This is a genomic window from Brachybacterium sp. p3-SID957 (assembly GCF_025144775.1).
GTDB classification, from domain to species: domain Bacteria; phylum Actinomycetota; class Actinomycetes; order Actinomycetales; family Dermabacteraceae; genus Brachybacterium; species Brachybacterium epidermidis.
Genome location: NZ_JALXKT010000027.1, coordinates 1 through 40,854, shown reverse-complemented (window position 1 = coordinate 40,854; position 40,854 = coordinate 1). Strand labels below are relative to the sequence as shown.

37 protein-coding genes and 2 tRNA genes are annotated in these 40,854 nt (G+C 70.8%); 17 read left to right on the top strand and 22 right to left on the bottom strand.

The window, feature by feature from the left end; translation table 11 throughout:
• The first annotated feature begins 1 nt into the window (after position 1).
• Genes M3B01_RS07710 through pheA form a run of 3 tightly spaced genes read left to right on the top strand, consistent with a single transcriptional unit; the run spans position 2 to position 2,006 of the window.
• Positions 2-388: a GntR family transcriptional regulator gene (locus M3B01_RS07710; RefSeq protein WP_259790825.1), complete on the top strand. Its 387-nt coding sequence runs from the start codon at positions 2-4 to the stop codon at positions 386-388.
• Complete coding sequence (locus tag M3B01_RS07705; protein ID WP_259790822.1) at positions 385-990, top strand: GNAT family N-acetyltransferase; 606 nt, start codon at positions 385-387, stop codon at positions 988-990. The genes M3B01_RS07710 and M3B01_RS07705 overlap by 4 nt, the downstream gene beginning before the upstream one ends.
• A 26-nt stretch (positions 991-1,016) precedes the next feature.
• On the top strand, positions 1,017-2,006 hold the full coding sequence (gene pheA / locus M3B01_RS07700; RefSeq protein WP_259790820.1) for a prephenate dehydratase: 990 nt from the start codon (positions 1,017-1,019) through the stop codon (positions 2,004-2,006).
• 7 nt (positions 2,007-2,013) lie between these two features.
• On the opposite strand, the gene M3B01_RS07695 is transcribed toward pheA, so the two are convergent.
• Entirely contained in the window at positions 2,014-3,372 is a 1,359-nt protein-coding gene (locus tag M3B01_RS07695) for a diacylglycerol kinase family protein (protein WP_259790818.1), read from the bottom strand.
• Positions 3,373-3,560: 188 nt separating this feature from the next.
• Between M3B01_RS07695 and serS the strand changes: the two genes are divergently transcribed.
• Together serS and M3B01_RS07685 are read left to right on the top strand one after the other, a co-directional pair.
• Entirely contained in the window at positions 3,561-4,823 is a 1,263-nt protein-coding gene (gene serS / locus M3B01_RS07690) for a serine--tRNA ligase (RefSeq protein WP_193866618.1), read from the top strand.
• An 86-nt stretch (positions 4,824-4,909) separates the two neighbouring features.
• On the top strand, positions 4,910-5,794 hold the full coding sequence (locus tag M3B01_RS07685; RefSeq protein ID WP_259790815.1) for an HAD family hydrolase: 885 nt from the start codon (positions 4,910-4,912) through the stop codon (positions 5,792-5,794).
• Positions 5,795-5,832: 38 nt separating this feature from the next.
• Here the strand turns inward: M3B01_RS07685 and M3B01_RS07680 are convergent, their stop codons facing one another.
• Both M3B01_RS07680 and M3B01_RS07675 read right to left on the bottom strand, forming a co-directional pair.
• Positions 5,833-6,786 (bottom strand): NAD(P)H-quinone oxidoreductase, encoded by a 954-nt coding sequence (locus tag M3B01_RS07680; RefSeq protein ID WP_259790813.1) that lies wholly within the window; start codon positions 6,784-6,786, stop codon positions 5,833-5,835.
• Positions 6,787-6,845: 59 nt separating this feature from the next.
• Positions 6,846-7,856 carry an MDR family oxidoreductase gene (locus tag M3B01_RS07675; protein ID WP_259790810.1) on the bottom strand — a complete coding sequence of 337 codons (1,011 nt, stop codon included), beginning with the start codon at positions 7,854-7,856 and terminating at the stop codon, positions 6,846-6,848.
• A gap of 128 nt (positions 7,857-7,984) precedes the next feature.
• Here M3B01_RS07675 and M3B01_RS07670 point away from each other — a divergent pair, with 128 nt between their 5' ends.
• Positions 7,985-8,335 carry a cation transporting ATPase C-terminal domain-containing protein gene (locus M3B01_RS07670; RefSeq protein WP_259790807.1) on the top strand — a complete coding sequence of 117 codons (351 nt, stop codon included), beginning with the start codon at positions 7,985-7,987 and terminating at the stop codon, positions 8,333-8,335.
• Positions 8,336-8,399: 64 nt separating this feature from the next.
• On the opposite strand, the gene M3B01_RS07665 is transcribed toward M3B01_RS07670, so the two are convergent.
• The 5 genes from M3B01_RS07665 to M3B01_RS07645 form a co-directional block, all read right to left on the bottom strand.
• Positions 8,400-8,487 (bottom strand) — tRNA-Ser (locus M3B01_RS07665).
• Between the two features lie 48 nt (positions 8,488-8,535).
• Positions 8,536-9,891, bottom strand: coding sequence for a PQQ-like beta-propeller repeat protein (locus tag M3B01_RS07660; RefSeq protein WP_259790805.1), 1,356 nt, complete (start codon positions 9,889-9,891; stop codon positions 8,536-8,538).
• A complete protein-coding gene (locus M3B01_RS07655) occupies positions 9,888-10,805 on the bottom strand; it encodes a cytochrome c biogenesis CcdA family protein (protein WP_259790802.1) in 918 nt (305 codons plus the stop codon). The genes M3B01_RS07660 and M3B01_RS07655 overlap by 4 nt, the downstream gene beginning before the upstream one ends.
• Before the next feature lie 11 nt (positions 10,806-10,816).
• Positions 10,817-11,611, bottom strand: coding sequence for a DsbA family protein (locus M3B01_RS07650; protein WP_259790800.1), 795 nt, complete (start codon positions 11,609-11,611; stop codon positions 10,817-10,819).
• Positions 11,612-11,865: 254 nt separating this feature from the next.
• Positions 11,866-13,095 carry a Ku protein gene (locus M3B01_RS07645; protein WP_259790798.1) on the bottom strand — a complete coding sequence of 410 codons (1,230 nt, stop codon included), beginning with the start codon at positions 13,093-13,095 and terminating at the stop codon, positions 11,866-11,868.
• A gap of 104 nt (positions 13,096-13,199) precedes the next feature.
• Here M3B01_RS07645 and M3B01_RS07640 point away from each other — a divergent pair, with 104 nt between their 5' ends.
• Positions 13,200-15,872, top strand: coding sequence for an ATP-dependent DNA ligase (locus M3B01_RS07640; protein WP_259790794.1), 2,673 nt, complete (start codon positions 13,200-13,202; stop codon positions 15,870-15,872).
• An 83-nt stretch (positions 15,873-15,955) separates the two neighbouring features.
• On the opposite strand, the gene M3B01_RS07635 is transcribed toward M3B01_RS07640, so the two are convergent.
• Entirely contained in the window at positions 15,956-16,096 is a 141-nt protein-coding gene (locus M3B01_RS07635; protein WP_259790793.1) for a metal-sensitive transcriptional regulator, read from the bottom strand.
• Between the two features lie 494 nt (positions 16,097-16,590).
• Between M3B01_RS07635 and M3B01_RS07630 the strand changes: the two genes are divergently transcribed.
• The 3 genes from M3B01_RS07630 to ptsP all read left to right on the top strand — a co-directional run bounded on the left by M3B01_RS07630 (position 16,591) and on the right by ptsP (position 19,477).
• Positions 16,591-16,794: a cold-shock protein gene (locus M3B01_RS07630; protein ID WP_259790791.1), complete on the top strand. Its 204-nt coding sequence runs from the start codon at positions 16,591-16,593 to the stop codon at positions 16,792-16,794.
• A gap of 142 nt (positions 16,795-16,936) precedes the next feature.
• The gene (locus tag M3B01_RS07625) at positions 16,937-17,647 is read left to right on the top strand and encodes a M50 family metallopeptidase (protein ID WP_259790788.1); all 711 of its coding nucleotides are present in this window, start codon (positions 16,937-16,939) and stop codon (positions 17,645-17,647) included.
• Between the two features lie 111 nt (positions 17,648-17,758).
• Entirely contained in the window at positions 17,759-19,477 is a 1,719-nt protein-coding gene (gene ptsP, locus M3B01_RS07620; protein ID WP_259790785.1) for a phosphoenolpyruvate--protein phosphotransferase, read from the top strand.
• 27 nt (positions 19,478-19,504) lie between these two features.
• On the opposite strand, the gene M3B01_RS07615 is transcribed toward ptsP, so the two are convergent.
• Positions 19,505-19,777 carry an HPr family phosphocarrier protein gene (locus M3B01_RS07615; RefSeq protein WP_259790782.1) on the bottom strand — a complete coding sequence of 91 codons (273 nt, stop codon included), beginning with the start codon at positions 19,775-19,777 and terminating at the stop codon, positions 19,505-19,507.
• Positions 19,778-19,905: 128 nt separating this feature from the next.
• Between M3B01_RS07615 and M3B01_RS07610 the strand changes: the two genes are divergently transcribed.
• Positions 19,906-21,456 (top strand): lipase maturation factor family protein, encoded by a 1,551-nt coding sequence (locus tag M3B01_RS07610; RefSeq protein ID WP_259790779.1) that lies wholly within the window; start codon positions 19,906-19,908, stop codon positions 21,454-21,456.
• 201 nt (positions 21,457-21,657) lie between these two features.
• On the opposite strand, the gene M3B01_RS07605 is transcribed toward M3B01_RS07610, so the two are convergent.
• A complete protein-coding gene (locus tag M3B01_RS07605; RefSeq protein WP_259790777.1) occupies positions 21,658-23,289 on the bottom strand; it encodes a mannitol dehydrogenase family protein in 1,632 nt (543 codons plus the stop codon).
• Between the two features lie 163 nt (positions 23,290-23,452).
• On the opposite strand from M3B01_RS07605, the gene M3B01_RS07600 reads away from it, so the two are divergent.
• The 3 genes from M3B01_RS07600 to ppc all read left to right on the top strand — a co-directional run bounded on the left by M3B01_RS07600 (position 23,453) and on the right by ppc (position 27,208).
• A complete protein-coding gene (locus M3B01_RS07600) occupies positions 23,453-23,929 on the top strand; it encodes a peroxiredoxin (RefSeq protein ID WP_259790775.1) in 477 nt (158 codons plus the stop codon).
• A gap of 162 nt (positions 23,930-24,091) precedes the next feature.
• Positions 24,092-24,181: transfer RNA gene (locus M3B01_RS07595), tRNA-Ser, on the top strand.
• Between the two features lie 195 nt (positions 24,182-24,376).
• Positions 24,377-27,208 carry a phosphoenolpyruvate carboxylase gene (gene ppc, locus M3B01_RS07590; RefSeq protein WP_259790774.1) on the top strand — a complete coding sequence of 944 codons (2,832 nt, stop codon included), beginning with the start codon at positions 24,377-24,379 and terminating at the stop codon, positions 27,206-27,208.
• A 253-nt stretch (positions 27,209-27,461) separates the two neighbouring features.
• Here ppc and M3B01_RS07585 read toward each other — a convergent pair whose 3' ends face one another.
• From M3B01_RS07585 to M3B01_RS07565, 5 genes are all read right to left on the bottom strand, one after another.
• The gene (locus M3B01_RS07585) at positions 27,462-27,932 is read right to left on the bottom strand and encodes a hypothetical protein (protein ID WP_259790772.1); all 471 of its coding nucleotides are present in this window, start codon (positions 27,930-27,932) and stop codon (positions 27,462-27,464) included.
• 677 nt (positions 27,933-28,609) lie between these two features.
• The gene (locus M3B01_RS07580) at positions 28,610-29,626 is read right to left on the bottom strand and encodes an aldo/keto reductase (protein ID WP_259790770.1); all 1,017 of its coding nucleotides are present in this window, start codon (positions 29,624-29,626) and stop codon (positions 28,610-28,612) included.
• 51 nt (positions 29,627-29,677) lie between these two features.
• A complete protein-coding gene (locus M3B01_RS07575) occupies positions 29,678-30,301 on the bottom strand; it encodes a GNAT family N-acetyltransferase (protein WP_259790767.1) in 624 nt (207 codons plus the stop codon).
• Positions 30,298-31,359 (bottom strand): App1 family protein, encoded by a 1,062-nt coding sequence (locus tag M3B01_RS07570; RefSeq protein WP_259790764.1) that lies wholly within the window; start codon positions 31,357-31,359, stop codon positions 30,298-30,300. Before M3B01_RS07570 ends, M3B01_RS07575 begins: the two co-directional genes overlap by 4 nt.
• A complete protein-coding gene (locus M3B01_RS07565) occupies positions 31,356-31,841 on the bottom strand; it encodes an N-acetyltransferase (RefSeq protein WP_259790762.1) in 486 nt (161 codons plus the stop codon). The genes M3B01_RS07570 and M3B01_RS07565 overlap by 4 nt, the downstream gene beginning before the upstream one ends.
• A 206-nt stretch (positions 31,842-32,047) precedes the next feature.
• On the opposite strand from M3B01_RS07565, the gene M3B01_RS07560 reads away from it, so the two are divergent.
• On the top strand, positions 32,048-32,581 hold the full coding sequence (locus M3B01_RS07560; RefSeq protein WP_259790761.1) for a low molecular weight protein-tyrosine-phosphatase: 534 nt from the start codon (positions 32,048-32,050) through the stop codon (positions 32,579-32,581).
• Positions 32,582-32,695: 114 nt separating this feature from the next.
• Here the strand turns inward: M3B01_RS07560 and M3B01_RS07555 are convergent, their stop codons facing one another.
• The 6 genes from M3B01_RS07555 to M3B01_RS07530 all read right to left on the bottom strand — a co-directional run bounded on the left by M3B01_RS07555 (position 32,696) and on the right by M3B01_RS07530 (position 39,489).
• Entirely contained in the window at positions 32,696-33,880 is a 1,185-nt protein-coding gene (locus M3B01_RS07555; protein WP_259790759.1) for a hypothetical protein, read from the bottom strand.
• Between the two features lie 234 nt (positions 33,881-34,114).
• Positions 34,115-35,752, bottom strand: a complete 1,638-nt coding sequence (gene pgm, locus M3B01_RS07550; protein ID WP_259790758.1) for a phosphoglucomutase (alpha-D-glucose-1,6-bisphosphate-dependent) — start codon at positions 35,750-35,752, stop codon at positions 34,115-34,117.
• A 138-nt stretch (positions 35,753-35,890) separates the two neighbouring features.
• Positions 35,891-36,760: a hypothetical protein gene (locus tag M3B01_RS07545; protein ID WP_259790757.1), complete on the bottom strand. Its 870-nt coding sequence runs from the start codon at positions 36,758-36,760 to the stop codon at positions 35,891-35,893.
• Between the two features lie 82 nt (positions 36,761-36,842).
• Complete coding sequence (locus M3B01_RS07540) at positions 36,843-37,856, bottom strand: inorganic phosphate transporter (RefSeq protein ID WP_259790756.1); 1,014 nt, start codon at positions 37,854-37,856, stop codon at positions 36,843-36,845.
• On the bottom strand, positions 37,857-38,480 hold the full coding sequence (locus M3B01_RS07535; RefSeq protein ID WP_193866559.1) for a DUF47 domain-containing protein: 624 nt from the start codon (positions 38,478-38,480) through the stop codon (positions 37,857-37,859).
• Positions 38,481-38,856: 376 nt separating this feature from the next.
• Positions 38,857-39,489, bottom strand: coding sequence for a hypothetical protein (locus tag M3B01_RS07530; RefSeq protein WP_259790755.1), 633 nt, complete (start codon positions 39,487-39,489; stop codon positions 38,857-38,859).
• 34 nt (positions 39,490-39,523) lie between these two features.
• On the opposite strand from M3B01_RS07530, the gene M3B01_RS07525 reads away from it, so the two are divergent.
• Positions 39,524-40,171, top strand: a complete 648-nt coding sequence (locus tag M3B01_RS07525) for a PH domain-containing protein (protein ID WP_259790754.1) — start codon at positions 39,524-39,526, stop codon at positions 40,169-40,171.
• A gap of 60 nt (positions 40,172-40,231) precedes the next feature.
• The gene (locus M3B01_RS07520) at positions 40,232-40,828 is read left to right on the top strand and encodes a DUF4126 domain-containing protein (RefSeq protein WP_259790753.1); all 597 of its coding nucleotides are present in this window, start codon (positions 40,232-40,234) and stop codon (positions 40,826-40,828) included.
• Positions 40,829-40,854 lie beyond the last annotated feature (26 nt).

Below are 40,854 nucleotides of genomic sequence, written 5' to 3'. Positions count from 1 at the left end.
GCTGGTCGTGGACCTGGAGGACCCCACCCCGCCCTACGAGCAGATCCGCCGCGCCATCCTGGACCAGGTGGCAAGTGGAGTGCTGGTGACGGGGGACCGACTGCCGGCCATCCGCACCCTGGCCGGGGACCTCGGGCTCGCCCCGGGCACCGTCGCCCGCGCCTACAAGGAGCTCGAGGAAGCCGGCGTGCTGATCACCCGGCGCGGGGCGGGGACGCGGATCGCCGAGGGCGCCCCCGTCGCGGAGTTCAACCCCGATCTGCAGCGCCTGGCCGATGACGTCGTCGGCGCCGCCCGCAGTGAGGGCTTCGGCGACGAGGCGATCCTCGAGGCTGTGCGCCGCGCACTGCGTGCCGGTCCCGGGTCCGGCAGCCCCCACCTCTCGTGATCCACCTGGTGCCGCTGGGGCCTGAGCACGCCGAGCAGATCCTGCACGGCCAGGACCAGAGCCTGGCCGACGAGGTGTTCGGCGTCCGCTGGGAGGCCAAGACCCTCGATGCGTTCCTGCGCCGAGCGGAGCGATGGCGGGCCGACGGGCCACTGCGGGAGTTCGCCGCCATGGCGCCTGTGGGGGAGGTGACCGAGCATCCTAGCGCGGTCGACCACGTTCACTCGAGGAGGGCCACCGCTCCTGCGGGCAGGCGCGAAGAGACCGGCAGCGGAGCCCACCGTCTCATCGGCGGGGGAGGGATCCACCTCCTCGGGGCCGGCCTGGACCGGGGGCAGGCGGCGCTGACCTACTGGGTGCTGCCGGCCCACCGCGGGCTCGGGCTGGGCGCGCGCATCGCCGGTGCTCTGGTGCAGCGAGCACGGCTGGAAGCGCGCATCGTGGAGCTGGTGCTGCGGATCGCCCCGGGCAACAGCGCCTCCCAGGCCGTGGCCCGCGGCATCGGCGCCGGGCCCCTCCGCACCGGCCATGCCACGGTCACTGAACGGCACCCGGCCGATGCCGCCCGCCTCGTGGAGCGCTGGACGCTTCCGCTGCGCTGATCTGCCCGGCACTACACTCACGGCTCATGCGGTACGGATTCCTCGGCCCCGAGACCACCTTCACCCATCAGGCGCTGCTGCAGGCCCTGGCCGAGACGCCCGAGGAGTTCGCGGGCGCCGAACCGGAGCTGGTGCCCTTCGCCTCCGTGGCCACCGCCACCACCGACCTGCTGGCCGGGGACATCGACGCCCTCATGGCCCCCATCGAGAACTCCGTGGAGGGCGGTGTCTCCGGCACCCTCGACGTGCTGGCCGCCACCGACTCCATCACCATCGTCGCCGAGCAGGTCGTGCCGATCACCTTCGTGCTCGCCGCCCGCGAGCCGATGGAGCCCAGCGAGGTCACCACCGTGGCCTCCCACCCGCACGCCCAGGCCCAGGTGCAGGGCTGGCTGCGGGCGCACCTGCCCGAGGCCAGCATCGCGGCCTCCTCCTCGACGGCCGCCGCCGCACGCGATCTCGCCTCCGCCACCGCGGAGGACTCCGTGGGACGCGCAGCAGTGTGCTCCCCGCTGGCCGCCCGCCATTTCGGACTGGAGGTGCTGGCCGAGGGGATCGAGGACCACCAGGGCGCCCAGACCCGCTTCGTACTGGTCACCCGGGAGGGCAGGATCCCGGCGCGCACCGGGTCGGACAAGTCCACGCTGGTGGTGCAGCTGCCGCACAACCGCGCCGGTGCGCTGCTGGAGATGCTGGAGATGTTCAGCGCGAACGGGGTGAACCTCTCTCGCATCGAGTCCCGGCCCATCGGGGACTTCCTGGGCAGGTACTCCTTCTCGATCGACGTCGAAGGGCACATCGAGGACCGCCGCGTGGCCGCTGCGCTGAGGGCCCTGCACCGCGTGTGCCCCGTGGTCCACTACCTGGGCTCCTACCCGCGGGTGGACGGGCAGCGCCCCGAGTTCCGCGAGGACTACGCCGACGAGGCCTACGACGAGGCCCGTGACTGGGTCGAGTCGCTGACCTCCATGGTCACCCGCCCAGCCCAGGGTGACCTGAACGCTCAGGCGGACTGAGCGCCCCTCAGTCCCGGGTGGGGCTGGAGCTGACGGGCACCCGCAGGTGCAGCACGCCCGGGTCCACCTCGGCGATCAGATGGGTGGCCTCCACGTCGGTGTCGCCGTCCAGCTGCACCATCTGCGGCTTGGTGGTGGCGACCTTGATGGACTCGGTGTGGTACGCCTCCAGCGTGGACAGGCGCGGACCGCGGCGCAGGCGGCGCTTTGGCTGCGCAACCGCGCTGGGGTTCATGATGTGGCTGGCCAACTGGCTGAACCCGGCTGCACCCGTCCAGCTGGCCACGAGCACCTCGAGGCGCCCGTTGTCGATCGCGGCATCCGGCATCAGGGTGATCCCGCCGGGGAGCTTGCCCACGTTGCCCAGCAGCACGGTGCGGGCCTTGTGGGGGTGGCGGGAGCCGTCCGGCAGGTCCACCACGATGTCGATCGAGCGACCGAGGATCGACTTCACGCCGCCGAAGACGTAGGCGATCCAGCCGATGCGCTTCTTCATCTCGTCCCCGGTGTTGCCGATCATCTCGGCGTCGGCCCCGAAGCCGGCGATCACCAGGAACACCTGCTTGCTGGCGGACTGCGCCTCGGCCGCAGTGCTGCCCACGCGCAGCCAGCCCACGTCCACCAGGCGATCCTGACCGGTGAGGATGGCGGTCATCGCCGCGGCCGGGTCGTCCAGCGGCAGCTCGACGTTGCGGGCCAGGAGGTTGCCGGTGCCGGCGGGGATGATGCTCATCAGGGTGTCGGTGCCGGCGAGCTCGGAGGCCACCATGCGCACGGTGCCGTCGCCACCGGCGGCCACCACCAGGTCGGCGCCGTCGCTGACGGCCTGCCGTGCCATGCCCCGGCCCGGATCCTCCACGGTGGTCTCGTAGAAGGCGACCTCGGAGCCCTCGATCCGCTCGATCACCTCGGTGATGCGGGTGCGGAAGGCCTCTTCGTCAGCGAACTTGGAGGGGTTCAGCACGATGGCGACCTTCTCCAGACGCTTGCCGACCTCGGTCTCCTGGTGCTGAGGGTCCTCCTCCGTGGCCTCGTCCTCGAAGGAGTCCTGGGAGCGGCCCCAGTCACCGGCCTCGGGGTGGGCGTGCTCATCGGCACCGGCACCGTCCTGCTGGGACTGGGCGGCGCCCGGCAGGGAACCCGGGGCGCGGGAGTTCGCGCCGTCCGCGGAGCGCTCGTCGTCGGGCCCGGCGCCTGCGGCGCGACGCGCCCGACCGGCGTGAGCGGCGCCGCGCACCTCGTCCCGCAGGGCGGCGATGTCCTTGCCGTGCCGCCCCTGGCGCTGCAGCACCATCGCGAGCATGACGAGCCCGATGACGGCGGCGACAACCAGGGCGATGAGGAGCACCATGAGGGTCTGATCCATGGCGCCAGGATAGTCGCGATGTCCGATATCGCCGCGCACGCCGCCTACCGCCCGCCCGGCACCCCGCCCCTGCCCCGTCGGCCGTCGGTCCCTGCCCGTCGGGCCGGCACCCGATGGCCGGCGGAGCGCCTCCTCGCGCTGTCGTGCTCCGCTGTGGGAGGGCGGTCACGCGCAGGTACCCTGGACCAATGATCGATCTGCGGCAGCTGCGCGAGAACCCCGATGTCGTCCGTGAGGCCCAGCGGGCCCGTCGGCGTGACCCCTCCGTCGTCGACTCCGTGCTGGAGGCCGACGCGCGCTGGCGCGAGTCCACCACCGCCTTCGAGTCCAAGCGGGCCGAGCAGAAGACCTTCGGCAAGCAGGTCGCCAAGGCCCAGGGCGAGGAGAAGCAGCAGCTGCTGGCCCAGGTCAAGGAGCTCGCCGCGGAGGTCAAGCGGCTCGAGGCGGCCACCGCCGAGGCCGTCACTGCCCGCGACGAGCTGCTGCGCTCCATCCCCAACATCGCCGAGGGCGCCCCCGAGGGCCTCGAGGAGGACTTCGAGGTGCGCCAGCTGGTGGGCGAGCCCCGTCAGTTCGAGCACCCGATCAAGGACCACCTCGAGATCGCCGAGGGCCTGCGCGCGATCGACATGGCCCGCGGCGCCAAGGTCTCCGGGGCCCGCTTCTACTTCCTCACCGGCGTGGGCGCCCAGCTCGAGCTGGCCATCCTCAACTCCGCCATCGACCAGGCCACCAAGGCCGGGTTCACCCCGATGATCACCCCCACCCTGGTGCTGCCCGAGGCCATGGAGGGGACCGGCTTCCTGGGTGAGCACGCCGACGAGGTGTACCACCTGGACAAGGGGGACGACCTCTACCTGGTGGGCACCAGCGAGGTGGCCCTGGCCGGGTACCACGCGAACGAGGTGCTGGACCTGTCCGACGGGCCCCTGCGCTACGCCGGCTGGAGCGCCTGCTACCGCCGCGAGGCCGGCAGCTACGGCAAGGACACTCGCGGCATCATCCGCGTCCACCAGTTCCACAAGGTGGAGATGTTCTCCTACTGCCGCATCGAGGACTCCTACGACGAGCACGAGCGCCTGCTGGACTGGGAGCGCGAGATGCTGGCCCGCATCGACGTGCCCTACCGGATCATCGACACCGCCGCCGGTGACCTGGGCACCTCCGCCGCCCGCAAGTTCGACTGCGAGGCCTGGATGCCCAGCCAGAACACCTACCGCGAGCTCACCTCCACCTCGAACACCACCCAGTTCCAGGCCCGCCGCCTGAACATCCGCGAGCGCACCGAGGACGGCCTGCGCCCGGTCGCCACCCTCAACGGCACCCTGGGCACCACCCGCTTCATCGCCGCCATCCTGGAGAACCACCAGCAGCCCGACGGCTCGGTGGTGGTTCCCGAGGGGCTGCGGCCCTACCTGGGCGGACGCGAGGTCTTCGAGGTCATCGCCTGATGGCACGCCCCCTGCGCTCGCTGCTGCACGCCGTCCGTCACCGCCGGTTCACCCGACGGTCAGATGCCGCTGACACACTGCCCGGCATGACGTCCACGGACACCGCCCCCGCAGCCCGTACCGCCCACATCGACGCCGTTCGTTCCCGCCTGAACGAGCTGCTCGAGCCCATCGCCGGTACCGACCTGCTGATAGGGCTGGACGTGGACGGCACCCTGGTGGACCACGACGGTGCCATGAGCGACCCCATGCGCGCCGCGCTGCGCCGGGCTGCCCGGGACCACCACGTGGTCATCGCCACGGGTCGCTCCATCGGCGCCACTCTGCCCATCGTCGAGGCCGCCGGCATCGAGCGCGGCTACGCCGTGTGCTCCAACGGCGCGGTGACCGTGGAGATGGATCCCGAGCTCGAGGCCGGTCACCGCGTGATGGCGACCCGCACCTTCCAGCCCGGCCACGCCCTGGCCACCCTGCGGGAGGTCGCACCGGATGCCCACTACGCGGTGGAGATGCCCGACGGCTCCTTCCACGCCACCCCCGGCTTCCAGGACGCCAGCTTCGGCGTGCGCGCCAAGGAGACGAACCTCGACGAGCTGATGGTGCTGGAGGCGGTGCGCGTGGTGGTGCACGTCCCGGACCTCACCCCGCAGGAGTTCTCGAAGGTGGTCGCCGAATCGGGCGTGAACGGAGTGGAGTACGCGATCGGCTGGACGGCCTGGCTGGACATGGCCGCCCCCGGCGTCTCCAAGGCCACCGCCCTGGAGGAGATCCGCGAGCACCTCGGCATCGAGCAGAGCCGCACCGTCGCCGTAGGGGACGGCTTCAACGACACCGAGATGCTGCAGTGGGCCGGCGTGGGCATCGCCATGGGCCAGGCCCCGCAGGGTGTCAAGGACGTGGCCGACACCGAGACCGCCACCGTCTACGACGACGGCACCGTGCTGGTGCTGGAAGGCCTCAGCGGCGCCTGAGGCACTGCGTCAAGGGCGGGATCTGGCGGCCCGTGGCCTCACCTGCCGTTGCTCGAGGTGGCGACCTTCAGCACCACCTTGCCCAGGTGCCCGCCCTCGCGCAGCACCCCATGAGCCTCCGCCGCCCGATCGAGCGGCAGGCGCTGCTGGATCGGGATCCGCACCGTGCCGTCGGTCAGCCACGGCCACACCAGTTCGCGGGTGCGTGCCAGGATCTCGCGCTTCTCCCCGGTGGGTCGGGAGCGCAGGGTGGTGCCGATGACCCGGGCCCGCTTGCCCATCAGGGCACCGACCGGCAGTTCACCGCGGCCACCGCCCAGGGTGCCGATGATGACCAGGCGGCCTCCGGTGCGGAGCATGGCGATGTTGTCCGCCAGGGCCGGCCCGCCGATCACATCGAGGATCACATCGGCCCCGCCCGCCACCTCCACCGCGGCGCGCACGTCGGTGGTGTGCCGGTTCCAGGCCGCATCGGCCCCCAGGGCGCGCACCGCCCCGGTCGCCTCATCGGAGCCGACGGTGGTGAGCACCCGGGCACCGAGAGCGTGGGCGATCTGGATGGCGGTGGCGCCGATGCCGCCGGTGCCGCCGTGGATCAGCACGGTCTCACCGGCCTGCAGCTGCGCCTCGATCACCAGGTTGGAGATGACGGTGGCGCACACCTCCACCACGGCAGCGGCCTCCACCAGGCCCAGTCCCTCCGGCACCGGCAGCAGCTGCCCCTCCGGTACGGCCACCACCTCCGCGTAGCCACCGCCGGCCAGCAGCGCCACCACGGCCTGCCCGGTGTCGCGGCGGTGACCGGAGACCTCGAGCCCCGGCAGCTCGGAGGTACCCGGGGGAGGGGGATAGTTCCCAGCCACCTGCGCCAGGTCGGCCCGGTTCACCCCGGCGGCCACCACGTCCACCAGCACCTCACCCGGGCCGGGTACGGGCTCCGGAACCCGGGCGGGTTCGAGACGGTGATCCTCGGTGATGCTGACAGCCCGCATCAGGGGTGCCGCCCCCTGAACGCCGGCCGCATCACCAGCAGCACCAGCGTCCGCGGCCCTCACAGCGCCACGTCCACGACGGTGCGGCCACGCACCTGGCCGTCGAGGATGCGCTGCGCGTGGCCGATCACCTCGGACAGGCCGATGGTGCTGGTCATCGAGTCCAGCAGCTCCAGGTCGAGCTCCTGGGACAGGGCGTCCCACGCCCGCTCGCGCAGCGGCAGCGGCGCCTCCACCGAGTTCACCCCGGCGAGGGTGACGTGCCGCAGGATGAACGGCAGCACCGTGGCGGGCAGGTCCGGCCCCTGGGCGAGCCCGTAGGCCGCCACCGTCCCGCCCCACCTGGTCTGGGCCAGCACGTTGGCCAGCGTCGTGGAGCCCACCCCGTCGATCGCCCCAGCGAACCGCTGGGACTGCAGCGGCTTGCCCACCTCCCCTCCCAGCCCCGCACGGTCGATCAGCTCCGCGGCACCCAGGCGGCGCAGGTACTCCTGGTTCTCGCTCCCCCGGCCGGTGGAGGCCACCACCCGGTACCCGCGGCCGGCCAGCAGTGCGATCGCGATCGACCCGGCACCACCGGAGGCGCCGGTCACCAGCACGTCCCCGTCGTCGGGGGCGAGGCCCGCGTCCTCCAGGCGCAGCACCGCCAGCATCGCCGTGAACCCGGCCGTACCGATCGCGGCGGCCCGCTCGGGGGAGATGCCCGCGGGCAGGCGCACCAGGGCGTCCGGCCGCACCCGGGCACGGGTGGCGAAGCCGCCGTGGCGGGACTCCCCGATGCCGCTGCCGTTGAGGACCACCAGGTCACCGGCATCCCAACCGCCGGCCCCAGAGCCGGTCACCCGGCCCACCAGGTCGATGCCGGGGATCAGCGGGAAGGTGCGTGCGATGCCCTTGCCGGCGATGGCCATGCCGTCCTTGTAGTTGTAGCTGGAGGCCAGCACGTCCAGCTCGACGGTGGCGCCTGCGGCGTCGCTGTCGGCGTCCTGCCCGGTTGCGAGCAGGGACTCCTCGGCATCCTCCACCAGGCGGGGCTCACTGCCCTTGGACTCGATGATCACGGCGCGCATGGCTGTCCTCTCCCTCGGTTGCAGGTCGCTCCAGCCTATGCGCCGGGTCCGTGGGCCGGCCTGGGCGACCGCACCTCCATGGCGTTCTCCGGCACCACGGTGGCCTCCGGCTCCGGCCGCGGCTGGGGATGACGCTGCCGCTGACCCCAGTGCAGGTGCTGTGGGTCAACACCATCACCGCCGTCACCCTGGCCCTCGCGCTCGCCTTCGAGCCGGGGGAGCCGGACATCATGCTCCGCCCCCCGCGGGATCCGAAGGAGTCGATCCTCACGCGCGCCGGCGTGGTGCGCATCGTGTACGTGTCACTGCTGCTGGGCGCGGTCACCGTCGGGGTGTTCCTGCTGGGGCAGTCGATGGACGTGCCGCTGGAGATCTCCCGCACCACGGCCGTGAACACCCTGGTGGTGGGAGTGCCGATCCGCGCGGGCGTGCTCGTCTTCGCCGTGGTGGAGGCCGACAAGGCACTGCGCCGACGGTGAGCCTGCGCCGGAGAAGCCTGAGTCGCGACAGGTCTGTCAACCATGTCGCGACTCAGGACAAGGGCGGAGGGTGCGGGATTTGAACCCGCGGTACGGGGTTACCGCACAGTGGTTTTCAAGACCACCACATTCGGCCGCTCTGTCAACCCTCCCGGTGCCATCAGGCACCGATCGAGCATACCGGGCCGCAGGGGTGAGCTTCACTCCCGCATGCCGAAGCTCTCGTCCAGCGTGGTGGTCACCAGGCAGCGCTCCCGATCGAAGCGCACGGCCGCTGCAGCCTCGGCATTGAACAGCTCCGGCATCCCGAGCGTGCCCGAGACGTCCGCATCGTACGGCTGGACCATCACCCCCTGCAGGGTGTCCAGCACCACGAGCGTGCCCTCCTGGGGCCGCGCCGCGTACGCCAGGCGCTCGCCGGCGCTGACCAGCTGCAGCGGTTCGGTGTCCACGTGCCGCCACACCTCGGCGCCTGAGGCGTCCAGTCCCGTCACCACGTTCCCGGAGACCACCACCGTGGTGCCGGTGGCAAGGTCGCGGGTGGCGGCGGAGGCTCCCTCGGCCACCACGGACCCGTCGGCCAGGTCCACCAGCAGCCCGCTGACGGCCCCCGCGCCGTCGCCGCTGCCGAGCCCCCGGGTCACCGCGAGGGACGTGTCCGGGCTGATCTCCCCGACCACGTTAACAGTGAGCGGATCCGTCCCCGCGGGAAGCTCGAGCTTCCACAGGCGTGACCCGTCGGCGCTCGAGACCGCCACCAGCTGCTCGGCCTCGGTGTGCAGGATCGTGCCCAGGTGCTCGGCGATGATGCGACCGCCCTCCAGATCCGCCTCCGACAAAGCCACCTCGCCGGTGCTCGCCGACAGCGCCACGCGCTCACCGCCGGTGCCCATCAGCTGATCCCCCGGCGAGGCGAACACCAGGCCCGGTGCGATCTGCGGGCCGGGGACCTCCACAGGCCCCCACAGCTGCTCCGCCGTGGCCAGGTCGTAGGCGGTGACCGAGGTAATGGCGACCCGGCCCTCGGCGTCATCCCCGCCCTCGCCCGCCGCGCTCCCGCCACCGTCGGCGATGACATCGGCCAGCACCGCCACTGCACGGCCCTCGTCCGCACGGGACAGGGCGAAGCCGGTGCAGCTCAGAGGGCGGCGTGCAGTCCATGCGATGGTGCCGTCCTGATCCATGGCGACGTAGCGCAGCACATCCTCCTGCTCCCCGTATCCCAGGAACATGCCGTCCAGCTGCAGCGCGGGCGCGGTCCATCCCGGCTTCACCACGACCATGACGGTCATCTCCAACGGCAGCCGCAGGTCCGCACCGACCACGGTCTCCGCCTGCGCCCCCTCCACCGTGGGGGTGGGATCGATGGGAATGGCCGGTGGCTCCGGAGTGGCAGGCGCGTCACCGCCCCCCGGGCCGGCCCCCGCCGGATCGGCCCCCGCCGGATCGGCAGCCGACGGGTCGGCACCCGTCCCGGACTCGGACTCATCGGAGGTGCAGGCCGCCAGTCCCAGCAGACCGGCGGGGACGGCGAGAGCGAAGGTGCGTCGTCTCATGATTCCTCTCGGGGCGTCGAGGCGCGGGAGCGGGCGGGCCTGTCGGCGGCCTCGGCGGGGACTGCGACGGGGCGGTGGGTCCCAGAGCGGATCCGGCGCCGCCTGCCCGCCCACCACAGCAGCAGCGCGATCGCCGCGGCACCGATGATCACCGCGATCTGCACGCTGGGGCCCGAGAGTGCGGATCCGGCCTCCTGCCAGCGGGCCAGGGTGCCGGTGGGGACCAGGGACGGCAACGTGACCAGGCCGTTCGTGACCCAGAACAACACACCGAGCGCCATGATCACCAGGCCCGTGACGACGCTGGTGGAGTGCAGCTCACGACCCGCCACGGTGAAGGTGCGGCCCCGCAGCAGGGCACGACCGCGACCTCCCAGTCCGTCCCAGATCGCGGCCAGCAGCATCAGCGGCACCACCATGCCCGCCCCGTACACCGCCAGCAGCAGCCCGGAGCGCATCACGTCGGCCTGCCCCAGCGCCAGGGTGAGCACCGCCCCCAGGATCGGCCCCGCGCAGAAACCGGCCACACCGCCCACCGCACCCAGCAGGAAGGTGCGCACGAAGCCGGTGCCGCGCGAGGCGCGCTGCTGGATGCGGTCGAAGCCCGGCAGCAGGCGCGACAGATCGAAGCCCACCCCCAGCGCATGGGCGGTCCCCAGGGCGATCAGCAGCAGGGAGGTGACGGCCACCAGCACCCCGCGATGCTGGGTCAGCAGCATGCCGAGGGCCCCCATGCCGATCCCCAGCGGCACCAGCGTCACCAGCAGGCCCGCGTAGAACACCAGGCCGTGCGGGATCAGCTGCACGCGGGAGGTGAGGGAGGAGGCGAAGAACCCCGGCAGCAGCAGGGCACCACAGGGGCTCAGCAGGGACAGCGCACCACCCAGGAACGCTGTCAGGACACCGATCTCCATCCCGATCTGCCTCAGGCGCCGGCCCGGTCCAGGGCCTCGTCGACGGCGTCGGTGAACACCGCCGTGGGCTGGGCGCCCACCATCGGCGTGCCGCCCACGATGAACGACGGGGTGGAGAAGGCGCCCAGGTCGATGCCCTGCTGAGCGTTCTCTGCCACCGTGGAGGCGACCGCCTCGGAGTTCATGTCGGCCTCGAACTGCTCCGTGTCCAGGCCCAGCTCACCGGCGAGATCAACCAGTGCCTCCTCGCTCAGCTCGCGCTCGGATCGGATCTGGCCGCCCTCGAACAGCGCATCGTGGTACTCCTCGTGCTCGCCCTGCATCGCCGCGGCGAGAGAGGCGCGTGCGGCGCGCTCGGAGTTCTCGCCGTAGATGTTCACGTCCCGCCACTCGATGCGCAGCTCACCGCGCTGGACGTACGCGCGCATCACCGGGAGGGTCTCCTCGGACCAGCGTGCACAGTACTGGCACTGGAAGTCGGTGAACACCACCATCACCACGGGCGCGTCGACCGGCCCCTCGGCCAGCAGGTCGTCCGGATCGCGGGATTCCTGGCCGCTGAGGTCGGGGGCGGCGACCTCCGACGGATGCTCGATCGCTCCGTGTCCCTGGGCGGGCTCGGCCTGGGAGGTGGCCTGCTGCTGGGGCTCCTGCCCGGCGGTGTCGGCCTCCTCGCCTCCCGGTCGCAGCAGCACGCCCGCGATGAGCAGCGCGGCCACCGCGACGATCGCGGCGGGCACGACCCAGGGACGGTCGGGTCGCTGCTCGGTGGCGCCCGACGGGGTGGGGTCCTCGGGGGCGGTCATGGAGTCCTTCGGAATGGGGCTGGGGCTGGGGCTGGGGCTGGGGTGCGACGTGTGGGACGCGGCCGAGGGATGAGTGCGGTCGAGCGTCCGGGCCGACGACTGCTTCTACTCTGGATCCTAGAAGCGTCCGCCCGCAATGACCTGTGGCCTGGAGTGCACGATCCTGGCCGAATGCTTGCCTGCGCCCCGGTGGAGTTTGACCAACGGTGGTGGAGAGGTCACAGTCGCCAGGGGCCGCCGACGGATCGGGTGGGTCAGGAGGCCTTCTTCGTCCGGCTCGACGAGGAGGCGCTCTTCTTCCCCCCGCCCGACTTCCCGCCGCTCTTCTTCGCCCCGCCGGACTTGCTGGAGGACGATGCGCTCGACTCCGAGGAGCTGGACTTCGACGAGCTGGACTTGGACGAGCTGGACTTGGACGAGCTGGACTTCTTCGTGCCGCCGGAGCCGGACGTCGAGGAGCGTGACTTCGATGAGCTGGACTTCTTCCCGCCCTTGGAGCCGCCCTTCTTCGCCCCTCCCTTCCCCGAACCCGAGGAGCCGCTGCTCTTCTTCCCGCCGCTCCCGCTCGTGCTCTTCGCGCTGCCTGCGGACTCATCCTCGTCGCCCGCAGCATCCGAGCCATCGTCCTCGGCTGCGCCCGTGCCCTCATCGGCGTTCGAACCGCCCGCCCCACGACGCTTGCTGAGGCTGCGCTCGAGCGCGTCCATGAGGCTCAGCACCTTGCCGCTGCCCTCTCCCTCGGATCCCTCGGACTTCTTCTTGTCCTGCTCGGCGCGCTCCTTGCCGAAGGTCTCCTCGGTGTCCACCGAGTCGCCCTGCTCGAGCTTCTCGTCGATCAGGGTGCGCAGCTGCTCCTGGTACTCGTCGCTGTACTGGTCCGGCTCCAGGTCCCCGCTGAACTGCTCCACCAGGGCGGCGGACATCGCCAGCTCCTTGTCGGTGACCTTGGTGCGGGCCGAGGGTGCGAAGTCCACCTGCTTGAGGTCACTGGGCCAGCGCAGGGTCTGCAGCACCAGCAGGTCCTCATGGCGCCGCAGCACCCCCAGGCGGGTCTTCGAGCGCAGCGTGAAGTGCACGATCGCGGTGCGCTCGGTGGCCTCGAGGGTGCGACGCAGCAGCACGTAGGACTTGGGGGAGCGGCCCACCGGCTCCAGGAAGTAGCTGGTTCCCAGCAGGATCGGATCCACCTGGTCGTTCGGCACGAACTGCACCACGTCGATCTGGTCGTTGTCCTCCGCCGGCAGGGCGTCCAGCTCCTCGTCGGTGAGGATCACGGTCTTATCGCCGTCGTCGTAGGCCTTGGCGATGTCCTCGTACTCCACCTCCCGGCCGCACACCTCGCAGTGCCGCTGATAGCGGATGCGACCGTTGTCCTCGTCGTGGACCTGATGGAAGGAGACGTCGTGCGACTTCGTCGCCGAGTACAGCTTCACCGGAACGTTCACGAGCCCGAAGGCGATCTCACCACTCCAGATTGCGCGCATGCCTGATCACACCACGAACCGTCGGCCCTGGCCAGTGCCGGACCGAGCGGACGAACCCCGGCCGATCCCGTGACGGCCGGGCCCCGGTGGGGCACAGTGGGGTGATGGCGACAGGTGAGCAGCGGGTCGAGGTCGGCGGACGCACCTTGAAGGTCTCCAACCTGGACAAGGTGATGTACCCGGCGACCGGCACCACCAAGGGCGAGGTCATCGACTACTACCACCGCATCGCAGGGGTGATGATCCCCCAGGTGAGCAGGCGCCCGGCCACCCGCAAGCGATGGGTCAACGGCGTGGGCACCGAGGAGGATCCCGGCCAGGTGTTCTTCCGCAAGGACCTCGAGGACTCCGCTCCGGACTGGGTGCCCCGGGCCGACATCGAGCACCGTTCCGGCACCACCGCCTACCCGCTCATCGAGGAGCCGGCGGTGCTGGCGTGGCTCGCGCAGCTGGCCTCGCTGGAGATCCACACCCCGCAATGGCGGTTCGACGCCGACGGAGAGCCGGAGAACCCCGATCGCCTGGTGCTGGACCTGGACCCGGGGGAGGGGGTGGCGCTCGCCGACTGCGCCGAGGTGGCGCTGTGGTGCCGGGAGATCCTCGGGGACATGGGCCTTTCCACCTACCCGGTCACCTCCGGCTCCAAGGGGATCCACCTGTACGCCCCGCTGGACGGCGCCAGCACCGCCGAGGAGGTCTCCGGGGTGGCCCATGAGCTGGCCCGGGCCCTGGAGGCTGACCACCCTGACGAGGTGGTCAGCGACATGAAGAAGAGCCTCAGGTCCGGCAAGGTGCTGGTGGACTGGTCTCAGAACAACGGCTCCAAGACCACCGTCGCCCCGTACTCGCTGCGGGGACGCGCCCACCCCACCGTGGCCGCCCCCCGCACCTGGGAGGAGATTGAGGACGAGGACCTCACCCACCTGGACCTCGCCGAGGTGCTCGAGCGCGTGGAGGGCGGCCAGGACCCGATCGCACCTCTCGGGCGGAAGGGGAACGGGGCCGCCGGCAGGGGAGGCGGCGCCTCCGACGGTGGTGACGACGGCGCTTCGCCCGGCGCCGACGGTCCCTCTGCTGACAGCAGCACCTCGACCGCCGAGGCCCGCGACCGGCTCGAGGTGTACCGCTCCAAGCGCGACCCCGAGAAGACGCCCGAGCCCGTGCCGGCCCCGCCCGGCTCCGAGCAGGCCGAGGACTCCGCGGCCTCCGCCGCTGCGCGGGACGCCCTGGACTCCGATGCACCGATGTTCGTGATCCAGGAGCACCACGCCTCGCGCCTGCACTGGGACTTCCGGCTGGAGAACCACGGGGTGCTGGTCTCCTGGGCGGTGCCCAAGGGCCCGCCGCTGGAGACCGACGTGAACCGCCTCGCCGTGCAGACCGAGGACCACCCCCTGGAGTACGGCACCTTCGAGGGCACGATCCCCAAGGGCGAGTACGGCGGGGGCGAGGTGACCATCTGGGATGCCGGCACCATCGAGATCGAGAAGTGGCGCGAGGGCAAGGAGGTCATCGCCGTGTGCCACGGCCGGCCCGACGGAGGCCTGGGTGGAGTGCCGCGCCGCTACGCGTTCATCCGCACCGGCGGCATGGGCAAGAAGAAGGGGAAGAGCGCCGCCGCGAAGGAGAAGGAGCAGGACAATTGGCTGCTGCACCTGATGAAGGACCAGCCCGAGGCCGACGCCCCGCCCCCTGCAGATGGCGCCGACGGCACGACCTCCGACGAGGCAGAGGGCGACGCCCCGGCCGCCGACGCCCCGCCATCTGCCCAGCGCACCGAAGCGGCCGGCATGGAGATGGACGATCCCATCGCCCCCATGCTCGCCACTGCAGGAAGTCGCAGTGACATCCGCGGTGAGGACGAATGGGCCTTCGAGATGAAATGGGACGGCGTGAGGGTGATCGCCACGATCCTCGGAGACCAGGTGCGCTTGACCGGTAGGAACGGCAAGGATCTCACCGCCACCTTCCCCGAGCTGCTCGAACTGGTCGAGGCGATCGACCCCGAGATGCGCCAGGCCGGGCAGACCGTCCTTGACGGGGAGATCGTGGCCCTGGACTCAAGCGACCGCCCCTCCTTCGGCCGCCTCCAGCAGCGCCTGGGACTGACCGCCGAGGCCGACGTCAGCGCAGCCAGAAAGAAGGTCGAGGCGCACCTGATGGCCTTCGACCTGCTCCAGCGCGGAGGTGACTCCCTGCTGCGCACCCCGTACCGCGAGCGCCGCGACGCCCTGTTCGAGACGGTCACTGCGACCGACCACGTGCACCTGCCGCACGCCGACCACGGGGACGTGGACCATGCGATCGAACTGTCCCAGCAGCTGAAGCTGGAAGGGGTGATGGTGAAGAAGGAGACCGGCATCTACCAGGCCGGGAAGCGCTCACGCACCTGGATCAAGATCAAGAACGCCCGCCACCAGGAGGTGGTGGTCATCGGCTGGCGCCACGGGAAGGGCTCGCGCACCGACACCATCGGCTCCCTGCTGGTGGCGGTGCCCGATGGGGACGGCGACCTGAGCTACGCGGGCCGGGTGGGCACCGGGTTCAGCGACCGGGACCTGGAGAAGGCCGCCGGGATGCTCTCCTCCCGCGTGCGCAAGACCCCTCCGGTGGACGACGTGCCCGCGAGCGACAGGCGCGATGCCACCTGGGTGCGCGCCGACCTGGTGGGGGAGGTGCAGTACGGGGAGCGCACCGAGGACGGCCGCCTGCGCCACCCCGTGTGGCGGGGTTGGCGACCCGACAAGAAGGTCGAGGAAGTGACCTGGGAGGACTGAGCATCCCGCGCGGGAGCAGCGACGTTCCAGCGGGAACGTCACTGCGGGGGCCGAAGCGTTCCCACGGGAACGTCACCTGGCCCTCAGCTGTCATATCCGGGGGCGTCGGGCCCACCTGGCGGATGGGCTGCTGCCGCCGTCCAGCCGTCGCCCTCCACGGCCGCGGTCACCGCATCGAGCTGGCCGCGGGCGCGCCTCAGCTGGTTGAGGATGCGTTGGGTCACACCGCTCCCGGAGAAACTGCGGTCATGCCGTAGTGTCGACTGGGTCGTCCGCACCATCCGTCGATCCGGCGGGAGCGGCACACGCCACGCCCGCAGGGGTTGAGACGGCGGGTGCACCCGGGCAGGCGACGACACCGCGCTGGAAGCCTCGTTCGGGGCGGACCGCCGACGGTCGCGCTCCACCTCTACCTCTACGAGAACTGGTTCTTCATCTCCTCCTCTGCACCACTTCAGCACACCGACGTCCCCGCCGCCTCCGGGCGCGCGCAGGTCGACGTCGCCCGCACGGCCCACGGGCCCCACATCGGCCGGATCGGCGACGTCCCGTCGTCGGAATCGGACCTGTCGGCCCACGAGGCCACAGCAGACCCCGCAGCAAGGCCGTCGACCGCCCTGGTCGACGGTCCGTTCGGGGTGCACATGCTCCGCAGTGGCGCCGCCGCTGCGGACACCCGGACCACGCACGTGGTTCACGACAACGAAGGAATATCGCCATGGCTACTGGCATCGTCACCTGGTTCAACTCCGACAAGGGCTACGGCTTCATCGCCCCCGAGGACGGCTCCGCCGATGTGTTCGCGCACTTCAGCGCCATCGTCGGCACCGGCCGCCGCGACCTGCAGGACAACCAGCGCGTGGAGTTCGAGACCGAGCGCGGCCCCAAGGGCATGCAGGCAGTGAACATCCGCCCCCTCTGATCCTCACGGCCGGTCACACGGCCCCCGGGACCGGGTCGCGCCGTGCGGCCCGGCTCGCATCGAGAGCGCCCGCCCGGACCAGCAGCTGCTGGACCGGGCGGGCGTTCCGCATGTGGACAGCCGTCCCTGGCACGATGGGGCCGTGGATCTCCAGGCCCTCGCCCGCACCGTCGGGGAGCGCGTCGCCCCCGGTGCCCCCGCCGAGGCGGGCTGGTGGCTGCCGGTGTCGCTGCTCATGGCGGCTGTGGTGGTGACGGCCCCGCCGCTGTGGCGCCTGACGCGCCCCGCTGTCACCATCGTCCACGAGCTCGGCCACGCGTTCGTGGGAATCCTCGTGGGCAGGCGCTTCACCGGCTTCGTGGTCAGCTCCGACATGTCCGGCCATGCCGTCACCGTCGGTCCCCGTCGGGGCATCGGCCGGGTGCTCACCCTGTGGGCGGGGTATCCGGCGCCGGCGATGCTGGGCGCGGGCCTGGTGCAGCTGGCGCTGCGAGGCTGGGCCGGTGCTGCCCTCTTCGCGGTGCTCGTCGTGCTGGTGATCTCGCTGCTGTTCACCCGCTCGGTGCACACCGTGCTCGCGGTGCTCGCTGCAGCGGCGGCGACTGGAGCCCTGTGGTGGTGGGGCAGTCCCGGGCTGGTCACCTCGCTCACCCTCGCCGCCGGTGCGTTCCTGCTGTTGGGCGCCTGGCGCCACCTGGGCGCGGTGCTCTCCTCCCGCAGGCGCACCGAGGACCCCGCCCACCTGGCCCAGGTGACCGGGATCCCCGCCACGCTGTGGAGCCTGTCGTTCATGCTGATCATCGGGGCCTGCACGGTGTGGGCCGGTGCGGCGCTGTCCGCGCGTCTGCCATGAGCGGCCGCTCCGCCCGGCCAGCCGTCACCGCCGTACCATGAGCCGTGCACCTCGCCCGGCCGGACCGTGCCGTCCACCGGCCGGTCACAGCACACGGACGAAAGGCCGCAGATGCCTCAGGTGACAGGAGTCGCAGTCAGCCCTGGACGTGTGGTCGGCACCATCCGGGCCATGGCGCCACCGGTCACCGAGCTCTCGGCCTGGGAGCGGATTCCCCGCAGCAGCGACGCGGTCGCCGAGTCCGAGCGCATCCCTGTGGCGGCGGCATCCGCAGCCCGGGCCCTCGCCTGCCGGGCGGAGAGGGCGACGGGTGAGGCCCGCACTCTCCTGGAGGTGACCGCTCAGATGGCGGTGGATCCGTCCCTGATCCAGGCCGCGCAGGAGCTGGTGATCACCGGCCGGCTCAGCGCGGCTCGTGCGGTATGGGAGGCGGGCGACCAGGTGGCCCGCATGCTCGAGGAGCTGGGCGGCGACATGGCCCAGCGCGCAGCCGACGTGCGCGACGTCCGCGGCCGGATCGTCGCCGAGCTGCGCGGGGAGCAGCCCCCGGGCATCCCCCAGGTCGAGGAGCCGTTCATCCTCACCGCGGTGGACCTCGCCCCCGCGGACACCGCCACCCTCGACCCGGACCGGGTGCTGGCACTGATCACTTCCGACGGCGGGCCCCAGTCGCACACCGCGATCCTGGCCCGCCACCTGGGCCTGCCGGCCGTAGTGGCCGCTCGCGGCATCCATGCCTTCCCCGACGGCACCGAGGTGTTCGTCGATGCCGGGGCGGGCACCATCACCGATGAGGTCATCGAGGAGCACCACCGCTGCGCTGCCGCCTGGACGGAGCTGCAGAACCACCCCCTGGTCTACGGCGGCGGGGGCGCGTCGCTGGCCGACGGGACCGCCGTGCAGCTGCTGGCCAACATCGGCAGTGCGCAGGACGCCCGAGCGGCCGAGGCCGCGCACGCCGACGGCGTCGGCCTGTTCCGCACCGAGTTCCTGTTCCTCGACCGTGAGACGGCCCCGGGGGTCCAGGAGCAGGCCGAGGCCTACGGCGCGGTGTTCTCACGCTTCCCGGGCAGGAAGGTGGTGGTGCGCACCCTCGACGCCGGTGCGGACAAGCCGCTGCCGTTCCTTGTCGCGGGCCCGGAGCCGAATCCAGCCCTGGGCGTGCGCGCCTATCGCACCTCGTGGGAGAGACCTTCCGTGCTGACGGACCAGCTCGATGCGATCGCGGTGGCCGCAGCGGCGTCGCAGGCGGAGGTATGGGTGATGGCACCGATGATCTCCACCGTCGAGGACACCGAGGACTTCGTGGCCCTGTGCCACGAGCGGGGGCTGGGCCCGGCCGGGATCATGGTGGAGACCCCCTCGGCGGCGATCACCGCCGATCGCCACCTGGCCGCCTGTGACTTCGCCTCGATCGGCACCAACGACCTCACGCAGTACACGATGGCGGCCGATCGTCAGCTGGGCGCCCTGGCGCATCTGACCACCCCGTGGCAGCCCGCGGTGCTGGCGCTGGTCCAGTCCACCTGCGAGGGCGCGCGCCGGGTCGGGGAGGGCCCGACGGTCGACGGCGCGGTCGCAGACAAGCCGGTGGGGGTGTGCGGTGAGGCCGCCGGGGACCCGGCGCTGGCGGTGGTGCTGGTGGGGCTCGGGGTGAGCAGCCTGTCGATGGCGCCGCGCTCGCTGCCCCTGGTCGCTGCAGTGCTGGCCAGCGTCACTCTGGAGCAGGCGAAGGAACTGGCGGCGAGGGCTCTTGCGGCGCGCACCGCCGCGGAGTGCCGCGATACCGTTCGTGCGGGTCTGCCGATCCTCGGCGACCTCGGCATCTGAGAGGTCACGCTCCCGGTCGGAGCGGGGTCACTCCTGCTCGTCGAGATCCTTCTCCAGCAGGTCGCCCAGTGCATCGACCGACTCCTCGGAGCCCTCACCCTCCGCGCGCAGCACGACCTCGTCGCCGTGGCCGGCTCCCAGCGTCATCAGCATCAGGATGCTGGAGGCCTTCACGGCGCTCCCGCCCACCTTCTCGATGGTGACGATGGCCGGCTGCTCCGCTGCAGCCTTGGCGAAGATGCTGGCCGGCCGGGCGTGCAGACCCGATCGGCTGGCGATGGTGACGGTGCGTTCTGCCATGGTGGGTGCCTTTCGGTTCTCCGCCCGGGCGGCGGGGTGTCCAGGTGGACGATAGCCGACCCGATCCCGGAGATGTACTGCGCTGCGCCGAGGCCCCACAATGCTGGGGACCGAGGAGGTGAGCATCAGTGGACCTCAGCACCTGGCTGGCGCTCCTGGACGCCCATGACCGCACCATCGCCCGCGAGGTGATCCAGCGCGGCGTGGCGGTGATCTACGTGATCGCGTTCCTGTCCACGTACCACCAGTTCCCTGCACTGCTGGGGGAGCGGGGCCTGCTGCCGGCGCCCGAGCACCTGGCGCGTCCATCGTCACGGCGCAGCCCCAGCCTGTTCCATTGGCATCGCACCCCGTACAGCGACCGTCTGCTGCGCGCGATGTGCACCGTGGGCATGCTGCTGGGTGCCTCCGTGGTGGTCGGGCTGCCGCAGCAGGGGCCGGCCTGGACCACGATCCCGGTGTTCCTGGCGATGTGGGGCCTGTACCTCTCGATCCACAGCATCGGCCAGCGGTTCTACGGCTTCGGCTGGGAGTCGATGCTGCTGGAGGTCGGCTTCGTGGTGGGCTTCCTGGGCTCGCACGCGGTGCCCCCGCCCACGCTGATCCTGCTGTTTTTGATGTGGCTGCTGCTGCGCCTGGAGTTCGGGGCGGGCATGATCAAGATGCGCGGCGACACCGCGTGGCGGGACCTCACCGCCATGGACCACCACCATCAGACCCAGCCGATGCCCGGCCCGCTGAGCCGGTGGGCGCACCTGAAGCCGCGCTGGTGGCACCGCTGCGAGGTGCTGGGCAGCCACGCCGTGCAGCTGGGAGTGGTGTGGCTGATCCTCGCGCCCCAGCCGATCGCCTCGATCGCCGCATGCCTGATCATCCTCACTCAGCTCGCGCTGGTGCTCACGGGCAACTACGCCTGGCTGAACTGGCTCACCATCATCGTCGCGTTCAGCGCGATCAGTGATTCCTTCCTGCGATGGGTCGTGGGAGGCCCCTGGCCGGGGTGGGGCCTTCCGCTGAGCGGCACCCCGGGGGCCGACGGGGGAACCGGTCAGGGCACTGATCCGCTCATCGGCCCAGGAGCAGGCGCACACTCCCCGCTGTGGTGGCTGCTGCTCACCGGTGCGGTGTTCACCTGGCTGCTGGTGCTGAGCTGGAAGCCGCTGCGGAACCTGTTCTCCCGCCATCAGCTGATGAACGCCAGCTTCAACCGATGGCACCTGGTCAACGCCTACGGCGCCTTCGGATCCATGACCAAGCGCCGCCTCGAGGTGGTGATCGAGGGGACCATGAGCAGGTCGCCGCAGGAGGGGGACTGGCGGGCCTACGAGTTCAAGGGCAAGCCCGGGGACCCGGCCCGGCGGCCCCGACAGTTCGCCCCGTACCACCTGCGGCTGGACTGGATGATGTGGTTCCTGGCCCTGCGGCCCGGCGCCGAGGGGTGGTTCGTCGCACTGCTGGAGAAGCTGGCCGAGGGTGACCCCGCGGTGCGCCGCCTGCTGCGCACCGATCCCTTCGATGGTGCGCCGCCGGCGCGGCTGCGGGTGAAGCTGTACGACTACCGGTACACCACGGCCCAGGAGAAGCGGGAGACGGGGCACTGGTGGGCCCGCACCGACCTGGGGATCCTCGCCACGATGGACGGCGCTGCCGACGGTGCAACGGACCGCTCGGCAGATTGACTCCTGCACTCAGGGCATGGACGCCGATGACCCTGGTGATGGGGGTGCCGCGACTGATCGGCAGGGCCGCCCCTCGCCAGCAGGCAGGGCGGCCCCGCACTGATCACGTGGAGGACTTCTTGCCCTCTCCGGCAGCCTGCATCAGCAGGGAGGCGCCGATGCCGAGCATCCACACGTCCGTGGTCTGGGCGGTGCCGTCTGTCAAGCCTGGGTGCCCGTCGCGTCCGACGTGCCTGTCGCGTCCGACGTGCCTGTCGCGTTCGACGCCGGTCGATCCAGGGGGCCGGGGTCGGGCGTCTGCCCGGCGTCCGTTCCGGCGGCGGGAGGTCGACCAGGCGCCCGGGCCAGCAGGTCCAGCATGGCGGTGGCTCCCCTGGCGTGCAGCAGCGAGAGGGCCTGGCGATAGGGAGTGGTGAAGCGGTCATCGTCCACCAGGTCCCCGAACAGCGACCGGTCCCGTAGGAACGCCAGGTCATCACCGGTGCCGCCCTGCTCCACCGGCAGCTGGGCGCGTGCGGCCGCCATCACGCGGTCCTGCAGCGCGTCCACCACCGTGATCGGCTCGCCCTGCTCGTCCACACCCTCGGCGTAGCGGGCCCAGGCGGCGATCACCGCCGCGCAGCAGTGCACCGGCCCGTCCTGAGCCAGTCGGTCCCGCACCACCGGCACCAGCCAGGGCGGGATCCGGTTGGAGGAGTCTGCGCACAGCCGGGCCAAGGTGTCGCGCACGTGCTCGTTGCCGTAGCGCTTCTCGAGGGTGTCGGTGTACTCCTGCAGGTCCACCCCGGGGACCGGAGGCAGCGTCGGTCGAGCCTCCTCCGTCCAGTAGCGCCTCAGCAGGGACACGATCCGTGGATCGCCCATGGTCTCGTGCGCGTAGCGATGGCCCGCCAGGTACCCGAGGTAGGCGATCGCCTGGTGGGTGGAGTTCAGCAGGCGCAGCTTCATGTGCTCGTACGGCTCGACGTCGTCGACCAGCTGAGCACCCACCTGCTCCCACGGTGGCCTGCCGGTGGGAAAGTCGTCCTCGATCACCCATTGCTCGAAGGGCTCGGCGATCACGGGCCAGGCGTCGTGCACCCCCAGGGCGTCGTCGTTCTCGACGATGTCGGCCTCCGCCGTCACCGGCGTGATCCGGTCCACCATGCTGGAGGGGAAGCGCACCGACTCGCGCATCCATGAGCCCAGTTCCTCGTCCAGTGCCGAGGCGAAAGTGGTGAAGGCCGTGCGAGCCACCTCCCCGTTGCCCTGGAGGTTGTCGCAGCTGAGGACGGTGAAGGGCGGCACCCCGCGCTCACGCCTGCGCGCCAGCGCGGCGGTGACCACGCCGAACACGGTCCGAGGTACGGCTCCAGGGGCGAGGTCCGCGGCGACGCCGGGTGCGGTGAGGTCGAAGGAGCCGTGCGTGCGGGAGACGTTGTACCCGCCCTCGGTGACCGTGAGCGTCAGGATGCGGATCGCGGGATCGGCCAGCCTCTCCAGCACCGCCTCCAGGTCCGTGGGGGTATGGAGGTACTCGACGAGGCTGCCGATCACCCGCCGCTCCCGGGCGCCGTCCGGATGCTTGAGGACCAGCGTGTACAGGCCGTCCTGCGCCGTCAGTGCGTCCCGCATGCGCGCGTCCGAGTCCAGCAGGCCGATGCCGCAGATCCCCCAGTCCCGGGCGGCTCCCTGCTCGAGCAGTCGGTCCAGGTACATCGCCTGGTGGGAGCGGTGGAAACCGCCCACGCCGATGTGTGCGATGCCCACCTCGATCCCCGTCCTGTCGTATGTGGGGCGCGCCACCTCGGGGGGCAGTGAGCCCAGGGTGGCGGTGGAGAGTCGCTCGGTCATCGGGTCCTCCTCGACGGTTCCGTGGCATCGAACCTATCCGGCGTGAGCGGCCTGTGAGGGGCGGTCGGCCGATCCGGCCCTGCCGGGATCCCGACCCGGCCATACTGGGACCGCCGCGCGATCCCGCGCAGCCGTGCCACCCGACCATCAGGAGTCCTGCCCCGTGAGCACCGCCCCCGTGAAGCTCGCCATCGGCGACGCCGCCCCCGCCTTCGACCTGCCCACCGCCGGAGGTGGCCGAGTGACCCTGGAGGAGCTGCGCGGAGCACCGGCCGTGATCTGGTTCTACCCCGCAGCGAACACCTCGCTGTGCACCCGGCAGGCCTGTGACCTGCGGGACAACCATCAGATGTTCCTCGACGCGGGATATCGGGTCGTGGGGATCTCCCCGGACCCGGTGGAGGCCCTGGACAGGTTCGTCGCCGAACAGGACCTGCCGTACACCCTGGCCTCGGACGAGTCGCACCAGACCATGGCCGCCTACGGGGCGTGGGGGGAGAAGAACATGTACGGGCGGATCGTGGAGGGGACCATCCGCTCCACCTTCGCCATCGACGCCGAGGGCGAGCTCACCCTGGTGAAGTACCGCGTGGGCACCCCGAAGCACATCGACCTGCTGCGCACCACGCTCTCGCTGTGAGGCTCCTGCGTCGGCAGCTGAGGCAGGGACTGCTGCGTGCTGCCGCATTCCGCGGTCACCCCACGATGTGATGGGTGTGATGCGCGGCTGATCAGCCACTGTCGCTTTGGTGGTGCCCCGGCCCTCCCGTATGCTGTATCGGCGTGCCGTCCGACGGCACCAGGAGACGTGGCAGAGCGGCCGAATGCGCTCCCCTGCTAAGGGAGTAGGTGGTGATAAACCGCCTCGGAGGTTCAAATCCTCTCGTCTCCGCCCATTGCGAGGGCCCCGGTGATCCATGCCGGGGCCCTCGTCGTTCCCAGGACGTGCCCGCCGGGTGCCGCTCTGCGGTCGCCCGCGATGGCCCGAGTGCCGCTGCGCGGTAGTCTGGCCCCGTTCATCCGCGCCGCGGCGGTCGCCCTCGATGTCGGTGACCGCTCCGTGTCGCCGTCCCACCCAGGAGGCCCCGTGCCCGATGCCGACGCCATCCGCGTTCCGACCCTGACCAGCGAGTTCCCTGTCGTCGGGGACGATCCGCACATTGATGCACCGCTGAGAGCGACCGTTCGCAGACTCTCCACCCTGCTGGGCCGCACTCTCGCTGATAAGAACGGCCAGGAGCTGCTGGATCTGGTGGAACAGGTGCGTCAGCTCACCAAGGAGGCGAAGGCCTCCCACAGCACGGTCGAGGCGCGCGAGGTGCAGGAGCGCCTGGCCCGGCTGCCGATCGAGCAGGCCACGGCCCTGACCCGAGCCTTCACTCAGTACTTCCTGCTGGCCAATGCGGCCGAGCAGGTGTACCGAGTGCGCGCTCTCGCCGAGCGCCCCACCGCCGACTCCTGGATTCCGCGCACCGTGCGGGCGATCCATGAGGAACTGGGCGCCGAGGGCCTGCAGAAGGCGGTGGACTCGCTCGACGTGCGCCTGGTGTTCACCGCGCACCCCACCGAGGCGTCCCGACGTGCAGTGCTGACCAAGCTGCGCAGGATCTCGGACCTGTTGGAGACGGACACCGAGGAGGGCAGTGTCGAGCGGCGCCGTCAGGACACCGCACTGGCGGAGCTGATCGAGTCGCTGTGGCAGACCGACGAGCTGCGCCGCCAGCGCCCCACTCCCCAGGACGAGGCCCGCAACGCCCTGTACTACCTGCGGCAGATCTACTCCCAGACCATGCCGGCGATGCTGGACGACCTCCGAGACGAGCTGCGCACGTACGGAGCGGAGCTGCACGACCGCGAGGTGCCGCTGCGGTTCGGCTCCTGGATCGGGGGTGACCGCGACGGCAACCCGTACGTCACCGCCGAGGTCACCCGGGAGGTGCTGCAACTGCAGGCCGACACCGCGATCGACATCGCCATCGAGGCCATCAACGAGCTGATCGTCGAGCTGTCCGTCTCCAGCGCCCTCACCGGCGAGGACGAGGAGCTCACCGCCAGCCTGCGGGCCGATCTCGAGCACGTCACCGACATCGACGAGGTGCAGCAGGAGCTGTACCTGGAGGAGCCGTACCGGTTGAAGCTGGGGGCGATGCGCTCGAAGCTGCGTGCCACCCGCAGGCGGATCCACAGCGGTGAGCCGCATGTGCCGGGGCGCGACTACCGCGACGGTGCCGAGCTGCAGGACGACTTCACGGTGGTGCGCGAGGCGCTGCGCCGCCACGGCGCCACCCGCATGGCGGACGGGGGACTGGCGATCGCGCAGCTGGTGCTGGCCGGTTCGGGCCTGAACCTGGCCACGCTGGACGTGCGTGAGCACGCCGAGAAGCACCACGAGGTGCTGGTGCGGCTGTTCGACCAGGTGGGGGAGCTGGAGACCCCGTACTCCGATCTCGACCGCACCCAGCGCACCGCGGTGCTGTCCGCGGAGCTGGCCAGCCGGCGTCCGCTGGTGGGCTCGGCCATCACCGAGGACGAGACGATCCTGGACGACTCCACCCGCACCACGTTCAACGTGTTCCGGGAGATCCGCGACGCGCACCGCACCTACGGGCCCCATGTCATCGAGACCTACATCGTCTCGATGACCCGCGGGGCCGATGACGTCCTCGCCGCGGTGCTGCTGGCCCGCGAGGCCGGGCTCGTGAACATCGCCGGCGGCGACGAGAAGAACCGCTCCGACATCGGCTTCGTACCGCTGCTGGAGACGGTCGAGGAGCTGCGTCACGCCGGGGAGATCCTGGACGAGCTGCTGAGCGACCCCTCCTACCGCGAGGTGGTGCGCCTGCGCGGGGATCGCCAGGAGGTGATGCTGGGCTACTCCGACGGCAACAAGGAAGCCGGCGTGATGACCAGCCAGTGGGAGATCCACCAGGCGCAGCGTCGTCTGCGCGACGCCGCTGCGCGCCACGGGGTGACCCTGCGTCTGTTCCACGGGCGCGGCGGCTCCGTGGGCCGCGGTGGCGGGCCGACGTACGACGCGATCCTGGCCCAGCCCTACGGGGTGCTGGAGGGCGAGATCAAGTTCACCGAGCAGGGCGAGGTCATCTCCGACAAGTACATGCTCCCCACGCTGGCGCGGGAGAACCTCGACCTGTCCCTCGCGGCCGTGCTGGAGGGATCCGCCCTGCACACGCAGCCGCGCACCACACCGGAGCAGCTGGTGCGCTTCGGCGAGGCGATGGAGACGGTCTCCGATGCGGCGTTCGCGGCGTACCGGAAGCTGGTGGACGATCCGGACCTGCCGGAGTACTTCGTGACCTCCACCCCTGTGGAGCTGTTGGGCGACCTGAACATCGGCTCGCGGCCCTCGAAGCGGACGACCTCGGAGAAGGGCCTGGACGGCCTGCGGGCGATCCCGTGGGTGTTCGGCTGGACGCAGTCGCGGCAGATCGTGCCGGGCTGGTTCGGCGCCGGCTCCGGGCTGAAGGCCGCGCGGGAGGCCGGGCTGGAGCCGGACCTGCACGACATGCTGCGCCACTGGCACTTCTTCCGCACCGTCATCAGCAACGTCGAGATGACCCTGGCCAAGACGGACATGCAGATCGCCGCTCACTACGTGCACTCCCTGGTGCCGGAGCGGCTGTGGCCGCTGTTCGAGACCATCCGTGCGGAGTACAACCTGGCGGTGGAGGAGATCGAGCGCCTCACCGGCGTGCTGGGCCTGCTGGACAACCAGCCGGTGCTCAAGCGCACCCTTGCCGTGCGTGACCGCTATCTCGATCCGATCTCGTACATGCAGGTCGCGCTGCTGCAGCGGGCCCGAGCGGCCACCGAGCGCGGGGAGCAGCTGGAACCGGATCTCCAGCGAGCCCTGCTCACCACGATCAACGGTGTGGCGGCGGGCCTGAAGAACACCGGTTGATGCAGCCGGGCCCCCGGCTGATGCTGCCGGGCCCCCGGCTGATGCTGCCGGGCCCCGGCGCGTCCGATCCGTTGTGCCTGCTGCGGGACCGGGCTCGCGGCACTCGATGCGGGACGCATCTCAGAACCATCTCGTGGTTCTGAGATGCGTCCTACTCCAAGCAGAAGCACCCGGTATGTCATAAAAGGTGCCCGGAGCCTGGGCATGCTTCCGATCGGCTCAGACCACCGGTGGGTTCGGACGGCCGGCGGGGTCAGGCCGCCGCCCGGCGAGTTCTCGATGCAGCCCGGAACACCGCGACGAACCCCTGCGGGTCATCCAGATCTGCGAGGGACAGATGGAGCACGATCCATCCCAGCTGCAGGAGATCGGCTTCGCGGAGTCGAGCTTCCCGACGGAAGCGTGGCGAGTTCGAGGAATCGGTCCACAGGATCCCGATGCGCGACTCGGGATAGGCGAAATCCACCATCACACTGATCCCGGGGATGTCCGTCGCCAGGGACAGGTTCTCGACAGGTGGCGGGACTCCAGCGAGATGGAAGAACCGGCGGATACGTGTATGGATGCCGCTCGGCACATCCGGTCGGGCCCGCCACAGCGCTTGGCGCAGCCGCGCCTTCCCGGGCATGGGAGCACCGATCGATGCGAATCGCCAGATCTCGTCGCGCGAGCGGCGACGGTGTTGTGCCGCTGGACCCATCAGGTGATCCAGCACGAGAACCATCTCCTCCGTGCTCAGCATAGTCGCCAGACCGCACAGAAGAGCGGGCATGCCGACGGTGGGCAGCGGCTCGCGCGCGGTCTGACCCGGATTGCTGAGCCGATGGGTGGTGACCTGGGGGCCGGCGCGGCGACGGTCGGCTGCCGGGACCGTGACATGGAGCGTCCCGCCTGTGGCGTACCGGGCGTGATCCGGAAGGGGCAGGTCGCACAGTTCAGCTGCAGTGGTGTGGCTGAGGAGAGCCCCGGGCAGCCTGGCCCGCACGAGCACATCTGCGATGTCGAACAGCGGGGCGGGATCACTCGATGGCGTGACGTGCCCGCTGAACACGTCGGTGAACTCCGATGAGGCGAGGCGCCGCGGGTGCACACCGGCCGCACGAAGCTCAGCGCGAGCGAGTACGGCGCCCCGCGGTGGGCGCGTTCGGGGAGGCATGGCCCTAACCTAGGGGCCCTGCACTGGTGATGCATGGGGAGGAACCTCGATGTGGATCCGGCCCGATCAACCGATGGGAAGCTCGCTGATCTGCGGCGATGACAAGCGGGGCGCATCTGGGAACCATGTGTGGTTCTCAGACGCGCCCCACTCTCAACGTGTGTGACCGACTCCCGGACCTGGGCTTTCAACCCACCCGATGCGTGTGCTGCTCGGCCTCGGAGCACCCGGCCTGCTGCGGTGCGTCAGCGGGCGGTGCCGTCGATCGCGAACTCGTCGATGCGGCGCAGTTCGTCGTCCGTGAAGTCGAGCTTCTGGAGGGTCTGGATGTTCTGCTCGAGCTGGTGCACGGACGAAGCGCCCACCAGTGCAGTGGACACCTGTGGATGGCGCAGCGCCCAGGCCAGCGCCATCTGCGCGAGGCTCTGCCCGCGCTCGTGGGCGATGTCGGACAGGCCGCGAACGCGCTTCTGGTACTCCGGGTCGCGAGCTTGCTTCTCGCTGAGCGATGGCGAGGAGCTCCCGGCCCGCGAGGACTGCGGCACACCGGACATGTAGCGGTTCGTGAGCAGTCCCTGCTGGAGGGGGGAGAACGCCGCCAGGCCGATGCCGAGCTCCTCCGCCGTCTTCAGCAGCCCGTTCTCGATGTGACGGTTGAACATCGAGTACGAGGGTTGATGGATCAGCAGCGGAGTGCCCATATCAGCGAGGATCCTCGCGGCTTCTCGGGTCTTCTCCGGTGAGTAGTTGGAGATGCCGACGTACAGCGCCTTCCCGGAGCGCACCGCTTGGTCCAGTGCTCCCATCGTCTCCTCCAGCGGAGTCTCCGGATCCTCGCGGTGGTGGTAGAAGATGTCCACGTAGTCGAGGTCCAGCCGCTCCAGGGACTGGTCCAGGGAGCTCAGCAGGTACTTGCGGGAACCGCCGTCACCGTAGGGACCGTCCCACATCTCGTAGCCGGCCTTGGTGGAGATCACCAGTTCGTCACGATGATTGCTGAAGTCCTGGTCGAGGATCCGACCGATGTGGGTCTCGGCGCTGCCAGGGGGAGGGCCGTAGTTGTTGGCAAGGTCGAAGTGCGTGATGCCCAGGTCGAATGCGCGGCGCACGATCGTCCTCAGCGTCAGCGGATCCCGGTTCTCACCGAAGTTCTGCCACAGTCCCAGCGAGATGGGCGACAGCTTCAGCCCGGAACGGCCCACACGCCGGTACGGGGTGTTGGCGAAGCGATAGGCGGCGGGGGAGTAAGCGTCCATGCTCATGGGCCCAGCCTATCCTGGGACGCACTTCACAAGAGGGACGGACGTCGCAGGTCAGCGGCCTGCCGAACTCGGCAGCAACGTCCGCACCATCCGCTCCATCCTCAGGCCGGGCTCCACCAGCAGGGATGGATCGGCCGGGAACGGGAGGGTGCCCTCCATCGTCTGGAACCCGCGACGCTCGTACCACGCGCGCAGCTCGGGACGGTTCTGCAGGACGCACAGCTCGATGCGGCGCACACCGTCCTGTGCACGGCGTGCCACGTGTGCTTCGATCAGTGCCCGTCCCACTCCGGCGCCCTGGGCGGAGGGGCTGACGGCGAACAGTCCGAGTTCCGCCCGCTGGGGCTCATCCGGGTCCAGGCGGGTGTAGCAGCATCCCAGCACCGACAGGGCGGCAGCGGGCGCCCCGGTCGGCCCCGTCGTCGCTCCTCGCGTCGGCCCCACCGTTGCCGGGTCCGATGCCGGCTGTCGCTGGGCCACCAGGAGCAAGGCGTGAGGGTCCTCGAGCAGACCGCGCACTTCTGCTTCATCGGTGCGGTGTCCGCGCACCAGGTGCGCCTCGGTGGTCCATCCGCCCTCACCGCGGTAGGCGGACTGGACGATCTCCAGCAGGACCGGGATGTCGCAGGCGCGGGCCTGCCGGATCCTGACGGGAACGAACTGGGTGCCTGTCACCGGGAGGCGCTGGCCTTGAGCAGACCGATCTGCTGGAGCTTCTTCAGCAGCCCGTGGCCGTCCGGTGCCTGCACCATCGGGGGGGTGGTGTTCTGCTCGGACGGCTCTTCGAGCGGCCGCGTGGTGCCGTGGGCGAGCAGCTGCTCCGACTCCGTGAGCTGTCGGATCGCGATCGCCTGCACGTTCTCCGGGCGCTTCTCGGCGAAGCGCGCATAGATCGAGGGGTCGTGCTGGCCGTCGTCTCCGATCAGCAGCCATTTCACCTGTGGCAGGAAGGACGCCAGCTGCTCGAGCGAGCGCTCCTTGTGCTCCTGCCCGGAGCGGAAGATGCCGGTGTTGGTGGGGCCCCAGTCGGTCAGCAGCAGCGGACCGTCTGGGTAGCCGTTCTTGTACAGGAACCGCTTCAGGACCGGGAACACGTTCCATGCGCCGGTGGACAGGTACACCACCGGGCTGTCCGGATGCTCGCGCATGATCCGCTGGTAGAGCATCGGCATGCCGCGCACCACCTTGCGGGAGGACTGGTGGACTACGAACGCGTTCCAGAAGGCCAGCATCGGCCGCGGCAGCCACGTCACCATCACGGTGTCGTCGATGTCGCTGACCAGGCCCAGGCGCTCGCCATGGGCGTAGACGGTGACGGTGGCCGTGACCTCGTTGCCCGGAACGGTCCACAGCACCGCCTCGTGCTCACCTGGTTCGAGATCCACGTCCAGCCGCGCATCGACGATTCCGGTGCGGTCGGCGCGCTGGGTGTACTGCTTGCCGCCGATGGAGATGTGCACCTTGCGTTTGGGCGCGACCTGCGCGGTGAAGTTCCGCCAGCCCCGCACCGCCATCGAGCGCATGTCGTGCACCGGCTGGTCGTAGTAGTCGGCGGGCGTGCCCTTGGTGGCGTACAGGAGCTTGGCCAGGATCCTCACGTGCGAGGGGGTGCCGTAGCCGTGGAACGGCTGCAGGCGGAGGTCCCAGCCCAGGCTGCGCAGAACACCGCCGACGATGCTGTTCTTGACGTCCTCGATCCGGGCCGCCCAGTGAGGGCGGTCGGTGGTGCTCAAAGCGCGCGAGCCATCTTGATCCAGGCACCGTCGGGATCGTCCTCGACGATCCGCCAACGGTCACCGGTGTCGCTGAAGCCCAGGCTCTCGTACACGGCCAGGGCGCCGGTGTTGGAGGGGCCGACGTACAGGGTGACCGTGCTCGCGCCGTCCTCGCGGGCCCACTCCAGCACGGCCTCGCCCAGCGCCTGGGCGATACCCGTCTTGCGGGAGGCCGGGGTCACCCACATGGCCTGGAGTTCGCGCTCGTCGTCGGGGGAGTCCTCCTCTTGACGCACCGCGACCACGCCCACGGGCTGACCGCTCTCCACGGCCAGGAACCAGGTGGCCTCGTCGACGCGCTGGCGCCACACCGAGTCGTCGTAGGTGGATTCCTTGTCCCAGCTCTGGCCGAAGGCCGAGGGGTCGGTGCTGAGCGAGCGTAGGCGGATCTCGCGCACGAGCGACCAGTCGTCGTCGTGGGCGCGGATGATGTCGGCCATGGCTGACCTCCTGGGCCGTCGATTTCGGGTGTGTGCGCGGGCTTCCCCCGCAGGGTCGCGAAGACCCCGCATGCCTTCCGTCGGCATTGTACGGGCCCCGGATGACGCGGGGTACGCGCATCCCATGCATCTGTCCGGTTCGGGTGCGGTTCCCCACGGTGCGCCGCAAGACTCCGCCCGCGCACCCGGCCTGGCACAATGGGCGAATGTCGACATTGCGCGTCCTCACCGTATGCACGGGGAACATCTGCCGTTCCCCGGCGGCAGCGGTGATGCTGCGTGAGGCAGTGCGCGCCGCGGGGCTGTCCGAGCAGGTGGAGGTGGAGTCGGCCGGGACCAGCTGGGACGCTGAGGGCCTGCCGATGGATGAGCGCACGATGTTCGCCCTGGAGCGCGCCGGCTATCGGCAGCCCTTCGAGCACACCGCACGCACGGTGCACCTGTCCGAGCTCACGACCTGGGACCTGGTGCTGGTGATGACCTCCCAGCACCTGCAGTCGCTGCGGCGCATGATGGAGCAGATCCCGGAGGGGCAGGCCAGCCCCGAGGTGCTGCTATGGAGGCAGTTCGACCCGGAGACCTCGATCGATGCCCGTGACGAGGACCTCGATGTGCCGGACCCGTGGTACGACGAGCAGGAGGCCTTCGACGAGACGGTCCTGGGCATGCAGCGCGCGGTCCCGTCGATCATGGCCCATGTGCGGCGCCTGCTGCGCGAAGGGCGGGATCAGACGCGCTGACCTGCCCCGCAGGCGAGCCCGCCGGCGCACGAGCGATGCGTGGGACGCACTGAGCGTCTAGACCCACTGAGCGCCGAGGCGAGCGGAGGGATCACCGCTGGGCGAGCGAGAGGATCATCTGCGTGGGTCGTCGGGGTCGGAATCCTCGATATCGACGGTGGCGTGTCGGCCGCGCCAGGTCGCACCCACGAATCCGGCCGCGGTGAGGAAGCCGACGCCGAGAGCCACCATCAGCACCTGGCGGATGCGCCCGGCGGGACGGGAGTCGCTCTGGGTGATGGCATGGATCAGCCGGGTGAGGGGTCCGCTGTCCGATGACCCTGCTGGCCTGGCGGGCGGCTGGTCGGTGTCGCTCTCCAGCCCGGTCTCCGCAGCAGTCGCCTCCTCGGCGTTCGCGGTCTGCGGTCCCGGGGTTCCGGGCGACGGCGCAGGCTGCGGGGAGGGGCTGCTGGGCTCGGCGGGTGCGGCTGCCACCTCGGCCTCCGTGGCGTCTTCGGACGGTTCCACCGGCTCCACCTCGTGGGCGTCCATGGGGGGTTCTATCGGCTCCGCCTGCTGGGCGGGCTGTTCCTCCGTGAGGGGCGGATCCTCGGAGGTGCCGGGGTCGACGTTCTCCTCGGCAAGTGGTTCTTCGGCCTCGGTCCTGCTGCCGTAGGCCTCTCCCGCGGGGGCTTCGTCCTGGCGCTCCTCCGGGTCGACGGGAGGTGTCGTGGCTCCGGTGGTGCGCTCTGCGGTGGGCGCCGACGGTGCATCATCCGTCGGCTCGGGAACCGTGGGTGTGCCCTCCGTGGGCTTCGGCTCGGTCGGTGTGGGCTTCGGCTCGGTCGGTGTGGGCGTGGTGCCGTCGGTGGGCTTCGGCTCGGTCGGTGTGGACGTGGTGCCGTCGGTGGGATCCGGGGAGGACGGCTGGGTGGTGGGATCGGACCCGTCCGTCGGCTCCGATGTCCGCTCTGAGAACTCCTCTTCCTCCTCAACAGAGTCCCTTCCGGGGTTCTCCTCGGGAGGGGCACCCCCGCCCGGAACCTCGATCGGAGTCCGCCCCTCGGCAGGATCCTCGACCTCCCCGTCCTCGGGATCAGCCCCGCCGTCCTTGCCCTTGCCGCAGGAGGAGTCACGAGGGTCATCGCCGCAGGGGTGCCTGTTGCCTCTGTCATTGGGGGTCCCGCCGCGGGAGGCATCCGCCCCCAGGGCGAGGCTGACACCGATGCCGGCGACAGCAGCGGACTGCTCTGCAGTCAGACCCGTTTCCGGGGAAAGAGCTGCAGCCCCCGGCAGAGCGCTGGGGGCTGCGATCGCCATGGCGGCGGTGCAGACGCACATTCGTGCTCGCAATCGCATGGACGCGGTACCCCCTCTCTCTATCGCTCCCGCGCAGCGGGAGCCTCGGTGCCTTGGGCCCTGCGGTCCGGTCGGGAACATTACCCTACCGATTCTTTACCTTCGGCGTACCAGGGTGACAACGTGCGGGCTCCGTTGCAAGAGCCCTGTGCATGGCGCCACGCCCTGGGCGGTGGTACCGCGCGGGCCAGGAGGTCAGTCGCTGAGGACCCCGTCCACGAGCGCCTTGGCGGCGTCCTGCACCTGTGCCAGGTGCTCATCACCGCGGAACGACTCCGCGTAGATCTTGTACACGTCCTCGGTGCCCGAGGGGCGTGCCGCGAACCAGGCCGACTCGGTGGAGACCCGCAGACCGCCGATCGCGCCCCCCGCAGGGGCTTCGGTGATGGCGGCGGTGATCGGCTCGCCGGCCAGCTCGTCGGCGGTGACCTCGTCGGCGCTGAGCGCCTTCAGACGCGCCTTCTGCTCCCGATCGGCCGGGGCATCGATACGCGCGTACGAGCTGCGACCGAACTCCTCCACCAGCTCCGCGTGCAGCTGGCTGGGGGTGCGCCCGGTGACCGCGAGGATCTCCGAGGCCAGCAGCGCCAGGATGATGCCGTCCTTGTCGGTGGTCCACACCGATCCGTCCTTGCGCAGGAACGATGCTCCGGCGCTCTCCTCCCCGCCGAAGCCCACCGAGGAGTCGATCAGCCCGGGCACGAACCACTTGAAGCCCACCGGCACCTCGAACAGCTCGCGCCCCAGGGAGGAGACGACCTGGTCGATCAGCCGGGAGGAGACCACCGTCTTGCCGACCTTGGCGCCTGCGGGCCAGTCTGGGCGATGGGCGAAGAGGTAGCGGATGGCCACGGCCAGGTAGTGGTTGGGATCCATCAGCCCGGCATCGGGGGTGACGATCCCGTGCCGATCGGAGTCCGCATCGTTGCCGGTGGCGATGTCGTAGCTCGAGCGCTGCTCCAGCAGCGAGGCCATCGACCAGGGGCTCGAGCAGTCCATCCGGATCTTGCCGTCCCGGTCCAGGGTCATGAATCCGAACTGCGGATCGACGGCGGGGTTCACGACCGTGAGGTCCAGATCGTGCAGCTCACCGATCGTGGCCCAGTAATCCACGGCCGCGCCGCCCAGAGGATCGGCGCCGATGCGCACCCCGGCCCGCCGGATCGCCGCGATGTCGACCACGGAGGAGAGGTCCTCCACGTAGGTGTGGAGGTAGTCGTGACGACCGGCGTCCTGCAACGCCTTCTGGCGGCCGTGACGACGCACGTCCCGCAGGCCCGAGGCGAGGATCTCGTTGGCGCGATCCGCGATCCAGGAGGTGGCATCGGAATCAGCGGGGCCGCCGTGGGGCGGGTTGTACTTGAAGCCACCGTCCCGGGGCGGGTTGTGGCTGGGGGTGACCACGATGCCGTCGGCGCGCGAGGAGTCCTCGGCGCCCTTGCCCCGGTTGTGCACCAGGATCGCGTGCGAGATCGCCGGGGTGGGCGTGTAGCCGTCCATCGAGTCGATGAGGGTGGCCACCTCGTTGCCCGCCAGCACCTCGAGCGCGGTGTCGAACGCGGGACGGGACAGGGCGTGGGTGTCACGGCCGATGAACAGCGGACCATGGATCCCCTGCGAGGCCCGGTACTCGACGATGGCCTGCGTGGTGGCGGCGATGTGGTCCTCGTTGAACTTCGCGTCCAGCGAGGAGCCGCGATGCCCGGACGTCCCGAAGGACACGGCCTGGTCGGGATCCGAGGGATCGGGGTGGATGTCGTAGTACGCATCGAGCAGCTCGTCGACGTCGACGAGGTCCTCGGTCTGTGCCTTCTGGCCTGCGCGGGGATGCATGTGCGGCGCTCCGTCCTCGGTGGTGGTCCTGCCAGACCACTGTAGGGGAGCAGGGTGATGCAGCGGCAGGCCAGGGTCGAGCGGTGAGACGGGACCACCGCCCCGGTTCACACCGCGGGGCATCTTCGACCGGGAAGGTCAGCCGCGGCGTGAGCGCACGAGCTTCACGATGCCCACGATCACCAGCACAAGGCCCACGAGTCCAGTGAAGATGCCGATCGCGGGGCCGATGAGCAGTGGGCCGGCGATGCCGAACACGCTGTACGGACCCAGGTAGGCGGGTGCGTCGGTGCCCTCGCAGCTGACGGTGACCGTGGTGTCGGCGACCGCGGCCACCCCGATGGTCTGCTCGTAGGTGGAGCCGTCGCCGAAGGTGACGGTGCCCGAGGTGGGAACGATGGTGATCGACCCCTGATCGGGGGTCTCGGCCGTGCAGCGGCTGCCGGCCGCGTCCTCGGAGGGGATGTACACGATGATCATCTCGTTGGCGGCCATCGGCACCTCGCCGGAGCTGCCCTGCAGCACGGCCGGGCCGCTGACCTGGTCCGACACGATCGAACCGAAGGACCACACCAGTCCGCCGATGGTCACTGCCGGGGCGATGACGAGCAGCAGCACCAGGCCGACCACCAGGGGGATGATCCCACGTCGCTTCCGCGGATGGGTGGGCCCACCGGGTGCGGGCGCGGATGCCGCGTAGGGGGAGGCGCCGACTGGGTGGCCGTGGGGTGATGCGCCGTAGGGATCCTGCGCGGGCTGCGGGGGCGCCTGGCCGGCCGGGCCGATGGGGGCCGAGACCGGGGACGGGGCACCGTACTGCTCCTGCCCGTTGTACCCCTGAGAGCCGTATCCCTGCGCCCCGTATCCCTGGCCGTCGTGCCCCGGGACGCCGGACCCCTGTGCACCGGGCTGCCCCTGCGGTGCGGCGTCGTCCCTGCCGGGGACCGGACCGGGCAGCCCGTAGGTGGGGCGGCGTCGGCCGCCTGAGGTGCTGTCACGGTCGGACATCGGTCCTCCTTCTGCTCGGGGCCCGGCCTGCTCGGGGCCCGCCCAGGATATCGGCGCCCGCTGTCCCGGGGGACGCCCGGTCTCAGCGCAGGCTGATGACCACGATGACCATTGCCAAGGACATCAGCCCGGTCCCGAACGGTGTCAGCAGCCACGTGAGCACGACGCTGCGAACGACGTTCCACTTGATGTGGCGCGGCCCGCGGGCCAGGCCCGCGCCCACCACGCCGGAGGCCAGTGTGTGGGAGGTGGAGATCGGCGCATGGATCCCCGCGGCGAGCCCGGCGATCACCAGGACGGCCGAGCTCTCGGCGGCCAGCCCCTGTGAGGCGGACAGATCGGTCATGCGCCGGCCGATGGTGCGGATGATGCGGTGGCCGCCCATGAGGGTGCCGGCCGCGACGGCCACCGCGATCGGGACTCCCAGGAACATCGTGGAGGCGGGCTCCAGGCCCGCGGACGCGGCAGCCACCATCGCCACCGCCATCGGGAGCCGCACGTCGTTCATTCCGTGGCCGGTGGCCACCGCGCCCGCTGACACCGTCTGCGCGAAGCGGATGTGCCCGGTGCGCAGGCGCTCCGTGCGACCGATGGCCATGAGGGCCCGCATCGCCAGGTAGCTCAGCGCCACCGACAGCACCGGCCCCAGCAGGGTGGGGATCAGCACCAGGGCCGCGATCCGGTCCACGGAGCCCCCCTTGCCGAGGGCGAGGTACGCACCGGCCACCCCGCCGTAGAAGGCGTGCCAGGTCGAGGAGGGCATCCCGTACCACCAGGTGCCCACCTCCCAGGCGAGCGTGGACAGTGCTATCGCGATCAGTGCGAAGGCCAGCAGGTCCGGGTCCCCCGCAGTGGCAGCGGCCATCTCCGTCAGACCCAGCAGTCTCAGCGCCCACGTCGTGGTCAGCGCCAGGATCAGCAGGGCCAGCAGAGCGCCCAGCAGGTTCAGCAGGGCGGCCATGGCCAGCGCCGTCGACTCCCGCAGGGAGCGGGTCGCGATGGCGGTGGAGACCGCATTGGAGGCGTCGTGGAATCCGTTGACGTAGGCGAGGGCCAGGGCGAGCCCCACCACCAGGACCAGCAGTCCGACGGACACTCAGGCTTCCTTGACCCGCAGCAGGTCCGCCAGGCGTGCGGTGCGCTCCTGCAGCTCGATGGTGCGGCCGATCGCTGACGTGACGTCCCGGAAGGCGAGCAGGTCGGAGGAGGCCCCGCCGCGGCGGTACAGCTCAGCCAGCGCCTGCCGCACCAGTCGGTCGCCCTGCCGGCGGATCTTGCGCACCTGGGTGTAGTAGTCCTCGATGTCCGCCACTCGGTTCAGCGACCAGGTGGCCACCAGGGTGTGCTCGGCGGCGCGCTCGATGCCCTTGGCGGCCTCCAGCAGCGGGGTGGGCAAGGAGCCCACCCGGGTGAGCACGAGCAGCTCGGAGGTGTGCTCGAGGGAGTCGGTGGTATCGGCGATGGTGAGTGCGAACTCGTACAGCAGCTCTGCCTCGTACGGGGTGATCAGCGATTCCGCCAGACGGTTGGCGATGCGGCCGCACAGCTCCGTGGCGCGCGTGGCGTTCTCGTGCAGGGCGGGCAGGATCCGGCTGCGCTCGCGGTACCCGTGGCCGAGCAGACGGGAATGAGCGTCGGCGGCCTGCACCAGGATCTGCGCGAGCTCCCCGAACTGTCCGTACAGCGGACGTTCGACCCTGCGCGGGAAGAACAGGTCCACGCTCGCGCGCCTCCTCGTGGGGGCCGGGCGGCACTCGCCGACCACAGCCGGGGGCCGATGACGTTGGTGCGCCGGACCGGGATGCGCCTGTCGGCGCGAAGGCCGCTCGAAGCGGCAGATGTTGGAGCCCGGGGCAACCGCGGCCCGGCGCATGAGCCATCGTAGAGCACCTGCCCTGAGGTGGGCCACCACGAGCGACGACGCCGATCTCACACCGTGCTGCCGGGCGATCTCGCGCAGACCTCGTCACAGCCGGGCCGGTGCTCCCACAGCCCCCGGGCCATCGCGGCGGTGGCTCCCGGGTCTCACCGCGGAAGCCGGCGTGCCGGTGGCTCCGGGTCTCACCTCGGGAGCCGGCGTGCCGGTGGCCCCGGCCTCACTCCAGCGTGCCGGCCTCCGCCTGGTGACCGGCGGCGACGAGCGCCTCTCCGGTGGACAGCAGCCGCTCGGCCTGCACCATCAGCCGCTCCTGCTCCGCCTCGTCGACGTCCTCGCGATCGGCCAGGTGGGCCGTGCCGTGGGCGGCCACCGTGGCCACCGCCCCCGCCCGGTTCAGGGCCAGCGCGAGGTCACCGGTGAAGGCGCCGCGCAGGATGTCGTCCATCGTGCGGCGCACCTGCTCGACGTCCGGCGGCTCCGCGATGCCGGAGAGGTAGCGCAGCCCCGGCACCGTGCGCGATCCGGCGCGATAGCGGCGCACCACGTCATCGCCGTTGCGCTGTACCCAGGTGTGCAGAACGTACAGCCGCCACAGCGCCCCGGGCAGAGTGGTCGCGGGGGAGGCCGACCACAGCGCCGCCAGGTCTCCCAGGCCCTCCTGCGCCACCAGGCCCACCACGCGGTCGACGACCTCCGGGTCAGCCGTGCGGTACACCCCGTCCAGCAGTGCCTGTGCGGAGTCGTGGGCCAGATCCGTCGAGGACGCGGGATCCGGCTCGCCGGGGATCGCCTCCGCCACCGAGTTGAACAGCGGGGCGGGGCGACGGAAGCGGGGGCCGGTGGAATCCATGGGCATGACTCTACGCAGGGTCTAGCCTGGGTCCATGACGATCCCCCGCCATCTCGGCCCGGACACCGATCGCCGCGCACAGCCTGACTACAGCCGCAGCAGCGCCACGGTGGAGCGGATGGTGCAGGAGCTGCAGGGCCCGCGTGCGCGCGGGGCTCGCCCGATGGTGCGCGCCCTGCTGCCCGCCCATGCCACCAGGGACACCGTGGTGCGGCTGATCGCGGCGGCCCTGCTGCTGGGCGCTGCCGTGGTGATGACCGCGGTGGGGGTGCTGGTGTGGTCCGGACTGGAGGACGGCCGCTCCCCGGGTCTGGGCATGCTGCTGGTGCTGCTGGGCCTGGGGGGACTGGCGCTCGTGGCCGGGCTGCTGGGTGCCCGATTCGTGATCACGGCCCTGGCAGCAGCCCGCTCCCGGGTGGAGATCTTCGATGACGGGCTGCGCGTGGTCGGTGCGCTCGGTGCACGCACGGTTCCCTGGGCGGAGGTGGTGGCGGTCGAGTCGCGCGTGGTGCACCCGGTGCACTGGCTCACCGCTGCCCTGCGCCTGCGGGACGGCAGGCGCGTGGTCATGCCCGCCTTCGACCGCCCCCTGTGGGAGTACTCCGCTCCGTCCGGCCAGGACATCCGGGCACTACGCATCGAACTGCACCGGCGGGAATCCGAGCGACGCCCCCGTCGTTGACACCTCCGCAGTCCACACGATGAGCCCGCCGGCCCGCCGGCAGGAGAAGGGGGGACCTCCATGGAGGCCCTGATGATGACGCTCAGCTCCGGCGTGGCAAGCGGCATGAGGCCCTACCTCATGGCCTTCGTCCTGGGCCTGTCCGGCCGCCTCTTCGCTCTTGAGCAGATCCCCGATGCGCTGCAGCGCACCGACGTGCTGGTGATCACCGGGATCCTGCTGCTGGTCGACTTCGCCGCGGACAAGATTGCGTTCCTCGATTCCTTCTGGGACCAGCTGCACACCGTGATCCGCCCCGTCGCCGGCGGTGCCATCGGCTACCTGGTGGGCGGGCAGACCGACACCACCTCCGCGATCGTGATGGCCGTGCTCGGTGCCGGTGCCGCCTTCGGCGTCCACACCACCAAGGCCACAGCCCGCGCGGCGGTCAACGTGTCACCTGAACCGGTGTCCAACGCACTGGTCTCCGTCGGTGAGGACGTGGCGGTCGTTGTGATCGCCGTGCTCACCGTCGTGCTGCCGGTCGTGGCGGGGATCCTGGCCCTGGTGATGCTGGCAGCCGGGCTCTACCTCGCGTACCGGATCCACCGGGCGTACCGGAACCTGCGCAGTCGCCTCACCGAGGCACGGGCCAGACGCGCCGCCGGGGGCGCCTGAGCGCATCCCGGCCACGGGCCGCAGAC

Excerpts from the sequence above, each read along its gene's own strand:
- M3B01_RS07640 (WP_259790794.1), top strand. The coding sequence starts at position 13,200 with ATGGCGACAGGTGAGCAGCGGGTCGAGGTCGGCGGACGCACCTTGAAG.
- M3B01_RS07680 (WP_259790813.1), bottom strand. The coding sequence starts at position 6,786 with ATGCGGGCTGTCAGCATCACCGAGGATCACCGTCTCGAACCCGCCCGG.
- M3B01_RS07545 (WP_259790757.1), bottom strand. The coding sequence starts at position 36,760 with ATGTCCGACCGTGACAGCACCTCAGGCGGCCGACGCCGCCCCACCTAC.
- serS (WP_193866618.1), top strand. The coding sequence starts at position 3,561 with ATGATCGATCTGCGGCAGCTGCGCGAGAACCCCGATGTCGTCCGTGAG.
- M3B01_RS07675 (WP_259790810.1), bottom strand. The coding sequence starts at position 7,856 with ATGCGCGCCGTGATCATCGAGTCCAAGGGCAGTGAGCCCCGCCTGGTG.
- pheA (WP_259790820.1), top strand. The coding sequence starts at position 1,017 with ATGCGGTACGGATTCCTCGGCCCCGAGACCACCTTCACCCATCAGGCG.
- M3B01_RS07530 (WP_259790755.1), bottom strand. The coding sequence starts at position 39,489 with ATGGATTCCACCGGCCCCCGCTTCCGTCGCCCCGCCCCGCTGTTCAAC.
- M3B01_RS07520 (WP_259790753.1), top strand. The coding sequence starts at position 40,232 with ATGGAGGCCCTGATGATGACGCTCAGCTCCGGCGTGGCAAGCGGCATG.
- M3B01_RS07555 (WP_259790759.1), bottom strand. The coding sequence starts at position 33,880 with ATGGCGATCGCAGCCCCCAGCGCTCTGCCGGGGGCTGCAGCTCTTTCC.
- M3B01_RS07695 (WP_259790818.1), bottom strand. The coding sequence starts at position 3,372 with ATGGATCAGACCCTCATGGTGCTCCTCATCGCCCTGGTTGTCGCCGCC.
- M3B01_RS07685 (WP_259790815.1), top strand. The coding sequence starts at position 4,910 with ATGACGTCCACGGACACCGCCCCCGCAGCCCGTACCGCCCACATCGAC.
- M3B01_RS07645 (WP_259790798.1), bottom strand. The coding sequence starts at position 13,095 with ATGCGCGCAATCTGGAGTGGTGAGATCGCCTTCGGGCTCGTGAACGTT.
- M3B01_RS07560 (WP_259790761.1), top strand. The coding sequence starts at position 32,048 with ATGTCGACATTGCGCGTCCTCACCGTATGCACGGGGAACATCTGCCGT.
- M3B01_RS07655 (WP_259790802.1), bottom strand. The coding sequence starts at position 10,805 with ATGGAGATCGGTGTCCTGACAGCGTTCCTGGGTGGTGCGCTGTCCCTG.
- M3B01_RS07525 (WP_259790754.1), top strand. The coding sequence starts at position 39,524 with ATGACGATCCCCCGCCATCTCGGCCCGGACACCGATCGCCGCGCACAG.
- pgm (WP_259790758.1), bottom strand. The coding sequence starts at position 35,752 with ATGCATCCCCGCGCAGGCCAGAAGGCACAGACCGAGGACCTCGTCGAC.
- M3B01_RS07585 (WP_259790772.1), bottom strand. The coding sequence starts at position 27,932 with ATGGTTCTCGTGCTGGATCACCTGATGGGTCCAGCGGCACAACACCGT.
- M3B01_RS07660 (WP_259790805.1), bottom strand. The coding sequence starts at position 9,891 with ATGAGACGACGCACCTTCGCTCTCGCCGTCCCCGCCGGTCTGCTGGGA.
- M3B01_RS07565 (WP_259790762.1), bottom strand. The coding sequence starts at position 31,841 with ATGGCCGACATCATCCGCGCCCACGACGACGACTGGTCGCTCGTGCGC.
- M3B01_RS07630 (WP_259790791.1), top strand. The coding sequence starts at position 16,591 with ATGGCTACTGGCATCGTCACCTGGTTCAACTCCGACAAGGGCTACGGC.
- ptsP (WP_259790785.1), top strand. The coding sequence starts at position 17,759 with ATGCCTCAGGTGACAGGAGTCGCAGTCAGCCCTGGACGTGTGGTCGGC.
- M3B01_RS07615 (WP_259790782.1), bottom strand. The coding sequence starts at position 19,777 with ATGGCAGAACGCACCGTCACCATCGCCAGCCGATCGGGTCTGCACGCC.
- M3B01_RS07580 (WP_259790770.1), bottom strand. The coding sequence starts at position 29,626 with ATGAGCATGGACGCTTACTCCCCCGCCGCCTATCGCTTCGCCAACACC.
- M3B01_RS07650 (WP_259790800.1), bottom strand. The coding sequence starts at position 11,611 with ATGACCGCCCCCGAGGACCCCACCCCGTCGGGCGCCACCGAGCAGCGA.
- M3B01_RS07605 (WP_259790777.1), bottom strand. The coding sequence starts at position 23,289 with ATGACCGAGCGACTCTCCACCGCCACCCTGGGCTCACTGCCCCCCGAG.
- M3B01_RS07670 (WP_259790807.1), top strand. The coding sequence starts at position 7,985 with ATGACGCTGCCGCTGACCCCAGTGCAGGTGCTGTGGGTCAACACCATC.